The organism is Enemella evansiae, assembly GCF_004362375.1.
In the GTDB taxonomy this organism is placed as follows: domain Bacteria; phylum Actinomycetota; class Actinomycetes; order Propionibacteriales; family Propionibacteriaceae; genus Enemella; species Enemella evansiae.
Genome location: NZ_SNXA01000010.1, coordinates 581,771 through 636,660 on the forward strand (window position 1 = coordinate 581,771; position 54,890 = coordinate 636,660).

The 54,890-nt window shown below is 69.8% G+C and carries 60 protein-coding genes, 1 tRNA gene and 1 pseudogene (2 of these 62 running past the window's edge); 34 read left to right on the plus strand and 28 right to left on the minus strand.

The window, feature by feature from the left end:
- A protein-coding gene (locus tag C8D81_RS14035; RefSeq protein ID WP_094404637.1) for an SH3 domain-containing protein crosses the window boundary here: on the minus strand, positions 1-319 show its 5' portion. 1,043 nt of this gene lie to the left of the window's left edge; only the first 319 of its 1,362 coding nucleotides appear in the window; its start codon is at positions 317-319; the stop codon falls past the left edge of the window.
- 264 nt (positions 320-583) lie between these two features.
- Here C8D81_RS14035 and C8D81_RS14040 point away from each other — a divergent pair, with 264 nt between their 5' ends.
- Entirely contained in the window at positions 584-937 is a 354-nt protein-coding gene (locus C8D81_RS14040) for a metallopeptidase family protein (RefSeq protein ID WP_094404639.1), read from the plus strand.
- Between the two features lie 54 nt (positions 938-991).
- On the opposite strand, the gene C8D81_RS14045 is transcribed toward C8D81_RS14040, so the two are convergent.
- The 4 genes from C8D81_RS14045 to C8D81_RS14060 are packed head-to-tail and all read right to left on the minus strand — an operon-like array spanning position 992 to position 4,169.
- Positions 992-1,591, minus strand: coding sequence for a sensor domain-containing protein (locus C8D81_RS14045; RefSeq protein ID WP_094404641.1), 600 nt, complete (start codon positions 1,589-1,591; stop codon positions 992-994).
- A 41-nt stretch (positions 1,592-1,632) separates the two neighbouring features.
- The gene (locus C8D81_RS14050; protein ID WP_094404643.1) at positions 1,633-2,322 is read right to left on the minus strand and encodes a hypothetical protein; all 690 of its coding nucleotides are present in this window, start codon (positions 2,320-2,322) and stop codon (positions 1,633-1,635) included.
- A gap of 23 nt (positions 2,323-2,345) precedes the next feature.
- On the minus strand, positions 2,346-3,671 hold the full coding sequence (locus C8D81_RS14055) for an SPFH domain-containing protein (RefSeq protein WP_094404645.1): 1,326 nt from the start codon (positions 3,669-3,671) through the stop codon (positions 2,346-2,348).
- A gap of 33 nt (positions 3,672-3,704) precedes the next feature.
- A complete protein-coding gene (locus C8D81_RS14060; protein WP_094403988.1) occupies positions 3,705-4,169 on the minus strand; it encodes an NfeD family protein in 465 nt (154 codons plus the stop codon).
- A 192-nt stretch (positions 4,170-4,361) separates the two neighbouring features.
- Between C8D81_RS14060 and C8D81_RS14065 the strand changes: the two genes are divergently transcribed.
- From C8D81_RS14065 to C8D81_RS14080, 4 genes are all read left to right on the plus strand, one after another.
- Positions 4,362-5,243, plus strand: a complete 882-nt coding sequence (locus C8D81_RS14065) for a neutral zinc metallopeptidase (protein WP_094404647.1) — start codon at positions 4,362-4,364, stop codon at positions 5,241-5,243.
- Positions 5,244-5,541: 298 nt separating this feature from the next.
- A tRNA-Lys gene (locus C8D81_RS14070) sits at positions 5,542-5,615 on the plus strand.
- A 43-nt stretch (positions 5,616-5,658) separates the two neighbouring features.
- A complete protein-coding gene (locus C8D81_RS14075) occupies positions 5,659-6,342 on the plus strand; it encodes an ion channel (protein WP_094359382.1) in 684 nt (227 codons plus the stop codon).
- Between the two features lie 79 nt (positions 6,343-6,421).
- On the plus strand, positions 6,422-6,751 hold the full coding sequence (locus C8D81_RS14080; protein ID WP_094404650.1) for a hypothetical protein: 330 nt from the start codon (positions 6,422-6,424) through the stop codon (positions 6,749-6,751).
- 18 nt (positions 6,752-6,769) lie between these two features.
- Here the strand turns inward: C8D81_RS14080 and C8D81_RS14085 are convergent, their stop codons facing one another.
- Positions 6,770-7,528 carry a transporter substrate-binding domain-containing protein gene (locus C8D81_RS14085; RefSeq protein ID WP_208109289.1) on the minus strand — a complete coding sequence of 253 codons (759 nt, stop codon included), beginning with the start codon at positions 7,526-7,528 and terminating at the stop codon, positions 6,770-6,772.
- Positions 7,529-7,707: 179 nt separating this feature from the next.
- Complete coding sequence (locus C8D81_RS14090; protein WP_094404654.1) at positions 7,708-8,208, minus strand: HXXEE domain-containing protein; 501 nt, start codon at positions 8,206-8,208, stop codon at positions 7,708-7,710.
- Positions 8,209-8,287: 79 nt separating this feature from the next.
- On the opposite strand from C8D81_RS14090, the gene C8D81_RS14095 reads away from it, so the two are divergent.
- Positions 8,288-8,944, plus strand: coding sequence for a TetR/AcrR family transcriptional regulator (locus C8D81_RS14095; RefSeq protein ID WP_094360035.1), 657 nt, complete (start codon positions 8,288-8,290; stop codon positions 8,942-8,944).
- Here the strand turns inward: C8D81_RS14095 and C8D81_RS14100 are convergent.
- The 5 genes from C8D81_RS14100 to C8D81_RS14120 all read right to left on the minus strand — a co-directional run bounded on the left by C8D81_RS14100 (position 8,898) and on the right by C8D81_RS14120 (position 12,992).
- Complete coding sequence (locus C8D81_RS14100; protein ID WP_094404656.1) at positions 8,898-10,478, minus strand: alkaline phosphatase D family protein; 1,581 nt, start codon at positions 10,476-10,478, stop codon at positions 8,898-8,900. The genes C8D81_RS14095 and C8D81_RS14100 overlap by 47 nt on opposite strands.
- A 110-nt stretch (positions 10,479-10,588) precedes the next feature.
- Positions 10,589-10,834: a DUF2630 family protein gene (locus C8D81_RS14105; protein ID WP_094360037.1), complete on the minus strand. Its 246-nt coding sequence runs from the start codon at positions 10,832-10,834 to the stop codon at positions 10,589-10,591.
- Between the two features lie 32 nt (positions 10,835-10,866).
- A complete protein-coding gene (locus tag C8D81_RS14110; RefSeq protein WP_094404658.1) occupies positions 10,867-11,343 on the minus strand; it encodes an SRPBCC family protein in 477 nt (158 codons plus the stop codon).
- A 72-nt stretch (positions 11,344-11,415) separates the two neighbouring features.
- Positions 11,416-12,675 (minus strand): formamidase, encoded by a 1,260-nt coding sequence (gene fmdA, locus C8D81_RS14115; protein WP_094404660.1) that lies wholly within the window; start codon positions 12,673-12,675, stop codon positions 11,416-11,418.
- Positions 12,676-12,707: 32 nt separating this feature from the next.
- Entirely contained in the window at positions 12,708-12,992 is a 285-nt protein-coding gene (locus C8D81_RS14120) for a zinc ribbon domain-containing protein (protein WP_094360039.1), read from the minus strand.
- A gap of 58 nt (positions 12,993-13,050) precedes the next feature.
- On the opposite strand from C8D81_RS14120, the gene C8D81_RS14125 reads away from it, so the two are divergent.
- Positions 13,051-13,767 carry a trimeric intracellular cation channel family protein gene (locus tag C8D81_RS14125; RefSeq protein ID WP_094403993.1) on the plus strand — a complete coding sequence of 239 codons (717 nt, stop codon included), beginning with the start codon at positions 13,051-13,053 and terminating at the stop codon, positions 13,765-13,767.
- 1 nt (position 13,768) lies between these two features.
- On the opposite strand, the gene C8D81_RS14130 is transcribed toward C8D81_RS14125, so the two are convergent.
- Together C8D81_RS14130 and C8D81_RS14135 are read right to left on the minus strand one after the other, a co-directional pair.
- On the minus strand, positions 13,769-14,365 hold the full coding sequence (locus C8D81_RS14130; RefSeq protein ID WP_094404662.1) for a bifunctional 4-hydroxy-2-oxoglutarate aldolase/2-dehydro-3-deoxy-phosphogluconate aldolase: 597 nt from the start codon (positions 14,363-14,365) through the stop codon (positions 13,769-13,771).
- A complete protein-coding gene (locus tag C8D81_RS14135; protein ID WP_208109291.1) occupies positions 14,362-15,402 on the minus strand; it encodes a sugar kinase in 1,041 nt (346 codons plus the stop codon). The genes C8D81_RS14130 and C8D81_RS14135 overlap by 4 nt, the downstream gene beginning before the upstream one ends.
- 166 nt (positions 15,403-15,568) lie before the next feature.
- Between C8D81_RS14135 and C8D81_RS14140 the strand changes: the two genes are divergently transcribed.
- Complete coding sequence (locus C8D81_RS14140; RefSeq protein ID WP_094404663.1) at positions 15,569-15,778, plus strand: DUF6458 family protein; 210 nt, start codon at positions 15,569-15,571, stop codon at positions 15,776-15,778.
- Between the two features lie 90 nt (positions 15,779-15,868).
- Here the strand turns inward: C8D81_RS14140 and C8D81_RS14145 are convergent, their stop codons facing one another.
- On the minus strand, positions 15,869-16,597 hold the full coding sequence (locus C8D81_RS14145) for a DoxX family protein (RefSeq protein WP_094404664.1): 729 nt from the start codon (positions 16,595-16,597) through the stop codon (positions 15,869-15,871).
- Between the two features lie 335 nt (positions 16,598-16,932).
- Here C8D81_RS14145 and C8D81_RS21975 point away from each other — a divergent pair, with 335 nt between their 5' ends.
- The 5 genes from C8D81_RS21975 to C8D81_RS14170 all read left to right on the plus strand — a co-directional run bounded on the left by C8D81_RS21975 (position 16,933) and on the right by C8D81_RS14170 (position 19,726).
- Entirely contained in the window at positions 16,933-17,331 is a 399-nt protein-coding gene (locus C8D81_RS21975) for a Rossmann-fold NAD(P)-binding domain-containing protein (protein ID WP_407644078.1), read from the plus strand.
- Positions 17,220-17,687 (plus strand): aspartate dehydrogenase domain-containing protein, encoded by a 468-nt coding sequence (locus tag C8D81_RS21010; protein ID WP_229237964.1) that lies wholly within the window; start codon positions 17,220-17,222, stop codon positions 17,685-17,687. The genes C8D81_RS21975 and C8D81_RS21010 overlap by 112 nt, the downstream gene beginning before the upstream one ends.
- An 88-nt stretch (positions 17,688-17,775) precedes the next feature.
- Positions 17,776-18,372 carry a biotin transporter BioY gene (locus C8D81_RS14160; RefSeq protein WP_133626287.1) on the plus strand — a complete coding sequence of 199 codons (597 nt, stop codon included), beginning with the start codon at positions 17,776-17,778 and terminating at the stop codon, positions 18,370-18,372.
- Positions 18,369-19,061, plus strand: a complete 693-nt coding sequence (locus C8D81_RS14165) for an energy-coupling factor ABC transporter ATP-binding protein (protein ID WP_229237965.1) — start codon at positions 18,369-18,371, stop codon at positions 19,059-19,061. Before C8D81_RS14160 ends, C8D81_RS14165 begins: the two co-directional genes overlap by 4 nt.
- The gene (locus C8D81_RS14170) at positions 19,058-19,726 is read left to right on the plus strand and encodes an energy-coupling factor transporter transmembrane component T family protein (RefSeq protein ID WP_094404680.1); all 669 of its coding nucleotides are present in this window, start codon (positions 19,058-19,060) and stop codon (positions 19,724-19,726) included. Before C8D81_RS14165 ends, C8D81_RS14170 begins: the two co-directional genes overlap by 4 nt.
- On the opposite strand, the gene C8D81_RS14175 is transcribed toward C8D81_RS14170, so the two are convergent.
- The 4 genes from C8D81_RS14175 to C8D81_RS14190 are packed head-to-tail and all read right to left on the minus strand — an operon-like array spanning position 19,692 to position 24,040.
- Positions 19,692-21,965 (minus strand): VIT and vWA domain-containing protein, encoded by a 2,274-nt coding sequence (locus C8D81_RS14175; RefSeq protein ID WP_133626288.1) that lies wholly within the window; start codon positions 21,963-21,965, stop codon positions 19,692-19,694. The genes C8D81_RS14170 and C8D81_RS14175 overlap by 35 nt on opposite strands.
- 4 nt (positions 21,966-21,969) lie before the next feature.
- Entirely contained in the window at positions 21,970-22,581 is a 612-nt protein-coding gene (locus C8D81_RS14180) for a MerR family transcriptional regulator (RefSeq protein ID WP_133626289.1), read from the minus strand.
- 57 nt (positions 22,582-22,638) lie between these two features.
- Positions 22,639-23,283: a PRC-barrel domain-containing protein gene (locus tag C8D81_RS14185; protein ID WP_094404683.1), complete on the minus strand. Its 645-nt coding sequence runs from the start codon at positions 23,281-23,283 to the stop codon at positions 22,639-22,641.
- Positions 23,284-23,302: 19 nt separating this feature from the next.
- Positions 23,303-24,040 carry a hypothetical protein gene (locus C8D81_RS14190; protein ID WP_094404684.1) on the minus strand — a complete coding sequence of 246 codons (738 nt, stop codon included), beginning with the start codon at positions 24,038-24,040 and terminating at the stop codon, positions 23,303-23,305.
- Between the two features lie 135 nt (positions 24,041-24,175).
- Between C8D81_RS14190 and C8D81_RS14195 the strand changes: the two genes are divergently transcribed.
- Together C8D81_RS14195 and C8D81_RS14200 are read left to right on the plus strand one after the other, a co-directional pair.
- On the plus strand, positions 24,176-24,700 hold the full coding sequence (locus C8D81_RS14195) for an NfeD family protein (RefSeq protein ID WP_094432751.1): 525 nt from the start codon (positions 24,176-24,178) through the stop codon (positions 24,698-24,700).
- Between the two features lie 34 nt (positions 24,701-24,734).
- On the plus strand, positions 24,735-26,300 hold the full coding sequence (locus tag C8D81_RS14200) for a flotillin family protein (protein WP_094405083.1): 1,566 nt from the start codon (positions 24,735-24,737) through the stop codon (positions 26,298-26,300).
- A gap of 106 nt (positions 26,301-26,406) precedes the next feature.
- On the opposite strand, the gene C8D81_RS14205 is transcribed toward C8D81_RS14200, so the two are convergent.
- From C8D81_RS14205 to C8D81_RS14230, 6 genes are all read right to left on the minus strand, one after another.
- A complete protein-coding gene (locus tag C8D81_RS14205; RefSeq protein WP_094432748.1) occupies positions 26,407-26,856 on the minus strand; it encodes a hypothetical protein in 450 nt (149 codons plus the stop codon).
- Positions 26,857-26,906: 50 nt separating this feature from the next.
- Positions 26,907-27,167, minus strand: coding sequence for a PLD nuclease N-terminal domain-containing protein (locus C8D81_RS14210; protein WP_094359453.1), 261 nt, complete (start codon positions 27,165-27,167; stop codon positions 26,907-26,909).
- Positions 27,168-27,196: 29 nt separating this feature from the next.
- The gene (locus C8D81_RS14215; RefSeq protein WP_094432746.1) at positions 27,197-28,225 is read right to left on the minus strand and encodes a CNNM domain-containing protein; all 1,029 of its coding nucleotides are present in this window, start codon (positions 28,223-28,225) and stop codon (positions 27,197-27,199) included.
- The gene (locus tag C8D81_RS14220; RefSeq protein WP_133626290.1) at positions 28,225-29,619 is read right to left on the minus strand and encodes a hemolysin family protein; all 1,395 of its coding nucleotides are present in this window, start codon (positions 29,617-29,619) and stop codon (positions 28,225-28,227) included. The genes C8D81_RS14215 and C8D81_RS14220 overlap by 1 nt, the downstream gene beginning before the upstream one ends.
- Before the next feature lie 164 nt (positions 29,620-29,783).
- Positions 29,784-30,686, minus strand: a complete 903-nt coding sequence (locus C8D81_RS14225; protein WP_133626291.1) for a 1,4-dihydroxy-2-naphthoate polyprenyltransferase — start codon at positions 30,684-30,686, stop codon at positions 29,784-29,786.
- Entirely contained in the window at positions 30,683-31,870 is a 1,188-nt protein-coding gene (locus C8D81_RS14230) for an AMP-binding protein (RefSeq protein WP_133626292.1), read from the minus strand. Before C8D81_RS14230 ends, C8D81_RS14225 begins: the two co-directional genes overlap by 4 nt.
- 35 nt (positions 31,871-31,905) lie before the next feature.
- On the opposite strand from C8D81_RS14230, the gene C8D81_RS14235 reads away from it, so the two are divergent.
- The 7 genes from C8D81_RS14235 to C8D81_RS14265 all read left to right on the plus strand — a co-directional run bounded on the left by C8D81_RS14235 (position 31,906) and on the right by C8D81_RS14265 (position 39,164).
- Entirely contained in the window at positions 31,906-32,853 is a 948-nt protein-coding gene (locus C8D81_RS14235; RefSeq protein WP_094359462.1) for an o-succinylbenzoate synthase, read from the plus strand.
- Positions 32,850-34,484 (plus strand): 2-succinyl-5-enolpyruvyl-6-hydroxy-3-cyclohexene-1-carboxylic-acid synthase, encoded by a 1,635-nt coding sequence (gene menD, locus C8D81_RS14240; RefSeq protein WP_208109292.1) that lies wholly within the window; start codon positions 32,850-32,852, stop codon positions 34,482-34,484. The genes C8D81_RS14235 and menD overlap by 4 nt, the downstream gene beginning before the upstream one ends.
- 21 nt (positions 34,485-34,505) lie before the next feature.
- The gene (locus tag C8D81_RS14245) at positions 34,506-35,375 is read left to right on the plus strand and encodes a siderophore-interacting protein (protein ID WP_094404016.1); all 870 of its coding nucleotides are present in this window, start codon (positions 34,506-34,508) and stop codon (positions 35,373-35,375) included.
- A gap of 67 nt (positions 35,376-35,442) precedes the next feature.
- Positions 35,443-36,465 (plus strand): iron-siderophore ABC transporter substrate-binding protein, encoded by a 1,023-nt coding sequence (locus tag C8D81_RS14250; RefSeq protein ID WP_094405089.1) that lies wholly within the window; start codon positions 35,443-35,445, stop codon positions 36,463-36,465.
- The gene (locus tag C8D81_RS14255) at positions 36,455-37,426 is read left to right on the plus strand and encodes a FecCD family ABC transporter permease (protein WP_094359468.1); all 972 of its coding nucleotides are present in this window, start codon (positions 36,455-36,457) and stop codon (positions 37,424-37,426) included. The genes C8D81_RS14250 and C8D81_RS14255 overlap by 11 nt, the downstream gene beginning before the upstream one ends.
- Before the next feature lie 8 nt (positions 37,427-37,434).
- Positions 37,435-38,397, plus strand: coding sequence for a FecCD family ABC transporter permease (locus tag C8D81_RS14260; RefSeq protein WP_208109293.1), 963 nt, complete (start codon positions 37,435-37,437; stop codon positions 38,395-38,397).
- The gene (locus tag C8D81_RS14265) at positions 38,394-39,164 is read left to right on the plus strand and encodes an ABC transporter ATP-binding protein (RefSeq protein ID WP_094405091.1); all 771 of its coding nucleotides are present in this window, start codon (positions 38,394-38,396) and stop codon (positions 39,162-39,164) included. Before C8D81_RS14260 ends, C8D81_RS14265 begins: the two co-directional genes overlap by 4 nt.
- A 371-nt stretch (positions 39,165-39,535) precedes the next feature.
- Here C8D81_RS14265 and C8D81_RS14270 read toward each other — a convergent pair whose 3' ends face one another.
- Positions 39,536-41,263: a TM0106 family RecB-like putative nuclease gene (locus C8D81_RS14270; RefSeq protein WP_133626293.1), complete on the minus strand. Its 1,728-nt coding sequence runs from the start codon at positions 41,261-41,263 to the stop codon at positions 39,536-39,538.
- A 1-nt stretch (position 41,264) separates the two neighbouring features.
- Positions 41,265-41,966, minus strand: a complete 702-nt coding sequence (locus C8D81_RS14275) for a demethylmenaquinone methyltransferase (protein WP_094432739.1) — start codon at positions 41,964-41,966, stop codon at positions 41,265-41,267.
- 91 nt (positions 41,967-42,057) lie between these two features.
- Between C8D81_RS14275 and C8D81_RS14280 the strand changes: the two are divergent.
- From C8D81_RS14280 to C8D81_RS14300, 5 genes and pseudogenes are all read left to right on the plus strand, one after another.
- A pseudogene (locus tag C8D81_RS14280) lies at positions 42,058-42,705 on the plus strand (ABC transporter ATP-binding protein); the annotation flags it as partial.
- 146 nt (positions 42,706-42,851) lie between these two features.
- The gene (locus tag C8D81_RS14285) at positions 42,852-44,507 is read left to right on the plus strand and encodes a DUF6297 family protein (RefSeq protein WP_094405095.1); all 1,656 of its coding nucleotides are present in this window, start codon (positions 42,852-42,854) and stop codon (positions 44,505-44,507) included.
- 29 nt (positions 44,508-44,536) lie between these two features.
- Positions 44,537-45,472 carry a LysR family transcriptional regulator gene (locus tag C8D81_RS14290; RefSeq protein ID WP_094359482.1) on the plus strand — a complete coding sequence of 312 codons (936 nt, stop codon included), beginning with the start codon at positions 44,537-44,539 and terminating at the stop codon, positions 45,470-45,472.
- Positions 45,473-45,542: 70 nt separating this feature from the next.
- Positions 45,543-47,183 carry a dihydroxyacetone kinase family protein gene (locus C8D81_RS14295; protein WP_094405096.1) on the plus strand — a complete coding sequence of 547 codons (1,641 nt, stop codon included), beginning with the start codon at positions 45,543-45,545 and terminating at the stop codon, positions 47,181-47,183.
- Positions 47,184-47,245: 62 nt separating this feature from the next.
- Positions 47,246-47,932, plus strand: coding sequence for a GTP pyrophosphokinase (locus C8D81_RS14300; RefSeq protein WP_094359486.1), 687 nt, complete (start codon positions 47,246-47,248; stop codon positions 47,930-47,932).
- A gap of 111 nt (positions 47,933-48,043) precedes the next feature.
- On the opposite strand, the gene C8D81_RS14305 is transcribed toward C8D81_RS14300, so the two are convergent.
- Complete coding sequence (locus C8D81_RS14305) at positions 48,044-49,318, minus strand: isochorismate synthase (protein WP_094405097.1); 1,275 nt, start codon at positions 49,316-49,318, stop codon at positions 48,044-48,046.
- Positions 49,319-49,529: 211 nt separating this feature from the next.
- On the opposite strand from C8D81_RS14305, the gene C8D81_RS14310 reads away from it, so the two are divergent.
- The 7 genes in view from C8D81_RS14310 to nuoF are tightly spaced (at most 45 nt apart) and all read left to right on the plus strand, a layout consistent with a single transcriptional unit that may run on beyond the window.
- A complete protein-coding gene (locus tag C8D81_RS14310; protein ID WP_094359490.1) occupies positions 49,530-50,858 on the plus strand; it encodes a geranylgeranyl reductase family protein in 1,329 nt (442 codons plus the stop codon).
- Between the two features lie 45 nt (positions 50,859-50,903).
- Entirely contained in the window at positions 50,904-51,269 is a 366-nt protein-coding gene (locus tag C8D81_RS14315; protein ID WP_267489543.1) for an NADH-quinone oxidoreductase subunit A, read from the plus strand.
- A 34-nt stretch (positions 51,270-51,303) separates the two neighbouring features.
- The gene (locus C8D81_RS14320) at positions 51,304-51,867 is read left to right on the plus strand and encodes a NuoB/complex I 20 kDa subunit family protein (protein ID WP_094404026.1); all 564 of its coding nucleotides are present in this window, start codon (positions 51,304-51,306) and stop codon (positions 51,865-51,867) included.
- The gene (locus C8D81_RS14325; protein WP_094404027.1) at positions 51,864-52,619 is read left to right on the plus strand and encodes an NADH-quinone oxidoreductase subunit C; all 756 of its coding nucleotides are present in this window, start codon (positions 51,864-51,866) and stop codon (positions 52,617-52,619) included. Before C8D81_RS14320 ends, C8D81_RS14325 begins: the two co-directional genes overlap by 4 nt.
- Positions 52,619-53,998 (plus strand): NADH-quinone oxidoreductase subunit D, encoded by a 1,380-nt coding sequence (locus C8D81_RS14330; RefSeq protein WP_094359496.1) that lies wholly within the window; start codon positions 52,619-52,621, stop codon positions 53,996-53,998. Before C8D81_RS14325 ends, C8D81_RS14330 begins: the two co-directional genes overlap by 1 nt.
- Positions 53,998-54,738 (plus strand): NADH-quinone oxidoreductase subunit NuoE, encoded by a 741-nt coding sequence (gene nuoE / locus C8D81_RS14335; protein WP_094405098.1) that lies wholly within the window; start codon positions 53,998-54,000, stop codon positions 54,736-54,738. Before C8D81_RS14330 ends, nuoE begins: the two co-directional genes overlap by 1 nt.
- 17 nt (positions 54,739-54,755) lie before the next feature.
- Positions 54,756-54,890, plus strand: the 5' portion of a protein-coding gene (nuoF, locus tag C8D81_RS14340) for an NADH-quinone oxidoreductase subunit NuoF (RefSeq protein WP_094360055.1). It continues 1,203 nt past the right edge of the window; 135 of the gene's 1,338 nt are visible here — the first part of the coding sequence; its start codon is at positions 54,756-54,758; the stop codon falls past the right edge of the window.

Genomic DNA, 54,890 nt, shown 5'->3' on the forward strand with positions numbered 1-54,890 from the left:
CTGGCTGCTGCCCGATGCCCTGGGCGTTCAGATAGAGGTCGGAGACCCAGCCGGTGCCGCCGCGGTAGCTGATCGGCATCCAGCCGTTCTTCGCCGGGCCGGTGGAGTCGATCCGCGCACCGGTGGGCAGGCCGCCGATGATCGGGCTGTTCAGGCCGGGGCCGGAGCGGACGTTCAACCCGCCGTTGGCGCGCACCGTGAAGGGGTCGGCCTGGGCCGATCGGCTGGCGGCGACGCTGGCGACCAGGCCGCCGCTGGTGAGCAGAACGGCAGCGCCGCCCAGGGCGACCACCGCCCTGACATTGCGCAGGACGTTCACGATGTTCCTCCCCGACGGCCTTCCCCAGCCGTCGCGTCAGTGGCCCGGTCCCTTCCCCAGGATCGGGTCGTCCCAGGCGGCCCGGCGAGCGGCTCACTGTGAACCCGTCCGCAACAGCAACCTCAGACTGCGCAGGACTTTATCCACGACTCAGAATCCTCAGCAATCGATCAGAGGAACTTTCGTCCCGAGGGCAACTCGACACGCCGTGTGCGGGTGTAAAATTACAATGATGTGATTTGTCGGGTCGGATAGGTTCGGGCCATGGCGGTGGAGATGTCGTTCGGGGAGTTCGAGGATCTGGTGGCCGATGCCCTCGACCAGGTGCCCGACGAGCTGGTCGCGCTGATCGACAACTGCATCGTGATCATCGAGGAGGAACCCCCCGAGGGGGACCCCAAACTGCTCGGTCTCTATGACGGAATCCCTTTGACGGAAAGGAATTCCGACTACACGATGGTGCTGCCCGACCGGATCTTCATCTACATGAATCCGACCCTGGCGATGTGCTCGGACCGCGACGAGGTGGTCGATGAGGTGCACATCACCGTGGTGCACGAGATCGCCCACCACTTCGGCATCAACGACGAGCAGTTGCATCAGCTCGGCTACGCCTGAGCGGTGCCTTTCGGCGCCGCGGGCGGGCGGTCATTCGACAGCCGCAGAAAAGCCTCAAGTGCCGGATGAGGCTCCGAGTGACCGGTTGCGCGGCGAGCCGGTCATGAGCTGGATCCAGCGGACCTGCAGCCAGGTCGCGCCCCAAACGATCCATGGGGTGGCGAAGAGCAGGACGTATCCGGGAAGCGAGTGGACCGCGATGACACCGAGCCAACTCGGTCCGCCCCACGAATCCGGTCCGAACTCGGCGCCCCAGAAAACGATCGGGTAACTGATGCTGTAGGCCACCTGGATCCAGGGGTAGACGCACAGGAAGAAGACGACGAACGACACCGGCAGGTTGAACACCACGAACAGGATCTCCCGCCACGTGCGCCACGAACCCACCCGGGCGCCGAATCTCCGCAGCAGACGGCCCTCGACCCGAGGGTGCTCGTGCGGCTCACCGATATCGGCCCGCAGCAGGAAGCGTGCCCGTCCCCGCTCGAAGGCCGCGACCCGTCCGGCGACCGCGGCGGAGAGCAGGAAGACGAGTGTGCCCAGCAGCACGATCATCAGCGGGATGCTGGCGATCACACCGGTCATCAGGAGAGCGAAGCCTACGGCCGCGACCGGGAGCCCGAGGAGACCGTAGAGCGTCCGTCGCCAGGTCATCGCCCGAAACGGCGCGGTCAGGACCGATCGTGCAAGGGTCGTCACGCTACCGGCGCTCCAAGCACCCAGCTCTCTTTTCTGGCCGACACCCAGGTCGACACCGCGCCGAAGGCGGAGGCCGGGGCGTACCCGGCCTGCAGGTCGGAGTGATCCAGCGCGGTGGCGCCGCTCAGCTCGGCGAGTCGGTAGAGGGGATCGTGGTCGGCGCGCACCACGACCACCCGCAGCGATCGCTGCGCCTGATTGGCCTCCAGGGTCTCGAGCACCTCGGCCCGCATCCCGGGCGCCACGATCACCAGCGGTGTCCCGCCGGCGAGCACCCGCTCGAGGGTCGGCAGCAGTTCGCGCAGCGACTCCACCGGCTCGCTGCAGACCAGCACGGTCGCATCGTCGGCCACCGCCCAGCCGGTATCGGGATCGGTGACGAAGCGGGTGCTGGCCAGTCCGGCGGGCACCGGGGTGGCCGCGGCGACGCGGGCCCGCAGCGCCGTCCGGCGTACCGGGTCGAGCGCCAACGACTCGGCGTCCTCGGGCGTACGCAGGGCCTGGTCGTGGTCGAGATAGCGCGGCGGTGCGGCGTCGGCGGGCAGCCCGGGGACGTTCCGGTCGGGCGGCAGGCTGCGTGCCCGCTGGGCGCGCAACCGGCGTTCCCGATCCCAGAAGCCACCGAGCAGGATGACGGCCACCCCGAGCCCCATCACGACCGCCAGTGCGGCCTGCCAGCCCGCCATCAGTCAGTCACGGCGTACGCCACTCAGCGCCAGTTCTGGTCGTTCGGCGGCTGCTGCCCCTGCTGCTGGTAGCCCTGCTGCTGCGGGTAGGCCTGGCCCTGGTAGGGCTGCTGGGGCTGCCCCTGGTACTGCTGCGGCTGGCCCTGGTATTCCTGCGACGGCCCCTGGCCGGCACCGTACCCGGGCTGCTGCGGCCCCTGGCCCAGCGCCGGCTGCTGTGACTGGTCCGACTGCTGCTGGCCGTTGCCGTTGCCGTTGCCATTGCCCGAGCCGCGGCGCGGGCGGGCGGCGGCCGGATTCTCCAGCGCCTGGGCCTCCTCGATCGCCTCGTTCACGGTGCGCTTGGAGGCCTCCTCATCGGCCTCCTTCTGATCGGCGATCTCGGCGAACACGTCGACCTTCTCCGGTGCGGCGAACTTGCTCTTGTCCGACACCTGCGCGGGGATGCCCTCGTTCAGCTGGTTGACGGTGTTGCCCAGGCCCTTGAGCGCATCGTTCAGCTCGCTCGGCACGATCCACATCTTGTTGGAGTCGCCGCGGGCCAGGTTCGGCAGCATCTGCATGTACTGGTAGGAGAGCAGCGCGTGATCCGGTTCCCCGGCGTGGATGGCGCCGAAGACGGTGGTGATCGCCTGCGCCTCACCTTCGGCGCGCAGCATCGCGGACTGCCGATCGGCCTGGGCACGCAGCACCGCGGCCTCGCGCTCACCCTGGGCACGCAGGATCGCCGACTCCCGGTCACCGCCGGCGGCCAGGATCTGGGACTGTCGCTGACCCTCGGCGAGCAGGATCGCCGCCCGCTTGTCCCGCTCGGCGCGGGCGCCCTTCTCCATCGCATCGCGGATCGTCGCCGGCGGCTCGATCGAGCGCAGCTCGACGCGGTTCACCTTGATGCCCCACTTGCCGGTGGCCTCGTCCAGCACCACCCGCAGCTGCTGGTTGATCTCCTCGCGGCTGGTCAGCGTACGTTCCAGATCCAGGCCGCCGATGATGTTGCGCAGCGTGGTCATGGTGAGCTGCTCGATCGCCGACTCGTAGTTCTGCGCCTCATAGGCCGCGCGGACCGGATCGACGATCTGGAAGTAGATGACCGAGTCGATGCCGACCATCAGGTTGTCCTCGGTGATCACACCCTGCGGCGGGAAGGAGACCACGTTCTCGCGCATGTCCATCTTGTAGGAGATGCGGTCGATCACCGGTACCACGAAGTGCAGCCCCGGTTCGAGGGTCTTGTGGAACTTGCCCAATCGCTCCACCAGCCCGACCTGTTGTTGCCGGATCACCTTGATCGCGGTGGTCAGCAGTGCCACCACGAAGACGATGAGCAGTGGGATCCAGATGAACTCCATGGACGGGCCTTTCTCGTTATGGGGTAGGGGAGGTCAGGTGGTGAGTGGGCGGTTGCGGGGGTGGACCAGGGCGGTGACGCCGTCGACCTCGAAGACGTCGACCTCCTCGCCGGGGGAGATCACCACGTCCGGGGCGTACGCGCGGGCGCTCCAGGTCTCACCGTTGATCTTGACCTCACCAGACTGGCGGGTCACCTCGCGGGTCACCACGCCCTCGGCGCCGACGACCTGTTCGACCGAGCTGCGGTAGCCCTTGCTGTTGCGCATCCGGGAGAGCAGTGCGGGGCGGAGCAGGAACATCGTTGCGACCGCGACGATCAACGCGACGACGATCTGGATCACGAACGCCCCGGGCAGGACCAGGGCGGTGGCCACCCCGGCGAGCGCGCCGGAGGCCAGCATCAGCAGGATCAGATCACCGGTGAACAACTCCGCGGCGCCCAGCAGCAGTGCGATCCCGAGCCACGTCGCCCAGAGATGTTGGCTGAACCACTCCATTGCCAGCACCCCCTCTTTCACTCCAGTCTCTCAGATGACGCCAAGTCCTATCACGCTGGCGGACCGAGGAGCGCTGCGAACTTCTCCCACGCTGGCCGAGCGAGGAGCGCGGCGGGTTTCCCCACGCTGGCTGAGCGAGGAGCGCAGCGACGAGTCGAAGCCACTCGTGACAGACTTGGACGAGGGGGAGCGATGGGACGCACCGAGCAACTGGAGCTGGGCAGCGGTTCGCGCTGGTGGCAGTTCCTGCTGGCGTTCGTGCTCGTTGCCGGGCTGGTTGCTGCGGGTGTCCAGGCGTACGCCCGGCGGCTCGATCCGCCGACGCCTCCGGCGCAGATCCAGCAGCCGCAGACGCCGACCCCGACACCGACGCGGACCCGGAGCTGGGATCCGGACCGGTCCGCGACCCGGAACCTGCTCTACCGCTGGCAGTTCCCCGACGGCTTCACCTGCTGGCGGTTCGAGCGGCGCGACCGCGTCCCGCGGGGTGAGCGAGTGGCCTACCTGGAGTCGCTGGTGCGTTGCCTGGCGACCCTGCACGACGGCCCGATGGGGCGGATGCGGCGGCAGGTGGGAACCATCCCTCGGCTGGTGGTCGAGGGGCGGGATCCGATCATGGTCTGTCCGACCACCCAGCACGCCGACTGGGGGGCGGTCTACTGCGCGGTGAATCAGACGATCACCTATCGGCTGCCGCCGCCCGAGGAGTTCGACGAGGACCCGAGCGCCGATGAGTTCCTGATCGCGCACGAGTACGCCCACCACCTGCAGGCGATCTCGGGGATCTGGGTGAGCGCCTCGTCGCGGTATGCCGGCGAGGAGGCCTTCGGCCGCCGGATCGAGTTGCAGGCCACCTGCATGGCCGGTGCCCTGGTCGCCGGCTCCTGGAGCCCGATCCAGCGCCCGCGCGAGGTCCGGCAGCGCGACCTGGATTCGCTGGCTCGCTGGCCCGCGGACTGGGCGTCCACCCACGGCACGCCGGAAGCCCGGCGGACCTGGGCCCGCGCCGGCATGACCGGGCCGTGGTATTCCGGCTGCAACACCTGGCGCGTCCCCACCGAACAGGTCCGCTGACGCTCATCGAGTAGCCGCGCGGTGCCGCAGCCCGTGACGTTCATCGAGCAGCCGCGCGGTGCCGCAGCGAAGCAAGGCGGCGCGGGGCGTGTCGGGATGGACCGCAGCCAGCTACCCGGCCGGAAGACGGACGCCATCGCACCGATGGGCCGCCGAAATTGCGGCTCGATCTCGGAAACCGGCCCAGATCGACCGGTTCGCACATCGAGCCGCAAATTCCGCAGGGGCGCATCGGGCTGAACCACGTCGACCGAATCCGTGTTGCCCCGCGTACGCCCTCCTCGGCTACCCTGTGCACGCCCCTATAGCTCAGTTGGTTAGAGCAGCGGACTTTTAATCCGCGGGTCCTGGGTTCGAGTCCCAGTGGGGGCACCCAGTGGGGCAGTGCCCGGGGACGGGCTATCGTCTCGATGCCATGAAGCTGCTCGCCTTCTTCCGGGCCAACCCGTGTGGTGCCCTGCTGCTGCTGCAGATCGTGGCCCTGCTGGTCTACCCGTTCCTGGACGATCTCGGCACCGGGCGGCTGGTGGTGAACCTGATCGGCATCGTCGTGGTCGCCGTCGCGGTCGCCGCGGTACGTTCCACGCCGGCGTTGACCTGGGTCTCGGTGCTGCTCGGCGGTCCGGTCCTGGTGCTCACCATCCTGGAGATCGTCGTCCACGACCCCTGGCTGATCGTGGCCGCATCCACGCTGCAGGCGGCCTTCTACTTCTACACCGGGTACGCGCTGATCCGGTACATGTTCTTCGACACCGATGTGAGCCTCGATGAGGTGCTGGCCACCGGTGCCACCTTCACCGTCTTCGCCTGGGGATTCGCGTACGCCTATCAGGCGCTGCAGGTGATCTGGCCGATGTCCTTCTCCGCGGCGACCAACGCCGAGAACCCGCGCACCTGGATGGAACTGCTGTTCCTGTCCATCACCATCCTGACCAGTACCGGGTTGTCCGACATCATCCCGATCCGGCCGCAGGCCCGCGCCGTGGTCGCGATCGAGCAGATCGCCGGAATGCTCTATCTCGCCGTCATCGTCGCCCGGGTGATCGCGCTGATGGCCCGCCGCCAGCAGCTCCGCGCCTCGGGCTCCGACGACGACTGAGGTGGCCCGCCGTCCCCGGTTCGGTGAACCGGCCGCCCGATAGACTCCTGTCCCGCGTTATCAAGCAGGCAAGGAAGTCATGGGCATCTTCGCATCCAACGGACGACTCGAGCAGGACTTCTCCACCAGTGCCGATACCGTCCGGGCCACGATCGAGAAGGTGGTCTCGGAGCAGGGTCACCATCTGGGAGCGGTGAGCCCCGACCGTGAGCGCTACGAGGTGACCACCAAGCGCACCGCGTTCAACTGGGGCACCGCACTCGCCCTGACCCTCTCGGAGAACGGCGCCGGCACCAGCGTCGTGATCGACTACGACAACTCACCGGGTTCCCCGAAGGCCCTGATGGATGGACGCAAGAACACCAAGGCCGCGCAGCAGTTCCTCGATCAGCTCGTCGCGGCGAGCTGACCCTGAACGGCCGACGACTCAGCCGTACCAGGGTTTGGTGGCGGCCGCCAGGGTGCCGTCCTTCTCGGCGATCACCAGCCACTGATCGACGTACTGCTTGAAGGCCACGTCGCCCTGGGGCAGCAGATAGGCCTTCTGCGAGAAGTCGAACGGCTGATCGGGGTGCACCGCGCACAGACCCGGTTTGGTGTTCGCGACCCACTTGGTCTCCGAGGCGTCGGTGGTCATCACATCGGCCCGGCCCGCCAGGATCTCGTCGAAGATCTTGTTGTTGTCGGCGAATCTGATGATCTGGCCCTGCGGATAGTTGGCCGCGGCGAACTTCTCATTGGTCCCGCCGATCGGGGTGATCGAGCGGACGTTCGGCTGGTTGATCTCCGCCACCGTGTCGAACTTCTCCACGTTCTCACAGCGGGTGATCGGCGTCTTGCCCTCGGTCAGGGTCGCGCTGCTGTACGCCGCCTGCTCGGCCCGTTCCAGTGAGATCGAGATCCCACCCACCCCGATATCGCACTTGGCAAGGAAATCCGGCATCAGGGTGCTCCAACTGGTCTGCACGATCATCGGGGCGACCTTGAGCCGTTTCGCCAGGTCCTTGGCCATGTCGATATCGATCCCGCTGAACTGCCGGGTCCCCGGATCGAGGTAACTGAAGGGACGATAGTCACCGGTGGTGCAGATTCGCAGCGCACCGGCTTGCTTGATCGCTTGCAGCCTGCCGGCCGCGGCGGGCGCTCCCGGTCCGGCGGAAGGGCGGGGCCGTGGTCGGTGCGTCACCGCTCGGATTGGCCGTGCATGCGCTGAGCACGAGCGCCGCGCCGGCCAGGGTGATGAGTCGCCGGCTCCGGAGCGGGCGACGTCGGCCGCTGTGAATGCGTTGCATCATGCGCAGTGTCTACCCCACCACCGCCGCGTGCGCCACGATCCGGAGTGATCGTCCCAATCCGCGACAGGCGTCACAGGAACAGGAACCCGATCGCCAGGCCGGCGATCGCGGTACCGATCGCGATGGCCAGTGCGAGCTCTCGACCGGTCGCGCGCTGCTCCCGGCGTACCCAGCACAGGAAGAACACCGTCGCCGGGATCGAGACCACGGCCGCGGTCACCGCACCGGGGGAGTAATCACCGAGCACGATCCAGGTGCTCAGATGGAACAACGCATTCATACCGAACTGCCACTGGAACGCCGTGGCCAGCACGATCCACACCCGCCGACCGGTTCGGATCGCCTGCACCGACGCCAGCAGCACGAGCAGTATCAACGGAATGTGATAGGTCGCGAAGGTCCCGGTGGACTCCGGGCCGAAGAACTTCGTCGCCCAGGCGGCGAACCCGGGCAGTTCCTCCAGGGTGTGCGTCACATAGACCAGATAGGGCAGCAGGAACGGTGCGCCCCGGACCAGGCGACCGGGTGGTGCGGATGCGGCGGGTGCCGCCGGTGCGGTGTTCGATCCCATCGTCAGTCACCTCGTTCGTCGGAGATGACTAGAATACGAGGGATTCCTCGCATTTGAATACTCGCGTTCAGGGGTGACGATGACGACACCGAAGAAGGCCCTGGAACCCAGGAAAAACCCACGCCAGCAGCGATCCCGGCGAACTCGGGAACGGATCCTCGCCGCTGCGGCTCGCGTTTTCGCTGAGCACGGGTACGCCGCGGGCACCACCGATCGGATCGCGGAGCAGGCCCACCTGTCGATCGGATCGCTCTACCAGTACTTCGGCAACAAGGACGCGATCCTGCTGGCCCTCGCGCAGGAACACCTCGCGGAATCCGAACGTGTCATCGACCAGGCACTGGGTGCCGACGCGACACTGGAGGACTGGCTGACCGCGCTCGCCGAGGCCGTGCACACCCTGCACGCCCGCAATCCCCGCCTGCACAGGGTGATCTTCGACGAGGCACCCCGTCCGCCCGACCTGCTGGACCGCTTCCACCGCGTCGAGATGCAGGCGATCGAGCGGGTGGCCGACCGGTTGCGCACCGACCCGACGGTGACCGTCGACGATCCCGAGCTCGCGGCGCGGATCGTGACGGCCACCATCGAATCGCTCACCCACCGCTTCGTCGGCCACGGGCGCCCCGAACAGATGCGCCGACTGATCGACGAGGTGGTGGTGATGCTGACCAGCTATCTGGCGACCGTCAGCCGGCCACGTCGGCGATCCCCGGGCGGCCGTCACGGACGGTGAGCGTCGCACGGTCCCGGATCGGTGCACCGGGTCGGGTCACGTAGTCCACCACGCGGTAGTCGACCAGCAACTGCTCCTTCGACACCCGCACCCGCTGGTAACCGCGCTGGGCATTGGCGAACTTGATGTGCGGATTCTCCGCCAGCCACAAGCGGCCGCGGGCGTCGCTGTCGGAGCCATCGCCGCCGGAGCTGATCGAGGTGCCGAGGAACTCTGCACCGATCGTCGGCGAGGACTCCTCATAGAACTTGAGTTTCAGGTCGGAGGCGGCATTGCGGTGGGCATCACCGGTGACGATCACCAGGTTGTCCACACCCCGGTCCACGATGCCCTGATAGAGCGACTGGCGCGCTGCGGCGTACCCGTTCCAGTTGTCCTCGCTGAAGTCCTGCCCTGGCCCGGCGACGCTGTCGGCATCGAAGGTGATCAACTGGTTGCCGAGCACCTTCCACTGCGCCTGACTGGTGCCGAGCTTGTCCAGCAGCCACTCGTGCTGCCGGCTGCCCAGCATCGTCCGCGAGTCGTCCCAGCGGGCGGTGCAGTCACCGACACAACCCTGCAACTGCCGCGAGCGGAACTGCCGGGTGTCCAGCATGTCGAGATCCAGCAGCCGACCGAACCGCAGCTGCCGATAGACCTGCATGTCCGGGCCCTGCGGGGTCGAGCTGGGACGGTAGGGCAGGTTCTCATACATCGCCTTGTACGCCGCAGCGCGACGCTGCCGGAACACGGCCGGATCCTGATCGGGCTCGTTGTCGGGCTGGGAATAGTCACCGGCCCAGTTGTTCTCCACCTCGTGATCGTCGTTGACGTGCACCCAGGCCGCCGCCGCGTGGGCGGCCTGCAGATCCGGATCGGTCTTGTACTGCGAGTAGCGCGCGCGGTAGTCACCGAGGGTGAACATCTCCGCACCGGAGGAGTGTGAGCGGCCGGGCAGCGCGCTCCTGCCCTCGCCCTCGTAGAGGTAGTCGCCGAGATGCACGATCAGCGCCAGGTTGTCCTCGGCCATGTGCCGGTAGGCGGTGAAGTAACCGGCCGGCAGGTTCGAGCAGGAGGTGAAGCCGAAGGTGAAGGCCGAGTTGTCCGCCCCCTCGGCCGGCGCGGTACGGGTCCGGCCGATCGGGCTGAACTGCTGGCCCTGGACGCGGAAGCGATAGAAGTATTCCCGGTCCGGGCGGAGCCCGGTCACCTCGGCATGCACCGAGTGGGCCCAGTCGCGGGTGGCGAGCTCAGTGCCCTGGCGGACCACGCGGGCGAACCGCTCGTCCTCGGCGACCTGCCAGTGCACGGGGATCTTCCGGTCGGGCATCCCGCCCAGACCGTCGAGGGCCAGCGGCGCGGCGGCGAGCCGGGTCCACAGCACCACCGAGTCGGGGCGCGGATCACCGGAGGCGACGCCGAGGGTGAACAGTTCCTGCTTCAGTGGGTCGGCGTACGCCGAGGGCGCGTTTCCCACGGCCAGGACGGCGGCCGCGCCGGCGCCGAGGCCGAGGAATCCGCGGCGGGACAGTGAGGGCAGACGGTCGAGCGACATGCGGACCTCCAATGGGGCGTTGGGTGGTCCGACCATTCAGTCAGCCGCGGATGACTCCCGGGTTACTCAGACGTGACGAGCGGCTGAAACCTGCCGGAGGCCGCGAAGGGTCAGCTCTGGTAGCCCTCGACGGTCTTCGCCGAACGCACCTGGGCCTCGTCAGGGTTCTTGCCGAACTCGCGCAGCGCGTCGCGCTGGCGCAGCAGGTCCCAGCAGCGGTCCAGGTCGGCCTCGACGGTGGACAGTCGGGCGTTCTCCTCCTCGACGGAGATCTCACCCTTGGCCAGCCGCTCCCGCAGGGTCTTCTCCTCGGCGATGAGGTCGTCGATGTGTGCGTGGATGCTCGAATCGGTCACCCGGCCATTGTGGCACGGACCGCGCACCCGGGTCAGCGGGTGACGAGCCGCTCCAGGTTGGCCAGCGAGTTCTCCAGATGGCTGATCGGGAACGGCGGGAACGGGATCTGATCGCGCAGGAACTGCGGCACCTGCGACCAGTCATAGGTGAGCGTCACCTGCGTACCGCCCTCGACCGGCTCGAGATCGTAGCGCCAGATCCAGCCCCCGGGCGCCCATTGGCCGTCGGGGCCCTGGCCGATCGGCAGCCAACCGATCGTGCGCGGCCGGTCCAACGCGATCACCTGGTTGCGCATCACGTACGCCCCACCGGCGTTCACGTGATACATGTCCATCTCGAAGACGTCGCCGACGGCGTGCAGGGTGCCGGCCGAGCGTTGGGCCCCGACCCAGCCGGTGCCGTCGATGGCGCCGTGCTGGCCCGGGTCGGCGAGGACGGCGAAGATGTCCTCGGCGGAGGCGGTGATGGTACGCGTGGTGGCAAGCTGTTCAGTGGTCTCAGTAGTCATGGTGCGATCGTGGCGGAAAGCCGATCCGGTCGCTTCTCCGATCTTGCGCGATCGGATCGGGGCGCCGCGATCTCAATCCTGGAAGGAAGCGCGCGGTACGCCCTGCCCCGGGTCGATCTGGTGCGGGCCGTCGGCCGAGGGGCGGATGTCGAAGTCGAAGATCGCGGTCGGCAGATAGACCGTGGAGCAGGAGTTCGGGATGTCCACCACACCGGAGAGCCGGCCCTCGATGGGTGCCGCACCGAGGATCATGTATGCCTGCTCGGGGGTGTAGCCGAACTTCGTCAGATAGTCGATCGCATGCAGACAGGCCCGCTGGTAGGACAGGTGCGAATCGAGGTAGCGCTGCTCGCCGTCCAGGGTGACGCTGGTGCCCGAGAACGCCAGCCACTGGCTGTACTGCGGGTCGGTGTTGCCGGGCATGAAGATCGCGTTCTCCCCGACACCGTAGGTCTCCATGCCGCCGCGGATCAGGTCGACGTGCAGATCGATGAAGCCGCCCATCTCGATCGCCCCGCAGAAGGTGATCTCACCATCACCCTGGCTGAAGTGCAGGTCACCGACCGACAGATTCGCACCATCGACGTAGACGGGATAGAAGATCCGAGTTCCCTTGGTGAGGTTCTTGATGTCCTGGTTGCCGCCGTTCTCCCGCGGCGGCGCGGTCCGCGCCGCCTCACCGGCGACGCGGGCGTACTCGCCCTTCGGGAGACTGCCCAGGATCGCGTCCTGCGGTTCCGGCGGCAATGCCAGCGGCGGCACCCGCTCCGGGTCGGTGGCGATCAGCGCGCGCTCCCGGCCGTTCCAACGGTCCAGCAGCTCCGCCGAGGGCGCGGTGCCCATCAGGCCCGGGTGCACGATGCCGGTGAAGGACACCCCGGGAACGTGCCGGGAGGTCGCGGTCTGACCCTGGAAATCCCAGATCACCTTGTAGGCATCGGGAAACTGGTCGGTGAGGAACCCGCCGCCGTTCTCCCGGGCGAAGATGCCGGTGTAACCCCAGCCCTGACCGGCGAGCGGTCCGCGGTCCTCCTGCGGGATCGGGCCGAGGTCGACGATGTCGACGATCAGCAGGTCACCGGGCTTCGCGCCCTCCACCGCGATCGGGCCGGAGAGCACGTGCACGCTGTTCAGCGGTGCGTTGAGGATGTCCTCGGCCGAGTCGTCGTTGTGGATCGCGCCGTCGAACCACTCCCGGCAGTCGACGCGGAAGGTGTCACCGGGCCTGACCCGAACCTGGGCAGGAATGTCGGGGTGCCAGCGGTTGTGGCCGATCAACTTCTGGTCGGTGAAGCTCTTGGTCGAGTCGAGCGGGAACACCACGTCGGGCATCGGGATCTCCTTTGATCGGTGTGCGGGGTCGGTCAGGGCCGGGGGAGCCGTGCGGTCCGCGGGTCGGGCGCGGTACGCGGGCGGGCCGCGGGTCGCCCGGGCGGAGCGGAGACGACAGCCGGATCGCTGGCCGATCGGGCGGTCGCATCGAGGAGCCGGCGGGCGGTCGAGTCGCCGAGATTCAGTCGCGGGGCGCTGAGCAGGCGTACGCCCTCCGCGCCGCATTCGACGCAGGGAGCCGGACCCCTGGACCGGGCGATCGGCAGCAGCGCCTCGAACGGGCCGTGGGTGGGGCAGCGGAACTCGTAGGTCGGCATCCGGGCCTCCTCCTGGTTGGGCTCATCCTGCCACGGCGCCGCGTGCTACAACTGACCGGTGTCCGACGAGCTCGCGCTGGCGTTCCGCATCATCGACCTGGTCGGTGTCGCGCTGAACGGCATCCTGGGTGGCCTGATCGCCCGGCAGCGGCGCTTCGACATCACCGGTTTCGCCGTGCTCGGCATCATTTCCGGGCTCGGTGGCGGGATGATCCGCGACACCCTGCTGCAGGCGGGCCGGCCGGTGGCCCTCACCGATCAGAGCTATCTGCTCTGCGCACTCGCCGGTGCCGCGGTGGCATACCTGCTGCCGATCCCGGATCGGCTCTGGCGCCGCGCGTTCCCGATCGCCGACGCCCTGGTGCTGGGGATCTGGGCGGTGACCGGTGCCACGAAATCGTTGCAGGCCGGGCTGGGCTGGCTGCCGTCGATGTGCCTGGGCATCACCTCGGCGATCGGCGGCGGGATGATCCGCGACATCGCGGTGGGCAACGTGCCGGAGGTGTTCGGCGGCAATCGGTTGTACGCCATCCCGGCCCTGCTGGCGGCGGCGATGGCCGTCGGCGGTCAGCTGGCCGGCCTGCCGGTGGCGCCGACGATGGTCGTCGCCGCACTGTCGGGTGCCGGCCTGGCGGCGCTGGCCCATTGGCGGGACTGGCGGCTGCCCGTGCACGGCGACGGCACGGTGACGATGACCCGGACCCAGCTGGCGTCGCTGATCCGGCGGGTGGAGCGCCGGTCGCGACGTCGCAAGCCGGAGAACCCGGAGAAGTAGGTCAGCGACCGATCAGCTCGGCCAGCAGCGGCAGCTGCTGTTCGTCCTCCAGGGCGGAGCCGACCGCCACGCAGCGCACCCCGGCATCGAGGAACTCACCGGCGTTCCGGGCGCTCATCCCACCGGTGGCGACGAAGTTGACCTGCGGGAACGGGCCGCTCATCGCGCCGAAGAAATCCTTGCCCAGCAGGCTTGCCGGGAACGCCTTCATCCACTGCAGACCGAGCCGGACCGCGTGCTGCACCTCGGTGGCGGTTGCCACCCCGGGCAGGTGCGGTACGCCGACCCGCTCGGACGCGGCGACCACATCGGCATCCAGTCCGGGGGCGACGGTGAAGGCGACGCCGAGTTCCTCGCACAGTTCGACCTGATCGACCGAGGTCACCGTGCCGGCACCGACCGGACGGCCCTCCTCGCGCCCGGCGGCGAGCACCGCCTCCAGCGAGGGCACCGCGTCGGGGGTCTGGATCGGCACCTCCACCATCGAGATGCCCAACTGCCAGGCGGTCCGGCTGAGCCGGACGCTGCGCTCGGGATCCATATTGCGCAGGATCGCCATGATCGGCTGGTTCTCGAACAGTTCGTCCAGTATGGTCACCGGATTTCCTTTCCTCGCAGGATTTCCGCGTCAGCGAGTGCGCGCGGTTCGATCACGATGCGGTCCCAGCCGTCGTCGGTGTCGGCGAGTTCCCAGAGCACCCGGGCATCCGGCAACGGGGGAGTGTCCGCAGTGGACTGGATGGTGAGGGCCGCCAGCAGGTGGCCCAGGCGGAGCCGCGCGGCAGGCGTACGCCCGGACAGCAGCGCTGCCAGATAGCCGGCGGCGAAGGCATCACCGGCGCCGACGACGTCGACCACCTGCAGCGGCAGGGCAGGCTGGAAGACGGTCTCCTCCGCCGACAGGTGCCAGGCGCCTCGGTCGGCGTCCTTCACCACGATCACCTTCGCATCGGGGAGGTTGGCCCGCACGTCGTCGGCGGTGGTGCTGCCCCACAACCGTTCCGCCTCATCGAGACCCACCAGCACCACATCGGCGGCGTTCGCGAGGCGGCGCAGCGGGGCCGCGGCCTCCTCGGCCGGCCACAGACCGGGCCGATGGTTCACATCGAAGCTGACCAGGGCATCGGGCAGGGCGCGGTCGATGACCACGGTCCGGGCCAGATCGGAGAGCTGCCCGGAGAGCACCGCGTTGATGCCACTCAGGTGGATCAGTGCGGGACGACCCAGGTCGGGCAGCGCATCGGGATTGAGGGCACTCGCCGCCGAACCCTTGCGGTAGTAGAAGACGCTGTTCCGGTCGGCGACCCGATCCTTGAACATCACCCCGGTGGGCCGCTCGGGATCGACCACCACATGGTCCAGGCCGACGCCGCGGGAACCATAGAAGTCCAGGATCCGTTGGCCCAGGGGGTCGGCGCCGATCCGGCTGAGCCACTGGGTGCCGATGCCGAGGTGGGCCAACCCGCAGGCGACATTCCCCTCGGCGCCGGCGACGTGCAGTTCGGTCTCGGTGGCCTCGATCAGCGACTGCCCGGCCGGCGGGGTGAGCAGGGTCATCGATTCCCCGATGCACACCACCTGCCCGTTCCGATCGGGATGCTCGGCTGTCGTCGCGCTCCAGTCCGTGGTCGTCATCCGTTCCGTCGTCGCTCCTGCCCTGACCTCCGGCCGGGGCTCGTCCCGACCGATGCGCGGCACCATCGTAGCGATCGGTGCTCCGCGCGCTTCCGGGCGTTCCGCGGGTCGTCATGTCTACAATCAGGGCCTCTGGGCTGTCCTGCCCGCGAAAGGAGTGTGCGACATGCGTGCTGCTCGATTGGGCGGTCCGATCGCCCTGATCGTCATCGGTCTGGTGCTGGCGCTGGCCATCCGGGATTCGATCAGCGGGGTGGACCTGGTGATGATCGGCTGGATCGCCGCCGGTGCCGGGGCCGTGTGGCTGCTGCTGGAGCTCGTGATGAACCGCCCGCGGTCCACGCGGACCCGCGAGGTCTACCGCGACGACGTCTGAGCCTTTCCCGTCCAGACAGGCGATCGCCCCGGGCCGATGCGGTCCGGGGCGATCGTCGTGTGCGGCGGTCAGGTCCCGCTGCGGGTGCGCTCAGGCGCGCTTCTCGGCGCGTCGTTCCGCACGGTCCTGGAGGCGCTTGCCGAGCACCAACCGATCGACGGAGAACCGGCCGCCGCCGGTGAAGAACAGGGTGAGTCCGATGAGCGCGAAGAGCAGCGCCGGTTCACCCTGCAGGCCACCCGAGCTGGTCAGTGGGGTGCTCAGGTTCGGCAGCAGGTGCATCAGCAGCCAGACCGTGGTCATGCTGATCGCCAGCAGCAGGCCGGAGATGCGGGTCAGGATGCCGAGGAACAGAGCGATCGGCAGGGCGACCTCGGCCGCGATCTGCAGCAGGGCGACCAGATCCGGTGCGGGCGCACCGATCGTGGTCTGGGCCACGGTGTTGCGGAAGCCGGAGAAGTTGCCGAGCTTGCTGAGCCCGTGGGTCAGCACCAGCAGGGCGGCCACCCGCAGCACCAGGATCCCGAGATCGGTGGTTCGGCGGTTGTTCGCCCGGGTCAGTTCGAGTTCGGTGAATGCCTGGCGGCGGTCCCAGCTGTCGTCACGGAGTTGTTCGGTCGACCGGCTGGTCTGCGGTGCCGTCCTATCGGAGGCACCGCTCGCGGCGCCGACCCGGGACGCTCCCGCGGGGGTGTCGGATCTCGTGCTGTCGGTGGTGCCGGCGGTCGCCGACTGGTCGGTCGCGACACCCGACCTGTCGGTGCGGGTGGGCTTGGTCCTGTCGTCGCTCACGGCGTCCTTCTCGGGATTCGATGCCATGGTAGGGAATCCTTCTCTGGAGGGCGGCCCGGGGGATTCCGGGGTGTCTGGGTGGGCAGTCTACTGGGTGATGAAAACTGTGATTCCGGTCTCTGGATCGCGCGAATCCCTTAGCTGACAGGGTTTCCGGTGTTATAGCGCCTGCGCGGCAGGGTGTGACCCGTTCCGAGATTCCATGGTGAAGAATCCGGAACCATCGAATCATCCCAAACGTGCGCAGATCGTCCACAGGTCGGGAAGCTCTTTCCGAATCCTCAGCGCGAATCACTACCGGAACCTATTCTTGGCCGATGACGAGCGGTGCGAGACTGCGCGTGGTCGTGGTCGGCCACGGAATGATCGGCGGTCTGCTCTGTGCGCAACTGGCCGCCGGCAGAGTGCCCGGTGCAGAACTCGTTGCGGTCGTGAACCGTTCTGCACTGGAGAATCCGCCAGCCCGCCAACTCGACCTCGGCACCGCGCTCACGATGGCGGACCTGGTGGTGGAATGCGCCAGCCGAGCAGCGGTGCACCGACTCGTCCATCCGGTCACCGCCGCCGGTGCCGATCTGCTGGTGACGTCCGTCGGCGCCTTTCTCGAACCGGGATCGCGCACCGCCTGTCGTCCTCGGGGCCTGGCCGGGTGCGGGCCAGTCACGGTGCGATCGGTGGACTCGATCTGCTGGCCTCGGCTCGTTACGCAGCGGAGTACGAGCGCGTGTCGATGCGTACCATCAGGCGACCGGCCACCCTGATCCAGCAATGGATGGATCCGGAAGAGGTTGCCCGGATCGCTTCTGTGGACCGGCCCATCCGAGTCTTCACGGGGTCACCGGACGACGCTGTCCGGTTGTTCCCGCATCAGCTCAACATCGTGGTGGCTGTGGCGCTGGCGATCGGTGGCACCGACCGGTTGACCGTGGAGCTGGATGGTGATCCGGATGCCACGAGCAGCACCCATCGCATCGAAGCGGTTGGTCCCCTGGGGCACTATCTGTTCGAAGTGAGTCACGAACCGAGCGACACCAAGCCGCAGAGCAGTGCGATCACCCCCTATTCGGTGCTGCACAGCATCGCCATGTTGACCCGACAGCCCCCCGTAGTGCTCTGAAGACTCCGGATGGACCTTCCGGTGGGCGCCGGTCTATGCTGCCCGGAGCAATCGAATCTGAACACTGTTCAATACCCGTGGGAGTGGCATGTCCGAGCGCACCAGCAGCACCACCGATCTCGCCCTGGTGGCCGTCTTCGCGGCCCTGGTGTCGGTGCTCTCGCTGATCCCGGCGATCAATGTCGGCGTCGGCGTACCGATCACGCTGCAGACCCTCGGGGTGGCTCTTGCCGGGTTGGTGCTCGGTCCCTGGCGCGGGTTCACCGCGGTGCTGCTCTATCTGGTCATCGGCCTGATCGGGCTCCCGGTCTTCGCCGGCGGGGCCGCCGGTATCGGTTCGCTGGGCAAGCCGTCGGCGGGATATCTGCTGTCCTTCCCGATCGCCGCCCTGGTCGCCGGACTGCTCGCCCGCGCGCTGCTGCGGACCCGGTTGCCGATGCTGCTCGCCCTCTTCCTGGCCGGGTTCGGCGCCAGCATCCTGATCGTGCACCCGGCCGGAATCCTCGGCCTGATGGCGAATGCGGGCATGAGCCTGGACAAGGCGATCCTCACCGACCTCGTCTTCTGGCCCGGCGACATCGTCAAGAACGTGCTCGCCGCCGCCATCACCGCCACCGTCTTCCGAGCCTTCCCGGCGCTGCGCGTGGGGCGGCGGCGTACGCCCCGCGAGCAACCCGTCACGTGAGCCTGCTCCGGCTGACCGGGGCCGGGGTCCGGGTCGAGGGGGACAGCGGCCCGAAAATCCTGCTGCACCCCTGCGACCTCACCCTCACCGAGCAGCGGATCGCGGTCATCGGTGCCAACGGATCCGGAAAGTCCACCCTGTTGCGGCTCTTCAACGGCCTGATCGCACCGACCACCGGCACGGTCACCGTCGACGGGTTGGACACCGTCAGACAGGGCCGGGCTGTACGCCGGCGAGTGGGCTTCGTGTTCACCGATCCGCTGGCCCAGCTGGTGATGTCCACCCCGATCGAGGACATCGAACTCAGCCTGCGCCGCACCCACCGTCGCCGCGCCGACCGGGAGCAGGCGGCCCTGCAGCGACTCCGCGACCGTGGCCTGGAATCCCTTGCCAGACAGTCGATCTACGACCTGTCCGGGGGAGAGCGGAAACTGGTCGCCCTGACCTCGGTGCTCGCCACCGAACCGGAGATCATCGTCGCCGACGAACCGACCACGCTGCTCGACCTGCGGCACCGGCGCCTGCTCGCCGAGGCCTTCGCCGCACTCGACCAGCAGCTGGTGCTCGCCACCCACGACCTCGACCTGGCCGCCGAGATGGAGCGGGTGCTGGTGGTGGATCGGGCCCGGATCTGCTTCGACGGGGTGCCCGCGGAGGCCATCGCCCACTACCGGGAGCTGATGGCATGAGCCGCGTCGAACTGTTCGGGCTCTACCGCCCCGGCGACTCCTGGGTGCACCGGATGCCGGTGGCGGCCAAGTTCGCGATCATGTTCGCACTCTCATTGAGCGGTCTGATCCTGCGGCAGTGGCCGGTTTCGCTTGCCGCACTGGCATTCTCGGTGGTCCTGCTGCTCAGCAGCCGGCTCGGGGTGCGTCGCTGCCTGGTGCTGCCGCCGGTCTTCTGGGTGATGATCGCGCTGCTGGTCGGCTACCAGGTCATCTGGGGCAGCGTGGCCACCGCGATCGTCGTGGTCGCCAATCTGCTGCTCTGTGTGTACGCCGCCCGAATGCTGGTGCTGACCACCCCGGCGCCGGTGCTGCTCGATGCCCTGGTCGCAGCCGCCCGGCCCCTGCGGGTGGTCGGCGTCGACCCCGAACGGGTCGGCCTGGCCGCCGGGATCATGCTGCGCAGCATCCCGCACCTGCTCGCGTCCTTCGACGAGGTGCGCGATGCCGCGCGGGCCCGCGGTCTGGACCGCAACCTGTTGGCCCGGGTCTCCCCGGTCGTCGTCCAGGCGGTGGCGTACGCCCACGCCACCGGTGAGGCGCTGGCGGCCCGCGGCCTCGGCGAGACCGAGCCCGTGGGCCCCGATGACCTCAACGACCGGCGTCGGGCAGCTCCGCCCCGGTGATCTCGCGCCACAACCGGCGTACCTCCTCCGCCCGCTCCGGCAACCCGGCCACCGCCTGCACCAGTTCCGCCGGCGCCCCGACCGACTCCAGGTCCGAGACCAGCTCGGCCTGTGCCCGCCGGCGTACCCACACCGACAACTCGTGCCAGTGCTGCACCAACTCGGCCAACCGGGCGCCGAAAGGCGTCAGATCCAGCGCGGGCATCCCCTGACCGGACTGACCGGCCGCCATCGGGGCGGCCGCCGGCGGTGCGGCGGCCGGGGCGGCCCTGTCCGCGAACAGGGCGCCGGTCCGGCGGGTCCCCGTGACCCGCGGTTCGCAGGCCCGGCTGAACATCACCGGTGCCTGATCCGGTCCGGCGAGCATCGGCGCCGCCGCCCAACCCGCCGGCTGGGCGACCGGCTGCACCACCTGCTGTGCGGCCTCGGTCACCCCACCCGGCCCCACGGCCAACCAGGCGGTGAACGGCGAGAGAATCCCATGGGCCAAGGAGAACTCGGTGATCTCATCGGCACCGATCGACCCCGGATCGGCATCCCGGCGGTCCTGCAGCTCCTGCATCCGCGCCCGCGCCCAACTGTTCCGCAGCACATCGGTCGACTCCGCGATCGGCTGACCGACCTCGGCCGGCCACTCCGCGATCCCCTCGTCGGTCTCGGCCAGCACGGTCACCGACACCGCGCCCAGTTCCGGTTCCCCGGACGCGTGCCACCGCCCGGACAGCACCGCCGGGCCGGCCGGGAACAGGTCGGCCAACCGCGGTACGGTCGCGTCCCGTTTCAGGGTGACCCCCTCGATGGCGACGGTGAGCCCGCGGGCCAGCGGCGCCGCGATCCGACGATGCAACCGGGTGAGCACCTCGTCCAGCTCCGCCTCGGACTCCACCAGGTCGCAGCGCCCACCACCGACGGCCGCCAGTCGGCGGAGGAAGGCGGCGTTGACCGCCTGATCGATGCCCAGGCAGTAGATCCGCACCCCCGTCAATCGCTGGGCGATCACCGACAACAGCTCGGCCTCATTGCCGACCTGGCCGTCGGTGACCAGCACCAGCACGCGTTCGCCGTCGGTGCCCGCCAACAGATCCGCGGCCTGCAGCAGCGGCTCCCGCAGTTCGGTGCCACCGCGCGCCTCGAGTGCCGACAGCCACCGCACCGCCGCGAACCGTTCGTGATCGGTCGCGGCCGTCAGGCCCTCGCCCGGGCGCTCCACGGTGTGGTCGAATCCCAACACGGCAAAGGAATCCGCGCCGCCCAGCGAGTCGATGATCCGGGCCGCGGCACGACGGGCGGCGACCATCTTCCAACCGCTCATGCTGCCCGAGCGATCCAGTGCCAGCACCAACCGTCGCGGGCCGGTCTCGTCCCGAGCACCCTCGGGTGGGGTCACCACCGCCTGCCAGGTGCCCTGGTCGGGATCGTCATGGTCGGCGGTGAGCAGCGCGCGGACCCGCTGCGGGCGGACGCCGAACCGGGCCACCAGATCGGCGTTCAGGTCGATCCCGGGGGCGTTGCGCAGCTCCCACCCCTGATCGGTGTCGAGCACCTCGATGCCCGGCCCGGTCCGGGGCGGCCCGTCGAGCAATCCGACGGCGTTGATCCGCACCGACACCGCCAGGTCGACACCGGTGCGGCCGGCGATCCGCGGCGGAGTGATCCGGGATCCGTCGGGGACCCGATCGGTGTCGGGGCCGACACCGGTGCCGTGCCGGGTCCCGGCATCGGTACCCGGCAGATAGCGTTCGGCGACCACCAGCGGGATCCGCAGGGCCGCCTCCGCCGCCTCCATGGCGAGTCGGCCGGCCAGTTCGAGGGTGATCGTCGCCTCCTCGCCAGCGGCGAGATTTCCCAGCTGGGCAGTGAAAACGTCACCGCGTTCCTGCTCGACCAGGGCGGCGCGCTGGCCCTCGGCGAGTGCGGCGGCGTAATCGGCGCGAGCCTGGCCGCGCTCGGCGAGCCGCGCGTCGACGTCCCGATCGCCGAGCCGGGCGGTCATCGCGGTGACCGCGACGTGATCGGGCAGCGGGAAGGTGTAGACGGCCTCGATCGGGTGGTCACGATCGTTGCGGAAGGTCTGGGTGATCCGCCAGCTGCCCAGGATCCCGTCCACGGTCCCGGTCAGGCGTACCGACTGCAGCGGCAGCGGACCACCCTCGGGCGCCCACAGCCCGCCGGGCGGCAGGGGTGGGGTGCTGGCCGCCAGCTCGGCCGGAGTCAACTGGGATGGAGTCGCACTGTGCATGACGTCATTCCTTCGTGGTGTCGGCGGCCACGCCGGGGGCCTTCGTTGTGTCGGCGCCCAGACCGAGGGCGGCGATGCGGGTCAGCAACGGGGCCGCGGCCCGGGTCAGGGCGGCGGCTTCGGTCGGGGACAGGTCGGCGTCCAGCACCAGGCGTACGCCGGGGGCGAGCGTGAGCACCGACGGGCGCTGCACCGACCCGGGTGCCACCGGTGGGGGTGCCGCGGGGGCGGCCGGCGGAGCCGCGTCGGCCGGATGCTGGCGCCAGAACTCGGCCGGACCGGTCTCGAGGGACTGTGGGGTGTGCGCGAGCCGGGCCAGCTGGTCGGTGCTCACCCCGCCGATCCGCTCGGCGATCGCGGCCAGGCGTACCCCCGCGGCCTGTAGTCGCTTCACCGCGAGCAGCTGCGCCAGCTGACGCTGCCGGTAGCGGACCTCCCGGCCATGGCTCTCCGGGCGGTCCAGCAACCCGGCCGTGGCGTAGTAGCGCACCGTCCGGCGATCCGGTGCCGCGCCGGTCAGGCCCAACTCGCTGAGCTGGGCGGCCGCCACCTCGAGGAACGGGTCCAGGCCCCACCCCTCGGGGGGCGGCTCGGGAAGCAGCGTGGCGTCATCCATGACACTAACAGTAACACTGTCAGTGTCATGGTGGTAGGGGGAAGTTGCGCTTCCCGCTCAGCGGTGCCGGCGCAGCCGCGGCCGGACCGGCGGAATGTCGGCCGCCGCGTCGACGGTGGGGGAGTTCAGGCCACCGACCGGGTCGACATCGCGATCCGCCGCGGCCGGCCGGGTCTCGGTGAGGCCGGCGGTGTTGTTGAACTCGGCACCGTAGGTGTTCTGCTCGGCCGCCGGGGTGACCTCGTTCTGCGGATCCGAGGCGTCCCGGGTGCTGGCGCTGTCGAGCCCGTAGTAGTCGTAGAGCGCGTCCTCATCGGCCGGATCCAGGTGGCCCTCGGGGTCGATCCGCGGGGCGTCGGAGACGACGTCCTTGGTGCGATCGACGGTGAGCTCGTCGTTGTCGAAGCTCGATCCCTGCAGCGGCACGAAGGTCTCCGAGGTGCCGAAGAGCCCGGTCTTCACCGTGACCCAGCTCGGCCGACCGCTGCGATCGTCGAGGAAGAGCTGGCCCACCTTGCCGAGCTTGTTGCCGTCGCGATCCCGGACGGTGGCCCGGGAGATCGCCTCGAACAGGGTGTCGTCGTCGGCGGTCCGGCCGGAGACCGGCTGATCGGGTACCGGCTGGGGCTGGTCCTGAGTCCGGTTCGGCTGATCGGTCACTGCATCCTCCCGTTCCAGACGCACCCGGACGGTGCGTGTCATCCCAGCATGGCAGCCGTGGTCAGATGGTTGCCTTCAGGGTGTCGGTCGCCTGGGCTGCGGTGTCGGTGAGCAGCTTCTCGTCGACCTTCTCGCCGTCGATGTGCATCGTCATCACGGTGTCCTTGTAGGCCACCCAGACATAGAGCAGTTCGGCCTTGTCGGCGCCGTCGACGCCGAGTCGCAACCCGTACGCCTTGTCACCCAGCGCGGGGACCGCCATCGGGGTGGCGGTGAACTTCGTCATCTCGCCCCCCTCGTCGACGCTGAAGCTCTGGCACTGGCCGACGGTCTTCTCGATGTCGGAGATCGACTGGCTGCCGTTGTCCACCAGGTCGATGAATTCCTGCAGGAACAGCGAATCCTTGGTGTACGCCGCAGTCGCCCCGAAGTCGCTGGCGACCTTGCCCACGGTCTGCTGGTAGATGGCCGCACACGGTTCGGGATCGGCCGTGGCCGGTACCGGTTCGTTGGCGTCGTCGGCCCGCTCCCAACCGGGCAGCTGTTCGGGCTTGAGCAGCGCGCCGTCCAGCTTGGCCGGATCGGTCGTCCCGGCCGCCACGGATTCGCTCGCCGCCGGGGTCGGCTCCACCGGTGTGGCGGCGGACTCGGTCGGCGTCGGGGAGGCCTCGGGGGTCGCGGTGACCGCCGGAGGGTTCGGGGCCTCGGCCGGCGGGGCGGTCTCGCTCTCCCCGCCGGTGCAGGCGGTCAGCAGCACCGCCGCCGTCAGGGCGCAGCTCGCTGCCAGGTGTCGCCGCATGCCGGAACCTCCCGAGTGTCGAAAACGCCGCCCACCCTAGCCGGGTGCGGCAAGGCGGCCAAGGTGACGACGGGCTCCCGGTTGACCCCACCGGGCCCTAGGATTCGCCTCAGGTGGAGGACGGGATGGGTTCGAATGATCGTGCTGCTGGCCCTCGGTGGGCTGGGCGTGGTGCTGCTCCTGGTGGCCATGCTGCTGGGCGACCTGTTCGACGGACTCCTCGGATTCGACACCATCGGCGGTGACTTCTTCTCGGTCGCCGGGCTGGCCGGTTTCATCGGTGCCTTCGGCTTCGGCGGCGCGATCGCGCTCGAGCTGAGTGGCAGTCTGACCATCGCCATCGTGGCCGGGGTGCTCGTCGGCGTCCTCGTCGGGGTCGGCGCCAGCGTGCTGACCAGCCGGTTGCGCGACGAGCGGAACACCGGCGATGTGACGGTGCGCCAGGAGCACCTCACCGGATCCCGTGGCCGGGTGATCAATGACATCCCCACCGACGGTTACGGCGAGGTACGCGTGGTGCTGCGCGGCCACCCGACCAAACTCAATGCCCGCGCCCACGAACCGCTGACCGCCGGAACCCCGATCGAGGTGGTCGGCGTCCTCTCCCCGACCTCGGTGGTGGTCCGTGCGGACGTGAACGACCCACCCGCGACCAGCTGAACCCCTCCACACAAGAAATGAAAGAAGGAACTCGATGACAGGTCTCTTGTCACCGATCGTGATCGCCGTGATCGGCATCGTCGCAATCGTCCTGCTGGTTGGCTTTCTGATCGCCAGCCGCTACAAGGTCGCCGGGCCCGATGAGGCGTACATCGTCACCGGCCGCAAGGGCAAGGAAGTCAAGAACCCCGAAACCGGGCAGATCTCCAGCGACCTGTCCGGCCAGAAGGTCGTGATGGGCAGCGGTGTCTTCGTGATGCCGTTCGTGCAGCGCCTGCACGTGCTCGATCTCTCCTCCCGCCGGATCATGGTGCAGATCCGCGGAGCCGTGTCCCAGCAGGGAATCCGGCTGAATCTCGATGGCGTCGCGATCGTCAAGGTCGGCGGCAACGAGGACTCGATCCGCGCCGCCGCCCAGCGATTCCTGTCCCAGCAGGACGAGGTGGAGACCTTCACTCAGGAGACCCTGGCCGGTTCGCTGCGCTCCATCGTCGGCGGCCTGACCGTCGAGCAGATCATCCGTGACCGGGCCGCGTTCGCGCAGCGGGTCGCCGATGAGTCGGAGTCCTCGCTCACCGGGCAGGGGCTGGTGCTGGACACCTTCCAGATCCAGGACATCACCGATGACGGTTCCTACCTCTCCGACCTCGGTCGCCCGGAGGCGGCGCGCGTCGGTCAGCTGGCGGCGGTGGCCGAGGCTGCGGCGCGCCAGGAGGCCGAGCAGGCCCGGATCTCGGCGGAGACCCAGGTCGCGGTCGCGGATCGGTCGCTGTCGCTGAAGAATGCCGAGATCAAGGCGGAGACCGATGCCGCCCAGGCGCAGGCATCCGCTGCCGGTCCGCTGGCGCAGGCCGACCGGGACCAGGCGATCCTGGCCGAACAGGAGAAGGTGGCGGTCCGCCAGGCGGCGCTGAAGGAGCGCCAGCTGGACACCGAGGTGCGCAAGCCCGCCGACGCCGAGCGGTACCGGGTGGAGACCGAGGCCGAGGCCCGGCGTACCGCCGCGATCCGGCAGGCGGACGCCAACAAGGCCGCCTCGATCGCGGCCGCCGAGGCGGATGCCGAGAAGTCCCGGCTCACCGGTGAGGGCGACAAGTCCCGCCGCGCCGCGCTCGCCGAGGCGGAGGCCATCGAGGGTGCCCGCCGCGGTGAGGCGGAGAAGGCCCGTCGTGTCGCCGAGGCCGACGCGGTCCGCGCCGAGGGTGACGCGCAGGCGGCGGCGATCCTGGCCAAGGGCCAGGCGGAGGCCGAGGCGATGAACAAGCGCGCCGAGGCGTTCGCGCGGTACAACGAGGCCGCGGTGCTGCAGATGCTGGTCGAGGTGCTGCCGCAGGTGGCCGAGAAGGTCGCCGCCCCGATGGCGGGCATCGACAAGCTGACCGTGGTCTCCACCGACGGCGCCGGTGCGGTGCCGAAGCAGGTCACCAACAACGTCGTGCAGACGATGGAGCTGATCAAGAACACCACCGGTGTCGACCTGTCGAAGCTGTTGGAGAAGTACACCGACGAGGCCCGGGAGAAGGCGCCCGCGCGGGTGCCGGCCTCGGTGACCGCCGACGGTTCGGCCCACGATGGGGTGGACGGCGCCGAGATCCGCTGACTCGCCTGCACTCACACCACACACCACGAAACCCCTGCTGCGGCAGGGGTTTCGTGCGTCCGGTGACCCGTTCCCTGAACGAGGAGCGCAGCGACGGGTCAAAGGGTCAGCGCCGGACCTGCCGGCGCATCTCCCGCTCCCACTCCTCGAGGCGGGACATCCGGGGCCAGGCCACGGCCAGCACGAGTACGCCGGCCAGCACCAGTGCGATCGTCACCGCCAGGGGCGGGAACTCGAAGACGAAGCCGAACGCGAAGGCGAGGAACCCGCCGGCCTCGGTGATGGCCGCGGCGAGCATGGTCCGCGACCGGAGTGCGGCCATGGCCTGCGGGCCGGCGGCCTGGTCACCGGTCGGGGCGGGCGGACGGCGCAGCAGGGTCCAGCCGACGGCGGCGGTGATCAGTGGCAGCAGGATCGGCACCACCTGTTGGCCCAGCGATGCCGGTTCCTCCGGTGGCGTCATGATCATGCCGGCGACGACGACGCCGATGATCACGCAGCCGGTGGCCAGTGTGCCGACGGTCATCTTGAGCGGCTGGAGCGGGTCGGATTGCATGGCCCTGTTCCTAGCAGGTCCCGGGTGCAGGGGCGAGTTCCGGGCCGTGGTCAGCGCAATCGGCGCAGGAAATCCGGGTCGTCGTCAGGGGCGGCGGGATGCCGGTCGGCTTCGGCCTCGGCGATGGAGGCGGCGTTCGGGCGGCCCCAGAACAGCCAGGTCACCGCGCCGAACAGCGGCAACAGGATCACCGCGGCGGCCCAGAGCCAGCGCGGAGCGATCCGCACCTCGTCGCTGCGGGACTGAGCCACATCGACGACGCAGTAGATCATCAGCATCACGATGATGATCAACGGCAGGAACCTGAGCATGACCTCATTCTAGTTCGCTGCGCAACCGGCTACCCGCGTACCGCCTGGACCAGCGGATCGGCCGGTCCGGGCAACACCTCCCGCAGCAGATCGTCCAGCGACACGACCCCGACCAGCTCGTCACCGTCGACCACGATGCCGAGCTGTTCGTGCTCGCGGCGCATCGTGGTGAGGGTGTCCAACACCGTCGCCTCGGGGGAGAGCACGAAGGCCGCCCGGGCGATCTCCGAGACCGGAGTGGCCTCCGGGATGTCGAGGGTGTCGCGGACGTGCACGATCTTCGACCCGGGTCCGGTACCGACCAGCACCCGCAGGTGCCCGCTCCGCGCGGACGCCTCCTGCACGTCCAGTGCGGTGGCGTCCACCGGGACCGCGGTCGGGGTCCGATCGGTGCGGACGATGTCGCGCACCGTCAGCGATCCCAGCCCGATCGCGTTCTCGATCGGCGCGGAGTACTGCGTCTCGAGCACCCCGGCCTCCCGGGAATGCGACACCAGTTCGCGGATCGTGTCCGCGTCCTGCCCGCCGACGGCCGCCTTCTCCACCGGCTCGACCCCGGAGGCCGCGACGAGCCGGTTGGCGACGTGGTTGATCCACAGCAGGAACGGGCGCAGCGGCCAGGCGAAACCGCGTGAGGCGAGGCCGACCGACTTCGCGGCGGTTTCGGGGTGGGCGATCGCCCACGACTTCGGCGCCATCTCGCCGACGACCAGGTGCAGGAAGGTGACGACGATCAGCGCGAACCCGAAGGCGGCCGCGTCGGCCAGCCAGAGCGGCAGCCCCCAGTCGCGCAGCACCGGCGCCAACGGTTTGTAGATCGCCGGCTTGGTGATGGCGCCGAGCAGGAAGGTGCACACCGTGATGCCCAGCTGGGCCGCGGCGAGCATCAGGGTCAGCTCGTTCATGCCGCGCAGGGCGGCGCGGGCCGCGGCGGAGCGCGGGGCGTCCTCCTCGAGCCGGTGCCGTCGCGCCGCCAGCAGGGCGAACTCGATGATGACGAAGAACGCGCTGGCGATGATCAGTGCGATCGTGATCAGGGTGACTGCCCACCAGGCCATCAGCGCACCTTCCCTTCGCTCACGTCGTCACCCTCGCGTACGCCGTCGTGGTCGACCTCGTTGAAACTCACCAACACCTGGGAGGGGACGTGCCGCTCGACCTCGGTGACCTGGACCTCGAGCCAGCGGTCGATGTGCATGCCCTGGACCGACTCGGAGGCCTTCTCCGGCAGGTCGATCCGCACCGTGCCGCCCTCGGGCAGCAGGTCGCCGTGCACGCTCACCACCAGCCCGGCGATGGTCTCGGTGTCGACCTCCGGCAGATCGTGCCCGATCAGCCGCTCGACCTCATCGAGATGCATGTCACCGGGCAGGCTCCAGTGGTCGTCGTCGACGGCCACCACTTCATCCACTTCGACATCGTGCTCGTCGGACAGTTCGCCGACGACCTCCTCGGTGAGGTCCTCGATCGTGAGGATCCCGTCGAAGTTGCCGTATTCGTCGACGACGCAGGCCAGCTCGTTGCGGGTCTGCTGCATCCGCTCGAGAGCATCCGGCAGCGGCATCGAGGTCGGGATCACCACCGTCTCCCGCATCACGCTCGACACCGGTGCGGTGTCGTCGTGGGCGCGGCGCAGCAGGTCGATCAGCTCGACGATGCCGATCGGGGAGTCCTCGTGGCCGATCACCGGATAGCGGGTGTGGCCGGTCGCCATCAGGGAGCGCACCTCGCCGATGGTGGCGTCGGGGGAGATCGAGTCGACCCGGGTGCGCGGCACCATCGCGTGCTCGACATCGCGGCGCGGGAAGTCGATGATCCGGTCGATCATGATCGACAGGTCATCGGGCAGATCGCCGCTGGCCCGGGACTCCTCGATGATCGCCTCGAGGTCGCGGGCGTTGGCGCTGGCGTCGACATCCTCGAGCGGCTCGATCCGCAGCAGCCGCAGCAGACCGTTGGCCGCCTTGTCGAACACGGTGATCAGCCAGCCGAAGGCGACCAGATAGATCCGGGTCGGCAGGGCGAGCGCCCGGGCCAGCGGTTCCGGGCTCGCGATCGCGAGGTTCTTCGGATAGAGCTCGCCGAAGATCATCGTCACGATGGTCGCCAGGATCAGTACGCCGGTGGTGCCCAGGAGCACCGCGACACCGCGGCTGAGGCCGGTGTCGGAGAGCAGCTCGGCGAGCGGATCGCCGATCATCGGCTCGGCGACGTAACCGATCAGCAGGCCGGTGACGGTGATGCCGAGCTGGGCACCCGACAACATGAAGGAGGTGCGCTGGGTGATGGCCTGGACCCGCTTGGCCTTGGGGTCACCGCGTTCGGCCTGGGCCGCGATCCGCGACCGGTCGACCGACATGTAGGCGAACTCCTGGGCGACGAAGAACCCACATGCGGCGATGATCACCAGCGTGATGAGGATGCCCAGTGCGATGCTCAACAACTCGGGCACGAGACGTCACCCCCTGAGGGGCTCAGCGCGATACTGGGAGGCTCCGATGTGGAGCTGGACGATCGACCCTCCGAGTCGGAGGTGGTGCGATGGCTCACGGCTTCTTTCCGTCGTGTGTCAGGGCTTTCGCAGAGTGTAGGACATGCCCGGAACCGGGCCAACACTCAGCCGAGCAGGAAGCCGACGAACAGGCCGGCGGCGCAGGCCAGTTCGGCCATCCCGGTGGCCTTCAGCACCGTGATCAGCTCGGGGCCGACTCCACCACCCAGCACGATCCGGGTCGAGGGCACCAGCAGCGGAACGAACACCAGCCCGAGCAGCGCCCACGGCGTACTCAGCCAGGCGGCCGCAGCCACGGCGATCGCGGTCGCGACCAGCAACCCGAGATAGAACCAGCGCGTACCGCGGTCACCGAAGCGGGTCGCCAGCGTGCGCTTGCCGGATTCCAGATCACCGTGGATGTCGCGCAGGTTGTTGGCGACCAGGATGGCGCAGGCCAGGAAGCCGATCGCGCAGGCCACCGCCAACGCCAGCAGCGAGAACCGGCCCTGCATCACCAGCGCGGTGCCGCAGACCGCCACCAGGCCGAAGAAGATGAAGACGAAGACCTCGCCGAGACCGCGGTAGCCGTAGGGATTGCGGCCACCGGTGTAGTACCAGGCGGCGAGCACCGAGGCGGCACCGACGAGCACCAACCAGTACTGCCCGCTCCACAGGCAGAGCGCCAGCCCGGCCACCGCCGCGACCGCGAAACAGCCGAAGGCGGCCCGCTTCACCGCGGCCGGGGAGGCGGTGCCGGAGCCGACCAGCCGCATCGGCCCGACCCGGTCGGCGTCGGTGCCGCGGATGCCGTCGGAGTAGTCGTTGGCGTAGTTGACGCCGATCTGCAGGGCGATCGCGACCAGCAGCGCGAGCAGAGCCATCCCGAGGTCGAAGGCCCCGGCGAACCGGGCGACCCCGGAGCCGGCGAGCACGGGGGAGAGCGCCGCCGGCAGGGTCCGCGGTCGCGCCCCGGCCACCCAGTCGGCGAACCTGGGGTGGCGGGTGGCTTCCGGCTGGCCGGTCACAGCAGCTCCTTGTCGTGGTGGTCGGGCCAGCAGGCGATCAGACGCTGGCGATCCACCTTCCCACTGCTGGTCCTCGGAAGCACATCGAGCCGCAGCAGGCCCCGCGGCCGGGCCTCGGGGGCCAGGCTGTCGAGGGTCTCGCGCAGGGTCTGCAGGTCGGGCAGGTCGGTGCCCGCGGCGACCACGAGCTGCCCCCAGGTCTCATCGGGTACGCCGATCGCGGCGGCCTGCGGCCAGTGCCGGTGCAGTTCCCGTTCCACCGCCGCCAGATCGACGTTGACGCCGCCGGAGATCACCACGTCGTCGAGCCGGCCGAGGACCCGGAGCAGCGGCTTCGACTCACCGACGCTCATCGAGTAGCTCGCGCAGCGAGCGTGTCGCGATGAGTTGCCTCCCTCGCTCGGCCGACGTGGCACCCACTCCCCGCGGTCATTGGTCAGCAGCCGGCCGTCCTGCAGGGTCTCGGCGGTGAGTTCGGGGCGCAGCCGGTAACCGGAGAACAGCATCGGTCCGGACAGCGCGATCCGGTGCCGCTCGCCGAGCAGGTCGACCCGGAGTCCGGGCAGCGGTACGCCGTCGTAGACGCAGCCGCCGCAGGTCTCGCTCATCCCGTAGCTGGTCACCACCCGCACCCCGGCCGCGGCGGCGCGGTCCAGCAGCGGCTGCGGGGCGGCGGCGCCGCCGAGCAGGATCGCGGCGTACGCCCGCAGTGTCTCGGTGAGTTCGGCGGAGTCGAGGGCACGGTGCAGCTGGGTCGGCACCAGCGAGAGATAGGTCGGGCGGGTCGGGGTGGGCAGGTCGCCCAGCCGCGGGTCGGCGTACGCCAGCTCGGTGCCGGCGACCAGGGTCCGGGCGATCACCATGATCCCGGCGACGTAGTGGGCGGGCAGGGCGAGCACCCAGTCGCCGGGGCCGCCGAGGGCCTGGTGGGTGGCGATGACCCCGGCCCGGATCGCATCGGCGGAGAGCAGCACGCCCTTCGGCGTGCCGGTGGAGCCGGAGGTGGCGACGATCAGCGCGGTGTCGGTGTGCTCCAGCGGCTGGTCGGGGCGGAGCATCGCGAGCGCGGCCTCCGCCGCCTGCGGGTCGGCCGGCAGCGGGGCCAGCGCCGGTCCGCCGTCGAGTGCCTGTCGCAGCGCCGCCACGAGCGCGGGGTCGCCGGCGGGCAGGGGTCGGAGCAGCACCTGCTCACTGTAGTCCGACCCCTTAGACTGCGCGGGTGCCCGAGCTCCACGTCTATGACATCGCCATGCGGACCCGGTTCCGCGGCATCACCCGACGGCAGGGGATGGTCTGGCGTGGTGCCGGCGGCTGGGCGGAGTGGAGTCCGTTCCTCGACTATCACGGTGATGAGCTGAAGCCGTGGCTGGCGGCCGCACGGGAGGCGGCCGACGACGGCTATCCGGAGCCGGTGCGGGAGTCGGTGCCGGTGAACGCGACGGTTCCCGCGGTGGGCCCGGAACAGGCGTACGCCGTGGCGCGTGACTCCGGTTGCCGGACCGCCAAGGTCAAGGTCGCCGAGCCCGGGCAGACGCTGGCCGACGACCTGGCGCGGGTGGAAGCGGTCCGCGATGCGCTCGGCGCCGACGGCCGGGTCCGCGTGGATGCCAACGGTGGTTGGGATCTCGACCAGGCGGTCGCCGCGCTGCGGGAGCTGGGACGGTTCGGGCTGGAGTACGCCGAGCAACCGGTCGCCTCGGTGGAGGACCTGGCCCGATTGCGGCGAACCCTGCTGCAGAAGGGGATCTCGGTGCCGATCGCGGCCGATGAGTCGATCCGGCGCAGCGGTGACCCGGAGCGGGTCGCGGAGCTGGCGGCCGCCGATGTGGCGGTGTTGAAGGTGCAGCCGCTGGGCGGGGTGCGCCGCTGCCTGGAGCTGGCCGAGTTGCTGGGGCTGCCGGTGGTGGTCTCCTCGGCGCTGGAGACCTCGATCGGGCTGGCCGCCGGGGTCGCGCTGGCCGCTGCCCTGCCGGAGCTGCCCCACGCCTGCGGGCTGAACACCCGCTCCCTGCTCACCGACGACCTGGTCGCCGACTCGCTGACCGCGGTCGACGGGGCCATCTCGGTGCGGGCCGTCGAGGCCGATCCCGATGCGTTGCGGCGCTGCGCCGCCGACGAGGAAACCGTTGCCCGGTGGGAAACCCGGCTCGCGGGGGTACCGCTGTGAACGCCGCCATGCGGCTGGCCGAGACGCTGGTGCGCGGTCTCGAGACCGCGGGCTCGCCGGTGGTGCTCAGCCCCGGAAGTCGCTCCGCGCCGCTGGCGCTGGCACTGGAACGGGCGGCCCGCGAGCGCGGCCTGGAGCTGCACGTGCGGATCGATGAGCGGGATGCCGGGTTCCTGGCGCTCGGCCTGGCCAAGGCGTCCGGGCGGATGGCGGCGGTGGTCACCACCTCCGGCACTGCGGTCGGCAATCTGCTGCCGGCGGTGATGGAGGCCGCCCACTCCGGGGTTCCGCTGCTGGTGATCAGCGCCGACCGGCCGTCCTGGATGGCGCACACCGGCGCCAACCAGACCACCGATCAGGCAGGGATCTTCGGCCACTTCGTCCGTGCCAGCGCCCGGATCTCCAACCAGGAAGGCGATTCCGACGCCTGGGCTTTCCAGTTCGAGCGGCTGCTGCGCTCGTCGTCCGGGGTGTTCACCCGGGACCCCGGGCCGGTGCACCTCAACGTCGCACTGAGCGAGCCGCTGATCTCCGACGAGGACGGCGAGGCTCCGCGCGAGGGGGCGACGGGAGATCCGGTCGAATCGGCACCCGGGGTGGTCGAGACCGTGCCGTATCGGCTGTCCGGGGACCGTCGCACGGTGGTGCTGGCCGGTGATGCGACACCCACCATGGGGCAGCGGGCCCGCCGGCTCGCCGAACAGGGCCGGTTGCCACTGCTGGCCGAACCGACCTCCAACGCCCGGTCCGGTGCGGCGGTCCGCGGTTACCGGCTGTTGTTGGAGACCCCACTGGGCAAGGAGATCGAGCGGGTCATCGTGTTCGGGCACCCCACGCTGTCCCGGCCGGTGACGCGCCTGCTGCGGCGTACCGACGTGGAGACGGTGGTGGTCACCGAAACCAGCCGACTGCAGGTCGCCGCGCCGCGGATGCGGGTCGCGACCGAGGTGCACTGTGAGGAGCCGTCCCGGGACGACTGGCTCGAGCGCTGGACCGCGGCGGGGGAACGGGTCTCGGTCGGGATCGATGGACTCCTCGGTGACCGGTTGACCGGGCAGACGGCCGCGGCGGCGGTGGTCGCCTCCCTCGGCGCCGACGATGTGTTGGTGGCCGGATCGTCGAACCCGATCCGCGACCTCGATCTGGCGCCGGTGCCGAAGAATCCGTTCCTGGTCTATGCCAATCGCGGGCTGGCCGGGATCGACGGCACCGTGTCCACCGCGGCCGGGATCGGCCTGGCGACCGACGAGCCGGTGACCGCACTGCTCGGCGATCTGACCTTCCTGCACGATGTCGGCGGGTTGCTGATCGGGCCGCTGGAGCGGCGCCCGCGGCTGCGGCTGGTGGTGGTCAATGACGACGGTGGCTCGATCTTCCACAGTCTGGAACAGGGCGATGAGGCGTACGCCACAGGTTTCGAGCGGGTCTTCGGTACGCCGACCGGGGTGCGGCTGCAACCGGTCGTCGAGGGGTACGGCTGGCGGTATGACCGGGCGAAATCCCTTGTGGAGTTGAACAAATTGCTCGCCGAACCGGTTGTCGGACAAGAGGTGATCGAGGTGCCGGTGGGGCGCCAGGACCGCCGCGCGATGGATCAGCAACTGCGGAAACTGGGGTTGACGCCTAGTTAGGCAAGCCTTACCTTTTCTCGTGTGAGTCGCCCGTACAGCCAGTTCCGTGTCGTGCTCGAGCGTGCCACCGACCTGACCCCGCAACTGCGGCAGCTGACCTTCACCGGTCCCGAGCTGCAGCATTTCGGTGCCACCTGCCTGGACCAGCGGATCAAGCTGGTCCTGCCGCGGGGGAGGGGCGACGATCTGGCGGACTTCCCACCCGGGGACGACTGGTACGCCGCCTGGCGCGCCCTGCCGGAGATGGAGCGCCGCCCCGTGCGTACCTTCACCCCGGCCGCGGTGCGCCCCGAGGTCGGCGAGGTCGACGTCATCGTCGCCCGGCACGGTGACATCGGCCCCGCCACCCGCTGGGCCGGCGCGGCCGAACCCGGGGAGCAGGCGATCCTGGTCGGACCGGACTCCCGGCTGACCGGTCACGACCGGCTCGGCCTGGAGTGGCGGCCCGACGGCGCCGGCGAGGTGCTGGTCGTCGGCGACGAGACCGCGCTGCCGGCCATCCGCTCGATCGTGGCGGCACTGCCCGAGACGATCAGTGGCCGGGTGCTGCTGGAGGTTCCCACCGACGCCGACCGGATTGCGCTCCCGGCTCCGGCCGGTGTCGGTGTGGAAATCCTGCCCAGGAACGAGAAGCACGAGATCGGTGAGCTGCTGCTGGCCGCGGTGATCGGCGAACCCGCCGCGCGGGCCGAGCTGGGCGACGACGACGCGATCCTCTGGGACACCCCGACCACTGCGGAGGCGCCGGAGACCGGTGGCCGCCGATTCGCCTGGATCGCCGGTGAGGCCGGGGTGGTGACCACCATCCGCCGCCATCTGGTCAGCACCGGCTGGGACCGCAGCGAGGTGGCCTTCATGGGCTACTGGCGCCGCGGTCGGGCCGAATGCTGAACAGACCCTCTTTGAACTTGTCCACCCACCCCCACCTGCCCTGATTCCCCACCCAGAAAGAGAATCGATGCGTTCCCGTCTCTCCGCCCTACTCGTCGGCCTGGTGCTGTTGCTGGTCTCCGCCTGCTCCGCGTCCCCGTCGCCGCAGGCCCAGCCACCGGCGGAGGGCGGCTCGGACGGCGCCTTCCCGGTCTCCATCAAGCATGCGCTCGGCACCGCCGAGATCCCCGCCGCGCCGAAGCGGATCGTCGCTCTCGGCCAGGGGTCCGCGGAGACCGCGATCGCGCTCGGGGTGATCCCGGTCGGCATCGAGGCATACCCGTGGGGTGCCGATCAGAGCGGCCAGCTGCCCTGGATCCGGGAAGCCGTCGAGAAGCGCGGCGGCCAATTGCCCGCACTGATCAAGGGATCCACCGAGCTCGACATCGAGGCGATCGTGGCCGCCGACCCGGATCTGATCCTGGCCAACTGGTCCGGCATCACCCCCGAGCAGTACAAGGTGCTCTCCGATCTGGCGCCCACCATCGCGTACCCGGACAAGGCGTGGAGCACCAACTGGGACCAGCAGATCAAGACCATCGCGACCGCGCTGGGCCAGCCGGCCGAGGGCGACCGGCTGATCGCCGAGATCGACGACACCTTCGCCAAGGCCGCCGCCAGCCGACCCAACTACCGCGACATCTCCTTCGTCTACGCCTACACCAACGGGCCCGGCACGCTGGGCATCTTCCTGCCCGATGAGCAGCGGGTCGCCTTCTTGACCAAGCTGGGGCTGAAGCTGGATCCGGTGGTCGCCACGCTGCCCGAGACCAGCGGCACCGATTCGGCACTGCTCGGGCTGGAGAACGCCAACAAGGTCGCCGATGCCGAGCTGTTCTTCACCTTCTACAGCGATGCGGACACCCGCAAGCAGGTCGAGGCACAGCCGTTGTACGCCGCGATCCCTGCCGTGCAGAAGGGCGCGGTGATCGCCAGCAACGACCAGTCCTTCGTGACCGGTTCTTCGATGATCAACCCGCTGACCGTGCCCTGGGCGATCGAGCGCTACCTGCCGCTGATCGACGCGCAGGCGTCGAAGGTTGCGGGCTGACCTGCTGCGCGGGGCCGCGGGACTGATCCTGCTCGCCCTGCTGGTCACCGCCAGCATCTGTCTGGGTTCGGTGGCGGTACGCCCGGGCGAGGTCTGGGCGGCGCTGCAGGGGAACGCCCCCGAGCAGGCACAGCTGATCATCGACGCCCGGATCCCGCGCACCCTGCTCGGTCTGCTGGTCGGTGTGGGGCTCGCGGTCGCCGGCTGCCTGCTGCAGGGCGTGGTCCGCAACCCGCTCGGCGACCCCGGTCTGCTCGGGGTGAACGCCGGTGCGGCGGCCGCGGTCTGCGCCGCGGTGCTGCTCGGTGTCGGTGGGCTCGCCCTGGTGCCGGTGGCCATCGTCGGCGCCTTCGTCGCGATGGCCGCGGTCACCTGGATCGCCGCGATGGGCGGGGAGCTGACCCCGGTGCGGTTGGTGCTCGCCGGTGCGGCCATCTCGGCCGCGCTGACCGCTGTGGTGCAGGCCATCACTCTGACCCGGCCGGATGTCTTCGATGCCTATCGCAGCTGGGACATCGGCTCGCTCGCCGCGCCGGTGTCCTCCTGGGGCGTACTGGTCGGTCTCGTGGTGCTCGGACTGGTCGGGGCGCTGCTGCTGACCGCGCCGCTGGATGCGCTCGCGCTCGGTGATGAGGTGGCCGCCTCGCTGGGCTCCAATCCGGCCCGGACGCGCTGGCTGGGCGTGCTCTGTGCGACGGTACTGGCCGGTACCGCGACCGCCGTGGTCGGGCCGATCGCGTTCCTGGGGTTGGCGGTGCCGGCGATCGTACGCCGGGTCGCCGGCCACCGGTTCCTGGTCCAGGTGATCGGCTCGGCGCTGGTCGGCCCGGCCCTGCTGCTCGCGGCGGACACCCTCGGCCGGGTCGTCGCCCGGCCGCTGGAGATCCAGGTCGGGGTGGTGACGGCGCTCTGCGGCGCCCCCCTGCTGCTGCTCGTGGTGCGGAGGACGGCATGGCGATGAGGCGCACGGTGACCTGGATCGTCCTGGTCGCGCTGCTGGTCCTGGTGGCCGGGGCGACGTTGGCGCTGGGCCGTCTCGGGATCGGCCCGGCGGAGGTGTTCGCCTGGCTGGGTGGCGATGCACCGACCCGGGTCGCGTTCGTGCTGGAGCGGTTGCGCGGCCCCCGGCTCGTCGTCGCGCTCTGCGCCGGCGCGGCACTCGGGATGGCGGGTTGGCTGTTCCAGGGCCCGCTGCGCAATCCGCTGGCCAGCCCCGACATCATCGGGGTGACCGCCGGCGCGGGTGCCGGTGCGGTGCTCTGCCAGCTGCTCACCCCCACGGTGCCGGTGCAGGTCGGCGCCGTCGTCGGCGCACTGGCCGCGGTGACCCTCACCTATCTGGCGACCGGGACCGGATTCCGCTCGCCGGCGCGGATGGTGCTGGCCGGGATCGGGGTGGCCGGATTGTCGCTGGCGGTGGTGCAACTGGTGGTGGCGATCGTGCTGCGGGACCGGGCGATGGCGCTGGTCGGCTACCTGACCGGGTCGCTGAACGCGCGCGACCCCGGGCATGCGCTGTTGGCCGTGATCGCTCTGGTGGTTGGTTTTCCGATCACCTGGCTGGTGGCCGAGCGGGTGCGGGTGCTGGAGCTCGGTGACGATCTGGCCAGTGGCCTCGGGGCGCCACCGGGTGCCTCGCGGACGGCCCTGATCGGGCTCGGGGTGTTCTGGTGCGCCGTCGCGGTCTCGGTCGCCGGGCCGGTCGCATTCGTTGCGCTGGCCGCGCCGCAGATCGCGCGCCGGCTGGTCGGCATTCCCGGTGAACTCGTGGCCACCGCGCTGGTCGGCGCGCTGCTGTTGTCGGCGGCCGATCTGGCCGTGCAGCAGGCACCGCTGGTGTCCGGACTGCCGGTCGGCGTACTCACCGCCGGACTGGGCGGAATCTATCTGGGTGGCGTACTGGCCACCAGCTTTCGGAGGGCGAATCGATGACGATCCAGGCGAACGCGGTATCGGTCGGCTATCGGGCCGCCCCGGTGGTGCAGGAGGTCTCGCTGCGGGCGCCGGCCGGTTCCTTCACCGCGATCCTGGGGCCCAACGGCAGCGGCAAATCGACCCTGCTCCGCGGTCTGGGGCGGATCCTGCCGCTCGCCGGTGGATCGGTGGAGGTGGCGGGAAAGCCGCTGGATTCCTTTGCGCACAAGGAGTTCGCGCGGGAGGTGGCGTTCCTGCCGCAGTCCCCGGTGGTACCGGATCAGGTGACGGTACGCGAGCTGGTGGGGCGCGGGCGGTTCCCGCATCACGGGCTCTGGCGACCGTGGGCGAAGGGGGACGGTCCGGCGATCGATCAGGCGATGGCCGTCGCCGGGGTCACCGAGCTGGCCGCCCAGCGGGTCGCCGAGTTGAGCGGCGGCCAGCAGCAGCGGGTCTGGTTGGCGCTGGTGCTGGCGCAGCAGACGCCGGCACTGCTGCTGGACGAGCCGACCACCTTCCTCGACATCGCCCACCAGTACGAGGTGCTCGACCTGTGTCGCGACCTGGCCGCCGACGGGCGCGCGGTCGTCGCGGTGCTGCACGACCTGGACCAGGCGGCCCGGTACGCCGACCAGCTGATCGTGCTGGACGGAGGGCGAGTGGCCGCCGCCGGTACGCCCGCCGAGGTGCTCACCGCCGAACTGATGGACCGCGTTTTCGGCCTCTCGGTTGAGATTCTCGTCGATCCGGACACCGCCCGCCCCATGCTGCGCGTCCTGCGCTGAGCCGTTCCTCACGTTCATCGAGTAGCTCGCGCAGCGAGCGTGTCGAGATGAACCCGGTCCCACGGCGGTCGGTACCGGTGCCACGAGCTGAAACCACCCTTCCTGGCGTGAAACCCCTACTGCAGCAGGGGTTTCGCGCATCGTTGGGTGGTTTCACGAACGGGTCTGCGAGGTGCTTGGCCTCGTCTCGCTCGTACCTCGCTCGCTCAGCCGGCGTACGGGGTTCATCTCGACACGCCAGCCATTGCTCCGCTTCGCTGCGCATGGCTGGCTACTCGATGAACGTGCGGGAGGGGTAGGGTTCATCTCGACACGCCAGCCATTGCTCCGCTTCGCTGCGCATGGCTGGCTACTCGATGAACGTGCGGGCGTCAGGGCTGGGCGCGGAGCCAGTGGCGCAGGCGCCAGGTGGCGCGGACGTCGTCCTCGTTGTAGTCCAGCACGCGTTGCCGGGCGGCGGAACGGGCCTCGGGGGTGGGGCCGTGACAGGCTTCGGCGAACCAGGCCTGCGAGGCCAGGCCGCCGGGTTCCTCATCCCGCCAGCGGAAACCGGCGCCCAGGGTCGCCACCACCTTGAGCCCGAGCCCTCGCGTACCGAAGTAGTGGTCCCGGACCACGGTGAACAGGTCGCACCACTCGGCAGTGTGGTCGAGCGCCCAAGCGAGCACCGGATGGTCCGGGGCGGCCGCGGCGAGCCGTTGCACGTGGTGCACCTCGAAGGGCGAATAGTGGTAGACCCGCACCTCGGCCGATCCCGCCAGCTCCCGCAGCCAGCCGAGCGCGCGCACGGCGAGCGCCTGCTCGCCGTCGGCGTCCAGATCGGACCACGCGCTGAACTCCACGAACCGCGGCTCGCTCGTCTCCGCCCCGGGGCGCCGGTCGTGCACCCAGAAGCCCCACAGATAGATCCGGTCGTCGGCGGAGGTCTCCAGGTCCAGATCGACCTCGATCTCCGCCGCCGGCACGTCGATCGGACCGGTGGTGACCCGCTCCAGCTCCACCCCGGCCAGCATCAACCGGGCCCGGCGATGCGCGTTCTCGATCCGTTTCTCGGCCCCCTCGCGGTGCCGCACCTCCGGCAGATAGCGCGGTTTCAGCTCCGCCAGCTCGGTCGCGGCGAGTTCGGTCACCGTCCTGATGCCGAGCCCGCGCAGGACGCCGATCTCGCGGACATCGAGCGGGGTCTTGTCGATCCGCACCGAGATGTCGTCCGCGCCGAGCACCGGTTCGCAGCGCTGCCACCAGGCGCAGGACTGGCACTCCCGGTTGCGGATCGGCTGCACCAGCTGTGGCCCGCCGGCCCGCGCGGTCTCGGCGACCTTCAGCCGGAAGTCGAACTCGTGGTCATAGCGCTCCAGGGCGGTACGCAGCCGCCAGCCGGTGTCGCTGGAGCGGGAGAAGGTACGCACCAGCGGTACGTCCAGCGGGATCCAGCCGATCCCATGCGCCGGCTCGCCGTCGGGGTCGAACCGGTACTCGTCGGTGCCGATCACCCCGGCCAGCGGCGGCTCCGGCGCGGCGTACCCGGTGGACTGCAGCAACCGCCAGTAGTGCGCGAGCTGCAACAGGTATCCGTCGCGGTCGCGCGGCGGTTTCAGCGTGCGCTCCGCCAGCGCCCGCGCCGCGTCCGGGGACGGATGCGCCAGGCGGCTGACCCGGATCGGCGACCGGTCACCGATCCGGGGCTCGGTGAGCCGGCGCCGTTTGATCTGCACCGGGTGGAAGCCGGGCCGGGCGTCATCGGTGTCCGTGCCGCGGACCAGCAGATGCGGCCGGCCACTGCGGTGACCGTTCGGGGGCCCGGGCAGCAGTCCGCCGATGATCAGCAGCGGTCCGGACGCCAGTGCGGCGCGGCAGGCCGCCAGCTGCTCCTCGACTGGCCGATCGGTCAGCGGCCGCAGATCGATCACCGGGCCGCGGGCCTGCCGGAGGATGCTGTCGAGGACCTCATCGACCAGCGACTGCCCGCCGGCGAAGGACTCCCGCAGCGACTCGTCCGGGCGCGGCTCGGGCGCCGCCACACCGGGGCTGTGGGCGTACCAGGTCTTCACCGGGCAGGTCTGTGCCGCCCAGGCGTCCAGCACCAGTGGTGCGGGCACCTCAGGCGACCGCCCGATGCAGCGCCACCACGCCGCCGAACAGATTGCGCCACTCGACCCGGGTCCAGCCGGCCTGCACCATCAGATCGGCCAGCCCGCGCTGATCCGGCCAGGCGCGGATCGATTCGATCAGATAGTGGTACGCCGACGGGTTCGACGAGGCGACCTTCGCCAGCTCCGGCAGCGCCCGCAGCACCAGCTGCTGATAACCCAGCCGGACCGGGGCCGCGGTCGGGGTGGAGAACTCCGCCACCACCAACCGGCCACCGGGCCGGGTCACCCGGCGCATCTCGGTCAGCGCGGCCAGGGTGTGCTCGACATTGCGCAAGCCATAGGAGATGGTCACCGCATCGAAGACGCCGTCGGCGAACGGCAGCGCCAGGGCGTCACCGGCCAGGAACGGCAGATCGGGATGATGCTCCTTGCCGACCTTGAGCATCCCCAGCGACAGATCGGTCGGCACCACCAGTGCACCGGCGTCGGCGAGCGGGCGGCTCGAGGTGCCGGTGCCGGCGGCCAGATCGAGGATCCGCTGCCCGGGCTTCGGGTCGATCGATTCCTGCACCAGCCGGCGCCACCGCCGGATCTGGCCCATCGTCATCACGTCGTTCATCACGTCGTAGCGCTGGGCGACCCGGTCGAACATGGCGGACACGTCGGCGCGGCGCTTGGCGAGCGTGGCGCGGTAGTCGGACTTCGGCACCCGACCACCCTAGTGACCTCGACTCGCTGGCGCTCGCTCGGTCAGCGTGGGGGGGCGAGCCGATTGGTAACAGTTGGCGAAGCGCGGGAGAATCGCAGCCATGGCCAAACCCGAGACCGTTCTCAAGGTGAGCGGGCTGAAGAAGTCCTTCGGTCCCAGCTCCATCGTCGACAACTTCAACCTTGAGGTGGCGGCCGGGGAGGCGGTGGCGCTGACCGGTCGCAACGGCGCCGGCAAGTCGACCGTGCTGCGCATGCTGATCGGTGCCGACAAGCCCAGCGACGGCAGCATCACGGTGCTCGGGGAGAAGATGTCGGAGACCTCGCGGGAGATCCGGCGCAATGTCGCCACCGTGATCGACGATCTCGACTTCTTTCCCGACCTGAGCGTGGTCGAACATCTCGACCTGCTGGCCCGGGCGCACGGCATCGACGACCCGGACGCCGCGGTCGATGAGATCCTGCACGAGGTCCAGCTGGTACCGCAGGCCGGCCAGCTGCCCGGCACCCTCTCCTCGGGCCAGCGGCGTCGGCTCGCGCTGGCCACCGCCTTCGTCCGGCCGCGCCGGCTGCTGGTCCTCGACGAACCGGAGCAGCGGCTCGACGTCGAGGGGGTGCACTGGCTCGCCGATCGGCTGCGTACCGAGCTCGCCAACGGATTGGCGATCGTCTTCGCCAGCCACGAACCGCATCTGGTCGAGCAGGTCGCGACCCGGGTGGTACGCCTCGGCGGCGACCGTGACCCGCTCCGCGAGGACGCCGAGACCGGCGACGCGATCGTGCAGCCCGCCGAGCCCGGGACGAACCAGGCCGGTGCCAAGCAACCGGTGAAACAGCAGCAGAAACCCAAGCAGAAGCCGAAGCCCTCGCACGGACGGAAGAAGCGATGAGCGAGCCGGACCGCACGGTCGACCCGGATCCCGCGATCGAACCCGATCCCCGGGTCGATCCCAGCCCGGCCACCCGGAAGACCTGGTCGACCCATGAGGTGGACGAGCGGGCGCTGTCCCGGCTGGTCGACGACTTCCGCCGCGGCCGCGCGACCAAGACGCTGTTCGAGGCGATCCAGGACGGCTATGTCGTGGTGCTCGCGGTCCTGGTGCTCGGCGGGATGCTCGTCGCGCTGGTGATGCGCGTCCAGACGACCTCGGCCGCCTGCGCCGCCGCCAGCTGCCAGTCCGCCCGGACCCTGTTGCCGTTCGCGGTGCTCGCCGCGGTCCTCGCCCTGGCGCTCGCCACCGCCCGGCTGTTCGGGCCGGTACTGGCCTCGGCCGCCGAGGGGTTCTGGATCTTCGATGCGCCGATCAACCGGTCCCGGCTGCTGCGCGGCCGGTTCGTCAAGGCGCTGGGCATCGCGCTGCTCGTCGGCCTCGCGGCGGGTGCGCTGATCGCCGCCCTGACCGGTTCCACCCCGGTGCTGATCGGTGCCTGGGCGATCGCCACCGGGCTCGCGGCGGCCGCCATGGTCGCCTTCGCGGCCGCCGAACAGGGCCTCGAGCGGGGCTGGATCACCCGCACCGCGACGGTGCTGCTCACCCTGGTCGCGGTCGGTGCGCTCATCATGGTCGTCGGGATCGCCGCCGGCTGGTTCGCGCTGACCATCACCAACGACCGCGAGCTGCTGGTGACCGCGGTGGTGGCGGCGGCCGGTGTCGCGGTGCTGCTGCTCGCCGGCGCGCTGGCGCTCACCCGGTTGAACCGGATCCGCCGCGCCCGGCTGGTCTCGGGCGGGTCGCTGGTCTCCGGGATGGCGGGTGCGATGTATGCCCTCGACCTCGGCCTGGCCCGCGACATCGTCGTCGAGCGGCGGGCGATGGAACGCGGCCACGTGCGGCCCCGGAAGGGCTCCGGGCTGGGCCTCGGCGCCCTGGTACGCCGGGATCTGCTGCGGCTGCTGCGCACCCCCAGCGCGTTCGGGCCGGTGCTCGCCTCGATCGTGGTGCCGTACGCCTGCGTCGCGCTCGGGTTCGGCAGCTTCACCCCGATGGTCTCCGCGCTGGCCCTCTTCGGCGCCCTCATCCCGCTGATGGGCACCCTGCGGGTGCTCACCCGGACCCTCGGCCTGGCCCGCGCCTTCCCGTTCACCGAGCAGGAGCTGCGCCGGGCCTCGCTGATGATCCCGGCGGTCGCCGGGCTGATCTGGTCCGTCGTCACCCTGCCCGCGCTGGCCGGGGTGGGCAGCACCCAGATCACCGACGCCCTCCCGACCGCGCTGGTCACCGCGGTCGCCGGCGTACTCGGCGCCGCCCGCTGGACCGCCGCCAAACCGATCGACTTCGGCAAACCGATGCTCGCCACCCAGGCCGGCGCCATGCCGACCGGCATGTTCGCCAACCTGGTCCGTGGTTTCGAGGTGGTGCTGCTGATCACCGCCCCGCTCGCGTTCGGCGGGCACTGGCTGATCTCCACCGTGATCGCCGCGATCGCGTACTGGTTCGTGATGGGCAACTTCGACATGGACAAGCTGCAGGAGCAGCGCGAGGAGCAGCAGAAGGAGTTGGAGAAGGCCCGGGCCCAGCGGGCCCGCGCCAAGGGCCGGTAGGAATTGGACGAACGTGCGACAATCCGATCATGGACACGAAGTTGCTCGAGGTCTTCCTCGCGGTGGTGCACACCGGCAGCATCTCCGCGGCCGCGCGGCGGCTGAACTTCAGCCAGCCGACGGTGAGCCAGCAGATCAAGGCCCTCGAGCGGGTGCTCGACGCCCAGCTGTTCACCCGTGAGGGCGGCCGGATCGAGCTGACCGCGGCCGGCCGCACCCTGCAGTCGTACGCCGAGTCGACCCTCTCCAGCTGGCGGTTCGTCGTCGAACAGGTCCGCGAGGCGGTGAACCGCGACGATCTGATCGAGCTCGGGCTGGCGTCCTTCCCCTCCGCGAACGCCGCCCTGGTGCCCGAGGCGGTGGCCTCGATGCTCGCCGACGACGAGCGGCTGCGGGTCAAGGTGCTGGACGCCGAACCGCCGGCCTCCTTCGACCTGCTGCGCTCCGGCCAGGCCGATGTGCTGATCACCTTCTCCTATCCCGAGGACGAGACCGGCCGCGGTCAGGTCGAACTGCCGATCCTCGACGAGGAGTTCGTGCTGCTGGTCGCCGACGACCACCCGCTGGCCGATCGCGGGGCGGTGGCGCTGGAGGAGGCCGCCGAGTCGACCTGGATCGGCGGCTGCCCGAAGTGCCGCCAGGAACTGATCACCGTCTGCCGGGAACGTGGCTTCAACCCCGAGATCCTGATGTCCACCGACGACCCGAAGATGACCCAGATCATGGTGAGCAAGGGAATCGGGGTGGCGATGCGCCCCGCGCTCGCGGTGCTCGGTCAGGAGACCCCGGGCATGGTTCCGCTGGGCATCACCAACGGGGTACGCCGCCAGGTGTCGGTGCTGGTCCCCGAGAGCGAGGCCGAGCGTCCCGAGGTCGTCACCCTGCACACCGCGCTCCGCAAGGCGGCCAAGCAGCTCACCACGAAGTCGCCGAAGGTGCAGCGCCAGCGGATCCACGTCTGCTGACCCCACCTCGTTCCGCGCGCGGCGGATTCCCTAGGCTGATTGGGAAATCGGACGAAGGAGTTGGTCGGCGATGACCCGGCATCTGGTGAGTGGCAGCGAAGCGGTCAACGACGGGCTGCGCGGATTCTGTGCGGTGAACGCCGATCTGGTCGCCCTGCATGAGGACCCGCGGTTCGTGCTGCGCGCCGAACCGGCCACCGACAAGGTCGCGCTCGTCTCCGGCGGCGGGTCCGGGCACGAGCCGCTGCACGCCGGGTTCGTCGGCGTCGGGATGCTGGATGCCGCCGTGCCCGGTGAGGTCTTCTCCAGCCCGTCCGCCGATCAGGTGCGGGCCGCGATGCTGGCCGCCGACGCCGGCCGGGGCGTACTGCAGATCGTGAAGAACTACACCGGCGACGTGATCAACTTCGCGCTGGCCGCCGACGAGTGCCGCGACCGCGGGGTCGAGGTGGCGAGCGTGCTCGTCGACGACGACGTGCCGTCCGCGGAGCGGGGGAGTACGCCCGGGCGGCGCGGCACCGTCGCCACCGTGCTGGTCGAGAAGATCTGCGGGGCCGCCGCCGAGGAGGGCCGCCCTCTCGCCGAACTGGCCGAGCTCGGGCAGCGGGTCGTGGACCGCTCCCGCAGCGTCGGCGCGGCGGTGGCGGCCGGCTCCAACTTCACCGCCGAACCCGCCTTCGAGCTGGGTGCCGACGAGATCGAGTTCGGGGTCGGCATCCACGGCGAACGCGGTACCGACCGGATCCGCACCGAACCGCTCGAGGCACTGGTACGCCGGATGCTGGACACTCTCGCCGACGACCTGCCGCTGGAATCACCGGTCCTGCTGGCGGTCAACGGGCTCGGCGCGACCACGCCACTGGAACTGGACGCGGCCGCCGGCTACGCGCTGGCCGAACTGGACCGGCGCGGCATCGAGGTCTCCCGGGCGATCGTGGACGACCTGGTCACCTCACTCGACATGCGTGGTCTGTCGCTCACCGTGCTGCTGCTCGATGACGAACTGCAGCGCTGGTGGGATGCTCCGGTGCAGACCGCCCACTGGCGCGGAACCCGACTGGCCGGCGTACCGGCCGCGCAGCCGAAACCCGCCACCATCACCGCCGACGAGACCACCGCCGCCGCCGCGGAGGAGGAGGGCAGCGAGGCCGCCACCGACTGGATCGACCGCTTCGTCGAGCGGGCCGGTGAACGTGCCGACGAACTCGGCGAACTGGACCGGCAGTCCGGTGACGGCGACTTCGGACCCAACCTGCGTACCGCACTGGGCCGCTACCGCGCCGGTGGTGACGCCTTCGTCGCCCTGTCCCGCGCCTTCGCCGGCGTCGGGGGCACCTCCGGTCCGCTGCTGGCGCTCTGGCTGCGTACCCTCGCCCGCGGCATCGGCGGCGACCCCGGGGCGTACGCCGAGGCGCTGCGGACCGCGGCCGACCGGGTACGCGAACTCGGCGGCGCCGAGGTCGGTGACAAGACGATGGTCGATGCGATGGTGCCGGCCGCCGAGGCCGCCCAGCGGGTCGCGGACGCCGACGGCTCCCTCGATGAGGCGATCCGGGCCGCCGCCGAGGCCGCCGACCGGGCCGCCGAACAGACCTCCGAACTCGTCGCCCGGCGCGGGCGCGGCAGCTACGTCGGCGAGGCCGGACGCGGGGTCGTCGATCCCGGTGCCAGGCTGATCGCGATCTTCCTGGGCTGCGGGGTACGCCCCTGAGTCATCCCTCACATCACCGGTGAACGTCGGTGTCCGCCCGGGCGCCGTCGTAGTCTCGGAGCATGCCCGAACCCTTGCTCGACCCGGCTCTGCTCGAAGAATTCCCGATCAGTCGGCTGTTGGCGGAGCGAGATCGGCTGGGGCGGTTCCTGCTCGGCTACCAGTCCGGGATCGAGGAGGTCAGCACCAAGCTGCGGATCCTGGAGCAGGAATTCCAGCACATGCACGAATACAACCCGATCGAGCACGTCGCCTCGCGGTTGAAGAAGCCCGAGTCGGTGCTGGCGAAGGCGCAGCGGATCGGTTGCCCGCCGCAGCTGGAGGCGATGCGCGAACAGATCACCGACATCGCCGGCGTACGCGTGGTCTGCTCCTTCGTCCGCGATGTCTACGAGGTCGTCGAGATGCTCGTCCAGCAACCCGATGTGACGGTGCTGAAGCGCAAGGACTACATCGCCGAACCCAAGGAGAACGGGTATCGCAGCCTGCACGTCATCGTCGAGGTGCCGGTGTTCTTCTCCCGGGAGCAGCTGCAGGTCCCGGTGGAGGTCCAGTTCCGCACCATCGCGATGGACTTCTGGGCCAGCCTGGAGCACAAGATCTACTACAAGTACGACCGCGAGGTCCCCGGCGAGCTGCTCGAAGGGCTGCACGACGCCGCCGAGACCGCGGCCCGGTTGGACGCCGATATGGAGCGGCTGCACGTGCAGGTGCACGGCGCCTTCCCCGAGACCCGGTACGAGTTCTGAGGGCCGTGGTCACCTAGTGGGGAACGACCCGGCCGGGGAGTGCCACCACTTGCGCTCATCTCGACACGGTCGCTGTGCGACCTACTCGATGAGCGTGGGTGGGGTAGCGGGTCAACCTTCGAGGGCGTCGCGCATGGGGACGAGCTTGGCCATCGATTCGGCGAGCTCGGCGGCGGGGTCGGAGTCGGCGACGATGCCGCAGCCGGCGTACAGCTGCGCGGTGTTGCCGCGGATCCGGCCGCAGCGCAGCGCGATCGCCCACTCGCCGTCACCCTCGGCATCCACCCAGCCGACCGGGCCGGAGTAGCGGCCGCGGTCCAGGCCCTCGAGTTCGCGGATCATCCGGCGGGCGCCGTCGGTCGGCGTACCGCAGACCGCGGCCGAGGGATGCAGGGCGGCGGCCAGGGCCAGCGACGAGGCCCCCGGCCGGGCGACGGCGGTGACATCGGTGGCCAGGTGGAAGACATTCGGCAGTTCCAGCACATAGGGCGCGTCGGGCACGTTCATCCCCGAGCAGTACGCCGTCAGCGCCTTCGCCACCGAGGCGACGGCGTACTCGTGCTCGGCCAGGTCCTTGCTGGAGTGCGACAGGTGCGCGGCCAGCGCCCGGTCCTCCTCCTCGTCGCTGGTGCGCTGGATGGTGCCGGCCAGCACCCGCGAGGTGACCAGGCCCTCCTGTCGCCGGACCAGCATCTCCGGTGAGGCGCCGACCAGACCGTCCACCAGATAGGTCCAGCAGCGCTCGTAGTCGCGGGCCAGGCCGTTGACCAGCCAGCGCGGATCGATCGGGTACTCGGCCTGCGCCAGCAGATCCCGCGCCAGCACCACCTTGTCCACCTCCCCGGCCCGGATCCGGCGCACCGCCTCCGCGACGGCCGTCTCCCACCGCGGTCCGGACAGGGCGCCATCGGCATAGCTGATCTGACCCGGCGAGGTCGGTGGGGTCTTCGGCTTCGGCAGCCAGCCCGGTTCGGGCATCTCACCCGGGCCGAGCCGGGTCAGCCAGCACTGCCCGTCGCGGCGCCCCACCACGAACTGCGGCACCACCAGCACCGCCCGCTGCTCGGTGTGGTCCGGGTCGAAGGTGAAGGACCCGAAGGCCACCGGCCCGGTCCCGCTCACCCCGGGCAGCTCCGACTCGTGCTCGATCTCGGAGACGAACTGGCCCCACCAGTCGTCGGCATCGGCGATGCAGGAGAACTCCTCGCGCGCGATCACCCCCGTACCGACCATGCCGTCACCCCGCCGGATCCAGGCCAGATCCTGTTCCCCGGGCAGCAGCGCGGACAGCTCACCGGGGTCGGCGATGCTGATCGTGCGAGCCGCGATCGGCGGGCGGCGGCGTCCGACCTGCGGACGGGTCGAGGTGGTGTGCGAATGGGCCACCTCGGCAGGATACGTCCATAAAATAGGTCACGAAATCATTGCGTTATTCCGTGGTCATTCGTTGCCCAGCAAGGATTTCCGGTGCCATCCGCCACCGATCGGCCCATTTGGATACCGAGGTGCCCCCTGCCCTAGACTGACGACGATCGTGATGGTTTTCACGAGCCCGCCGTCGTCTGTCGACGGGTAGGTGGCGAGTTCAGGAGAAGGAATGTCCCAGACCCCTGATGGGGTTGGTTCCCCCGACCGTCTGGAAGGTGGCTTCGGCTCCGGCGACACGGAGCGTGTCGAGGCCGATGTCGTCGTCGTCGGCGCCGGCCCTGCCGGATCGGCCACCGCGACGCATCTGGCCCGCCGTGGCCTGTCGGTCGCGCTGGTGGAGAAGTCCACGTTCCCCCGCGAGAAGGTCTGCGGTGACGGGCTGACCCCGCGGGCCACCCGGCAGCTGATCCGGCTCGGCATCGACACCTCCGAGGCCAACGGCTGGCTGCACAACCGCGGCCTGCGCGTCTATGCCGGCCGCGAGGAGCCGTTCGTCTTCGACTGGCCGGACCTGGCCGACTTCCCCAACTATGGGCTGGTCCGCCCGCGTGCGGACTTCGACGACCTGCTGGCCCGCAACGCGGTCGCCTCCGGGGCGGAGCTGATCCAGAACACCACCATCACCGAGCCGATCCTGGACGAGCGCAGCGACCGGATCGTCGGCGTCCGCAGCAAGGACGGCCGCGAGTTCCGGGCGCCGCTGGTGGTGGCCGCCGACGGCAACTCGACCCGGCTCTCGCTGGCGATGGGGCGTACCAAGCGGGACGACCGGCCGATGGGGGTGGCGGTCCGCGCCTACTACAACAGCCCGCGCCACGACGACGACTACATGGAGTCCTGGCTGGAGCTGTGGGACGGCAAGCCCAAGGAATCGAACCTGCTGCCCGGTTACGGCTGGGTCTTCGGGATGGGTGACGGCACCTGCAACATCGGTCTCGGCATCCTGAACACCTCCAGCGCCTTCGGCAAGACCGACTACAAGGAGCTGATGACCCGCTGGCTGGACAACACGCCGGCCGAGTGGGGCTTCCGCGAGGAGAACCGCACCTGCGAGATCCGCGGCGCTGCGCTGCCGATGGGCTTCAACCGGGTGCCGCACTACGACCGCGGGCTGCTGCTGGTCGGCGACTCCGGCGGCATGGTCAACCCGTTCAACGGTGAGGGCATCGCCTATGCGATGGAGGCGGGGGAGTACGCCGCCGACGCGATGGCCGAGGCGCACTACCGCGGCGTGGGCACCAGCACCGCCGAGCGCGCGCTGCAGGCGTACCCGAAGCGACTGCAGGCCGAGCTCGGCGGGTACTACCGCCTGGGCGGGGTGTTCGTGAAGCTGATCGGGCATCCCGAGGTGATGAAGCTCTGCACCCGTTACGGGCTGCCGCGACGCACGCTGATGAAGTTCACGCTGAAACTGCTGGCGAACTTGACCGACAGCAACGATGGCGATGCGATGGATCACACGATCAACATGCTCAGCAGACTCGCCCCCTCGGCATGAGGTGCCGGCGCATGGAGATCGGCAAGAGAGTGGAAGGGAGATACGGTGACTGACGCCTATCTGCCGCTGGTGGTCATGTTGATCCTGGCGACATTGTTCGTGGCCGGCGGCCTCGTCGTGACCATGCAGATCGGTCCGCAGCGCTACAACCGGGCGAAGTACGACTCCTACGAGTGCGGTATCCAGCCGACCCCGCAGCCGATCGGCGGTGGCCGCTTCCCGGTGAAGTACTACATCACCGCGATGCTCTTCATCGTCTTCGACATCGAGATCGTCTTCCTCTACCCCTGGGCGGTCACCTTCGACCGGATGGGCTGGTGGGGCCTGGTGATCATGATCATGTTCGTCGACGCCGTCTTCCTCGCCTTCTGGTACGTGATCCAGCGCGGCGGCCTGGAGTGGGGCGAATGATGAACATCGCACAGACCCGAGGAGGGAACTGAACATGGCTGGTGGGCTTGAGGACAAGCTTCCTGCGGGCATCGCGCTGACCACGGTCGAGGGCCTGGTCGGCTGGATGCGGCAGGCGTCGTTCTGGCCGGTCACCTTCGGGTTGGCCTGCTGTGCGATCGAGATGATGACCTACGGTGCGCCGCGCTACGACGCGTCCCGCTGGGGTCAGGAGGTGTTCCGCCCCTCGCCGCGGCAGGCCGACCTGATGATCGTCGCCGGCCGGGTGAGCCAGAAGATGGCGCCGATCGTGCGCGAGATCTACGACCAGATGCCGAACCCGAAGTGGGTGCTGGCGATGGGCGTCTGCGCCTCCTCCGGTGGCATGTTCAACAACTACGCGGTGGTCCAGGGTGTCGACCACATCGTGCCGGTCGACATCTACGTGCCGGGCTGCCCGCCGCGGCCGGAGATGCTGATCGATGCGATGTTCAAGCTGAAGGGCCAGAAGGTCGCGCACACCAAGATGGGTCCGCACGAGATCGCCGAGATCGCCGAGCAGGAGCAGGCCGCCCTCGAGGCGCCGGCGACCCACGAGATGAAGGGGCTGCTGCGTTGAGCGACAACAAGCCCGAGGGTGCCGCACCGGACCCGCGCGACCAGCCGGGTGCCGAGAGCGGCAACGCGCCGGCGAGCACCGATGTCGAGCAGTCCGGCAGCCAGGCCGGGGTGGTCGAGGGCCGTCCGGTCGAGGTCAAGCACGGCATGTGGGGCGCCGGGTCCGGTGACACCTCCGGTTACGGCCGGATGGTGCGTACCGTCGAGCAGCCCGGTCCGTCGGCCCGCCCCTACGGCGGCTGGTTCGACGAGGTCGTCGACCGGATCGAGCAGCTGGTTCCCGGGGGTGTACGCGAGGTCGTGGTGCACCGCGGCGAGCTGACCCTCTACGTCGACGGTGCGAAGCTGCCGGAGCTGGCCCAGGCGCTCCGCGACGATGCCCGGCTGCGCTTCGAGCACTGCGCCTCGGTGTCCGGGGTGCACTACCCCTCCGACACCGGTCACGAGCTGCACTCGGTCTACCACCTGCAGTCGCTCACCCACAATCGTCGGTTGCGGCTGGAGGCGAGCTGCTCCGAGGCGCACCCGCACCTGCCCTCGGTCGTCGCGATCTACCCGGCCGCCGACTGGCACGAGCGCGAGACCTGGGACATGTTCGGGATCATCTACGACGGCCACCCGGCCCTCACCCGGATCCTGATGCCGGACGACTGGCCGGGTCACCCGCAGCGCAAGGACTATCCGCTCGGCGGCGTACCGGTGGAGTACAAGGGCGCCACCATTCCGCCGCCCGATCAGCGCAGGAGCTACTGATGAGCACCCAGCACACCTCGCGTCCCCCGGAGCACCGGGTGGATGACCAGCCGGATCTCTACGGCGTTCCGGGTGCCGAGGCCGAGGGCACCGTCTACACCGCGGCCGGCCAGGACTGGGACCAGATCGTCTCCGCCCAGGCCGAGCGCGGCGATGAGCTGCTGGTGGTCAACATGGGCCCGCAGCACCCTTCCACCCACGGCGTGCTCCGGCTGATCCTGGAGATGGAGGGCGAGACCATCCAGACCGCCCGGTGCGGCATCGGCTATCTGCACACCGGCATCGAGAAGAACATGGAATACCGCACCTGGACCCAGGGCGTGACCTTCTGCACCCGGATGGACTACCTGACGCCCTTCTATCAGGAGGGTGCCTACGTCGCCTCGATCGAGCGGCTGCTCGGCATCGAGGACGAGATCCCGGAGAAGGCCAAGGTCATCCGGGTGCTGCTCAGTGAGCTGAACCGGATCGGGTCGCACCTGGTCTGCATCGGCACCGGCGGCATGGAGATCGGCGCGCTGACGGTGATGACGATCGGCTTCCGGGACCGGGAGATGATCCTGGACGCCTTCGAGGCGGTCACGGGGCTGCGGATGAACCACGCGTACTTCCGCCCGGGCGGTGTCGCCAACGACATCGGCCCCAAGGAGCTGGACAAGGTCAAGGAGGCCATCGCCTGGCTCAAGAAGCACCTGGTGGAATACAAGGAGTTCTGCAACGCCAACCCGATCTTCCTGGGTCGGCTCAAGGGTGTCGGCTATCTGGACGCCTCTGCCTGCCTGGCGCTGGGGATCACCGGCCCGATGCTGCGCTCCACCGGTTACGACTTCGACCTGCGCAAGAACCAGCCCTACTGGGACTACGAGACCTACGACTTCGAGGTGCCCACCGAGGACACCTGCGACGCGCTCGGCAAGTTCTTCGTCCGCCAGGCCGAGATGTGGCAGAGCCTGCACATCGCCGAGCAGTGCGTGGAGCGGCTGGAGAAGATGGAGGGCGCCTCGGTGATGGTCGCCGATCCGAAGATCGCCTGGCCGGCGCAGCTGTCGGTCGGTTCCGACGGCATCGGCAACTCCAACGAGCACATCAAGCACATCATGGGCCAGTCCATGGAGGCGCTGATCCACCACTTCAAGCTGGTCACCGAGGGCTTCCAGGTGCCGCCGGGGCAGGCGTACGTGCCGATGGAGTCGCCGAAGGGTGAGATCGGTGCACACCTGGTCTCCGACGGCGGCACCCGGCCCTGGCGGGCGCACTTCCGCGACCCCAGCTTCAACAACCTGCAGGCCGTTCCCGCGCTCTGCGAGGGTTCGCTGATGTCCGACGTCGTGGTGGCCGTCGCCTCCATCGACCCCGTCATGGGAGGGGTGGACCGCTGATGTCCGGCTTCAAGACCCACTTCGACAACTCCGGTGGCATCGACTTCGGCAACGAGCAGAGCAACATCACCGAGCAGACGATCGAGGAGATCCGCCAGATCGCGGCCCGCTACCCGCAGCCGCGCTCGGCGCTGCTGCCGGCACTGCACCTGGTGCAGTCGGTGGACGGGCGGGTCAGCCCGCGCGGTATCGAGGTCTGCGCCGAGGTGCTCGGCATCACCCCCGCCGAGGTGTCCGGGGTGGCCACCTTCTACACGATGTACAAGCGCAAGCCGGTCGGCAAGCATGCCGTCGGCGTCTGCACCACCGCGCTCTGCGCGGTGATGGGAGGGGACCACGTGTTCGCCACCCTGCAGCGGCACCTGGGCGTCGGCAACGACGAGACCACCCCCGACGGCCAGATCACCCTGGAGCACCTGGAGTGCAACGCGGCCTGCGATTTCGCGCCGGTGATGATGGTCAACTGGGAGTTCTTCGACAACGTCACCCCGCAGAAGGCGATCGAGATCGTCGACGCGCTGATCGCCGATGAGACCGTGGTCGCCGACCGCGGTGCCACCATCACCAGCTGGCGCGAGGCCGAGCGGGTGCTGGCCGGCTTCCCCGACGGGCTCGCCGACGAGGGACCCGCCGCCGGTCCGGAATCCCTGCTGGGATTGAAGATCGCGCGGGAGCACAACTGGCACGCGCCCGATCCGAACGACCTCCCGAAGGTCCCGGTCAAGGAGGATGACAAGTGAGCCCCGACTCGGTGAGCATCGACCTGTTGACCCCGGTGCTGTCGGACAACTGGGCCGACGAGCGCGCCTGGCGGCTGACCAACTATGAACGCCGCGGCGGTTACGACGCGCTGCGCAAGGCGCTCACCATGGAGCCCGCCGACATCGTCACC

Excerpts from the sequence above, each read along its gene's own strand:
- C8D81_RS14040 (WP_094404639.1), top strand. The coding sequence starts at position 584 with ATGGCGGTGGAGATGTCGTTCGGGGAGTTCGAGGATCTGGTGGCCGAT.
- C8D81_RS14045 (WP_094404641.1), bottom strand. The coding sequence starts at position 1,591 with ATGACCTGGCGACGGACGCTCTACGGTCTCCTCGGGCTCCCGGTCGCG.
- C8D81_RS14050 (WP_094404643.1), bottom strand. The coding sequence starts at position 2,322 with ATGGCGGGCTGGCAGGCCGCACTGGCGGTCGTGATGGGGCTCGGGGTG.
- C8D81_RS14055 (WP_094404645.1), bottom strand. The coding sequence starts at position 3,671 with ATGGAGTTCATCTGGATCCCACTGCTCATCGTCTTCGTGGTGGCACTG.
- C8D81_RS14060 (WP_094403988.1), bottom strand. The coding sequence starts at position 4,169 with ATGGAGTGGTTCAGCCAACATCTCTGGGCGACGTGGCTCGGGATCGCA.
- C8D81_RS14065 (WP_094404647.1), top strand. The coding sequence starts at position 4,362 with ATGGGACGCACCGAGCAACTGGAGCTGGGCAGCGGTTCGCGCTGGTGG.
- C8D81_RS14075 (WP_094359382.1), top strand. The coding sequence starts at position 5,659 with ATGAAGCTGCTCGCCTTCTTCCGGGCCAACCCGTGTGGTGCCCTGCTG.
- C8D81_RS14080 (WP_094404650.1), top strand. The coding sequence starts at position 6,422 with ATGGGCATCTTCGCATCCAACGGACGACTCGAGCAGGACTTCTCCACC.
- C8D81_RS14090 (WP_094404654.1), bottom strand. The coding sequence starts at position 8,208 with ATGGGATCGAACACCGCACCGGCGGCACCCGCCGCATCCGCACCACCC.
- C8D81_RS14095 (WP_094360035.1), top strand. The coding sequence starts at position 8,288 with ATGACGACACCGAAGAAGGCCCTGGAACCCAGGAAAAACCCACGCCAG.
- C8D81_RS14100 (WP_094404656.1), bottom strand. The coding sequence starts at position 10,478 with ATGTCGCTCGACCGTCTGCCCTCACTGTCCCGCCGCGGATTCCTCGGC.
- C8D81_RS14110 (WP_094404658.1), bottom strand. The coding sequence starts at position 11,343 with ATGACTACTGAGACCACTGAACAGCTTGCCACCACGCGTACCATCACC.
- fmdA (WP_094404660.1), bottom strand. The coding sequence starts at position 12,675 with ATGCCCGACGTGGTGTTCCCGCTCGACTCGACCAAGAGCTTCACCGAC.
- C8D81_RS14120 (WP_094360039.1), bottom strand. The coding sequence starts at position 12,992 with ATGCCGACCTACGAGTTCCGCTGCCCCACCCACGGCCCGTTCGAGGCG.
- C8D81_RS14135 (WP_208109291.1), bottom strand. The coding sequence starts at position 15,402 with ATGACGACCACGGACTGGAGCGCGACGACAGCCGAGCATCCCGATCGG.
- C8D81_RS14140 (WP_094404663.1), top strand. The coding sequence starts at position 15,569 with ATGCGTGCTGCTCGATTGGGCGGTCCGATCGCCCTGATCGTCATCGGT.
- C8D81_RS14145 (WP_094404664.1), bottom strand. The coding sequence starts at position 16,597 with ATGGCATCGAATCCCGAGAAGGACGCCGTGAGCGACGACAGGACCAAG.
- C8D81_RS21975 (WP_407644078.1), top strand. The coding sequence starts at position 16,933 with ATGATCGGCGGTCTGCTCTGTGCGCAACTGGCCGCCGGCAGAGTGCCC.
- C8D81_RS14160 (WP_133626287.1), top strand. The coding sequence starts at position 17,776 with ATGTCCGAGCGCACCAGCAGCACCACCGATCTCGCCCTGGTGGCCGTC.
- C8D81_RS14170 (WP_094404680.1), top strand. The coding sequence starts at position 19,058 with ATGAGCCGCGTCGAACTGTTCGGGCTCTACCGCCCCGGCGACTCCTGG.
- C8D81_RS14175 (WP_133626288.1), bottom strand. The coding sequence starts at position 21,965 with ATGCACAGTGCGACTCCATCCCAGTTGACTCCGGCCGAGCTGGCGGCC.
- C8D81_RS14180 (WP_133626289.1), bottom strand. The coding sequence starts at position 22,581 with ATGGATGACGCCACGCTGCTTCCCGAGCCGCCCCCCGAGGGGTGGGGC.
- C8D81_RS14185 (WP_094404683.1), bottom strand. The coding sequence starts at position 23,283 with ATGACACGCACCGTCCGGGTGCGTCTGGAACGGGAGGATGCAGTGACC.
- C8D81_RS14190 (WP_094404684.1), bottom strand. The coding sequence starts at position 24,040 with ATGCGGCGACACCTGGCAGCGAGCTGCGCCCTGACGGCGGCGGTGCTG.
- C8D81_RS14195 (WP_094432751.1), top strand. The coding sequence starts at position 24,176 with ATGATCGTGCTGCTGGCCCTCGGTGGGCTGGGCGTGGTGCTGCTCCTG.
- C8D81_RS14200 (WP_094405083.1), top strand. The coding sequence starts at position 24,735 with ATGACAGGTCTCTTGTCACCGATCGTGATCGCCGTGATCGGCATCGTC.
- C8D81_RS14205 (WP_094432748.1), bottom strand. The coding sequence starts at position 26,856 with ATGCAATCCGACCCGCTCCAGCCGCTCAAGATGACCGTCGGCACACTG.
- C8D81_RS14210 (WP_094359453.1), bottom strand. The coding sequence starts at position 27,167 with ATGCTCAGGTTCCTGCCGTTGATCATCATCGTGATGCTGATGATCTAC.
- C8D81_RS14215 (WP_094432746.1), bottom strand. The coding sequence starts at position 28,225 with ATGGCCTGGTGGGCAGTCACCCTGATCACGATCGCACTGATCATCGCC.
- C8D81_RS14250 (WP_094405089.1), top strand. The coding sequence starts at position 35,443 with ATGCGTTCCCGTCTCTCCGCCCTACTCGTCGGCCTGGTGCTGTTGCTG.
- C8D81_RS14265 (WP_094405091.1), top strand. The coding sequence starts at position 38,394 with ATGACGATCCAGGCGAACGCGGTATCGGTCGGCTATCGGGCCGCCCCG.
- C8D81_RS14285 (WP_094405095.1), top strand. The coding sequence starts at position 42,852 with ATGAGCGAGCCGGACCGCACGGTCGACCCGGATCCCGCGATCGAACCC.
- C8D81_RS14290 (WP_094359482.1), top strand. The coding sequence starts at position 44,537 with ATGGACACGAAGTTGCTCGAGGTCTTCCTCGCGGTGGTGCACACCGGC.
- C8D81_RS14295 (WP_094405096.1), top strand. The coding sequence starts at position 45,543 with ATGACCCGGCATCTGGTGAGTGGCAGCGAAGCGGTCAACGACGGGCTG.
- C8D81_RS14300 (WP_094359486.1), top strand. The coding sequence starts at position 47,246 with ATGCCCGAACCCTTGCTCGACCCGGCTCTGCTCGAAGAATTCCCGATC.
- C8D81_RS14310 (WP_094359490.1), top strand. The coding sequence starts at position 49,530 with ATGTCCCAGACCCCTGATGGGGTTGGTTCCCCCGACCGTCTGGAAGGT.
- C8D81_RS14320 (WP_094404026.1), top strand. The coding sequence starts at position 51,304 with ATGGCTGGTGGGCTTGAGGACAAGCTTCCTGCGGGCATCGCGCTGACC.
- C8D81_RS14330 (WP_094359496.1), top strand. The coding sequence starts at position 52,619 with ATGAGCACCCAGCACACCTCGCGTCCCCCGGAGCACCGGGTGGATGAC.
- nuoE (WP_094405098.1), top strand. The coding sequence starts at position 53,998 with ATGTCCGGCTTCAAGACCCACTTCGACAACTCCGGTGGCATCGACTTC.